At 41.6% G+C, this 57,671-nt stretch carries 57 protein-coding genes, 1 pseudogene and 1 other annotated feature (2 of these 59 cut by a window edge); of the genes and pseudogenes, 43 read left to right on the top strand and 15 right to left on the bottom strand.

All coding sequences use genetic code 11. From position 1 onward, the window contains the following. The 12 genes from ACSVDE_RS11795 to ACSVDE_RS11740 form a co-directional block, all read left to right on the top strand. On the top strand, positions 1-763 hold the 3' portion of the coding sequence (locus tag ACSVDE_RS11795; RefSeq protein ID WP_439301086.1) for a bifunctional 3-deoxy-7-phosphoheptulonate synthase/chorismate mutase. Its footprint begins 314 nt before the window's first position; the window shows 763 of its 1,077 coding nt (coding positions 315-1,077); its start codon lies off the left edge, out of view; the stop codon is at positions 761-763. Between the two features lie 70 nt (positions 764-833). Then, on the top strand, positions 834-1,838 hold the full coding sequence (gene ccpA, locus ACSVDE_RS11790) for a catabolite control protein A (protein ID WP_439301085.1): 1,005 nt from the start codon (positions 834-836) through the stop codon (positions 1,836-1,838). A 190-nt stretch (positions 1,839-2,028) separates the two neighbouring features. Next, entirely contained in the window at positions 2,029-3,156 is a 1,128-nt protein-coding gene (locus tag ACSVDE_RS11785) for a hypothetical protein (protein ID WP_439301084.1), read from the top strand. Between the two features lie 221 nt (positions 3,157-3,377). Further along, entirely contained in the window at positions 3,378-4,340 is a 963-nt protein-coding gene (locus ACSVDE_RS11780) for a helix-turn-helix transcriptional regulator (RefSeq protein WP_439301083.1), read from the top strand. 74 nt (positions 4,341-4,414) lie between these two features. After that, on the top strand, positions 4,415-5,041 hold the full coding sequence (locus ACSVDE_RS11775) for a type 1 glutamine amidotransferase family protein (RefSeq protein ID WP_439301082.1): 627 nt from the start codon (positions 4,415-4,417) through the stop codon (positions 5,039-5,041). A gap of 422 nt (positions 5,042-5,463) precedes the next feature. Next, positions 5,464-6,030 carry a GNAT family N-acetyltransferase gene (locus ACSVDE_RS11770; RefSeq protein WP_439301081.1) on the top strand — a complete coding sequence of 189 codons (567 nt, stop codon included), beginning with the start codon at positions 5,464-5,466 and terminating at the stop codon, positions 6,028-6,030. Between the two features lie 53 nt (positions 6,031-6,083). After that, entirely contained in the window at positions 6,084-6,548 is a 465-nt protein-coding gene (locus ACSVDE_RS11765) for a GNAT family N-acetyltransferase (RefSeq protein WP_439301080.1), read from the top strand. A 277-nt stretch (positions 6,549-6,825) separates the two neighbouring features. Continuing rightward, positions 6,826-7,395: a DUF4256 domain-containing protein gene (locus tag ACSVDE_RS11760; protein ID WP_439301079.1), complete on the top strand. Its 570-nt coding sequence runs from the start codon at positions 6,826-6,828 to the stop codon at positions 7,393-7,395. A gap of 90 nt (positions 7,396-7,485) precedes the next feature. Further along, entirely contained in the window at positions 7,486-8,073 is a 588-nt protein-coding gene (locus ACSVDE_RS11755) for a YdeI/OmpD-associated family protein (protein ID WP_439301078.1), read from the top strand. 225 nt (positions 8,074-8,298) lie between these two features. Continuing rightward, positions 8,299-8,949, top strand: a complete 651-nt coding sequence (locus ACSVDE_RS11750) for a hypothetical protein (RefSeq protein ID WP_439301077.1) — start codon at positions 8,299-8,301, stop codon at positions 8,947-8,949. 45 nt (positions 8,950-8,994) lie between these two features. Next, complete coding sequence (locus ACSVDE_RS11745) at positions 8,995-9,966, top strand: quinone oxidoreductase family protein (RefSeq protein WP_439301076.1); 972 nt, start codon at positions 8,995-8,997, stop codon at positions 9,964-9,966. A 30-nt stretch (positions 9,967-9,996) separates the two neighbouring features. Beyond that, a complete protein-coding gene (locus tag ACSVDE_RS11740; RefSeq protein WP_439301075.1) occupies positions 9,997-10,395 on the top strand; it encodes a hypothetical protein in 399 nt (132 codons plus the stop codon). A gap of 58 nt (positions 10,396-10,453) precedes the next feature. On the opposite strand, the pseudogene ACSVDE_RS11735 reads toward ACSVDE_RS11740, so the two are convergent. Then, a pseudogene (locus tag ACSVDE_RS11735) lies at positions 10,454-11,346 on the bottom strand (AraC family transcriptional regulator). 187 nt (positions 11,347-11,533) lie between these two features. Between ACSVDE_RS11735 and ACSVDE_RS11730 the strand changes: the two are divergent. The 16 genes from ACSVDE_RS11730 to ACSVDE_RS11655 all read left to right on the top strand — a co-directional run bounded on the left by ACSVDE_RS11730 (position 11,534) and on the right by ACSVDE_RS11655 (position 23,786). Beyond that, positions 11,534-13,339, top strand: a complete 1,806-nt coding sequence (locus ACSVDE_RS11730; RefSeq protein ID WP_439301074.1) for a S9 family peptidase — start codon at positions 11,534-11,536, stop codon at positions 13,337-13,339. A 94-nt stretch (positions 13,340-13,433) separates the two neighbouring features. Continuing rightward, positions 13,434-14,225 (top strand): phosphotransferase, encoded by a 792-nt coding sequence (locus ACSVDE_RS11725; protein WP_439301073.1) that lies wholly within the window; start codon positions 13,434-13,436, stop codon positions 14,223-14,225. A gap of 1 nt (position 14,226) precedes the next feature. Then, a complete protein-coding gene (locus tag ACSVDE_RS11720; RefSeq protein WP_439301072.1) occupies positions 14,227-14,688 on the top strand; it encodes a hypothetical protein in 462 nt (153 codons plus the stop codon). 60 nt (positions 14,689-14,748) lie between these two features. After that, positions 14,749-15,399, top strand: coding sequence for a uridine kinase family protein (locus ACSVDE_RS11715; protein ID WP_439301071.1), 651 nt, complete (start codon positions 14,749-14,751; stop codon positions 15,397-15,399). Positions 15,400-15,420: 21 nt separating this feature from the next. Continuing rightward, entirely contained in the window at positions 15,421-15,834 is a 414-nt protein-coding gene (locus tag ACSVDE_RS11710) for a hypothetical protein (protein WP_439301070.1), read from the top strand. 13 nt (positions 15,835-15,847) lie between these two features. Further along, positions 15,848-16,384 carry a GNAT family N-acetyltransferase gene (locus tag ACSVDE_RS11705; protein WP_439301069.1) on the top strand — a complete coding sequence of 179 codons (537 nt, stop codon included), beginning with the start codon at positions 15,848-15,850 and terminating at the stop codon, positions 16,382-16,384. A 94-nt stretch (positions 16,385-16,478) separates the two neighbouring features. Beyond that, entirely contained in the window at positions 16,479-17,369 is an 891-nt protein-coding gene (locus tag ACSVDE_RS11700) for an alpha/beta hydrolase family protein (protein WP_439301068.1), read from the top strand. A 288-nt stretch (positions 17,370-17,657) separates the two neighbouring features. Beyond that, on the top strand, positions 17,658-18,488 hold the full coding sequence (locus ACSVDE_RS11695) for a class I SAM-dependent methyltransferase (RefSeq protein ID WP_439301067.1): 831 nt from the start codon (positions 17,658-17,660) through the stop codon (positions 18,486-18,488). Continuing rightward, complete coding sequence (locus ACSVDE_RS11690) at positions 18,472-19,002, top strand: GNAT family N-acetyltransferase (protein WP_439301066.1); 531 nt, start codon at positions 18,472-18,474, stop codon at positions 19,000-19,002. Before ACSVDE_RS11695 ends, ACSVDE_RS11690 begins: the two co-directional genes overlap by 17 nt. Before the next feature lie 16 nt (positions 19,003-19,018). Next, positions 19,019-19,585 (top strand): GNAT family N-acetyltransferase, encoded by a 567-nt coding sequence (locus tag ACSVDE_RS11685; protein ID WP_439301065.1) that lies wholly within the window; start codon positions 19,019-19,021, stop codon positions 19,583-19,585. 29 nt (positions 19,586-19,614) lie between these two features. After that, positions 19,615-20,280, top strand: coding sequence for a cyclase family protein (locus ACSVDE_RS11680; protein WP_439301064.1), 666 nt, complete (start codon positions 19,615-19,617; stop codon positions 20,278-20,280). Positions 20,281-20,299: 19 nt separating this feature from the next. Then, positions 20,300-20,449 carry a hypothetical protein gene (locus ACSVDE_RS11675; protein ID WP_439301063.1) on the top strand — a complete coding sequence of 50 codons (150 nt, stop codon included), beginning with the start codon at positions 20,300-20,302 and terminating at the stop codon, positions 20,447-20,449. A 166-nt stretch (positions 20,450-20,615) separates the two neighbouring features. Beyond that, positions 20,616-21,176 carry a GNAT family N-acetyltransferase gene (locus ACSVDE_RS11670; RefSeq protein WP_439301062.1) on the top strand — a complete coding sequence of 187 codons (561 nt, stop codon included), beginning with the start codon at positions 20,616-20,618 and terminating at the stop codon, positions 21,174-21,176. A 15-nt stretch (positions 21,177-21,191) separates the two neighbouring features. Next, positions 21,192-21,878 (top strand): Type 1 glutamine amidotransferase-like domain-containing protein, encoded by a 687-nt coding sequence (locus ACSVDE_RS11665; protein WP_439301061.1) that lies wholly within the window; start codon positions 21,192-21,194, stop codon positions 21,876-21,878. A gap of 89 nt (positions 21,879-21,967) precedes the next feature. Next, a complete protein-coding gene (locus ACSVDE_RS11660; protein ID WP_439301060.1) occupies positions 21,968-23,365 on the top strand; it encodes a M48 family metallopeptidase in 1,398 nt (465 codons plus the stop codon). Positions 23,366-23,381: 16 nt separating this feature from the next. Further along, entirely contained in the window at positions 23,382-23,786 is a 405-nt protein-coding gene (locus ACSVDE_RS11655) for an RDD family protein (protein WP_439301059.1), read from the top strand. Between the two features lie 20 nt (positions 23,787-23,806). Here the strand turns inward: ACSVDE_RS11655 and ACSVDE_RS11650 are convergent, their stop codons facing one another. From ACSVDE_RS11650 to ACSVDE_RS11640, 3 genes are all read right to left on the bottom strand, one after another. Beyond that, the gene (locus tag ACSVDE_RS11650; protein ID WP_439301058.1) at positions 23,807-24,385 is read right to left on the bottom strand and encodes a hypothetical protein; all 579 of its coding nucleotides are present in this window, start codon (positions 24,383-24,385) and stop codon (positions 23,807-23,809) included. A gap of 51 nt (positions 24,386-24,436) precedes the next feature. After that, entirely contained in the window at positions 24,437-25,396 is a 960-nt protein-coding gene (locus ACSVDE_RS11645; RefSeq protein WP_439301057.1) for a LacI family DNA-binding transcriptional regulator, read from the bottom strand. A 272-nt stretch (positions 25,397-25,668) separates the two neighbouring features. Beyond that, positions 25,669-27,021 carry a cyanophycinase gene (locus ACSVDE_RS11640; RefSeq protein ID WP_439301056.1) on the bottom strand — a complete coding sequence of 451 codons (1,353 nt, stop codon included), beginning with the start codon at positions 27,019-27,021 and terminating at the stop codon, positions 25,669-25,671. A gap of 429 nt (positions 27,022-27,450) precedes the next feature. On the opposite strand from ACSVDE_RS11640, the gene ACSVDE_RS11635 reads away from it, so the two are divergent. The 3 genes from ACSVDE_RS11635 to ACSVDE_RS11625 are packed head-to-tail and all read left to right on the top strand — an operon-like array spanning position 27,451 to position 30,190. Further along, positions 27,451-28,671: an ATP-grasp domain-containing protein gene (locus ACSVDE_RS11635; protein ID WP_439301055.1), complete on the top strand. Its 1,221-nt coding sequence runs from the start codon at positions 27,451-27,453 to the stop codon at positions 28,669-28,671. Between the two features lie 24 nt (positions 28,672-28,695). Further along, on the top strand, positions 28,696-29,739 hold the full coding sequence (locus ACSVDE_RS11630; RefSeq protein WP_439301054.1) for a YheC/YheD family protein: 1,044 nt from the start codon (positions 28,696-28,698) through the stop codon (positions 29,737-29,739). Next, positions 29,726-30,190 carry a CotY/CotZ family spore coat protein gene (locus ACSVDE_RS11625; RefSeq protein WP_439301053.1) on the top strand — a complete coding sequence of 155 codons (465 nt, stop codon included), beginning with the start codon at positions 29,726-29,728 and terminating at the stop codon, positions 30,188-30,190. Before ACSVDE_RS11630 ends, ACSVDE_RS11625 begins: the two co-directional genes overlap by 14 nt. A gap of 53 nt (positions 30,191-30,243) precedes the next feature. On the opposite strand, the gene ACSVDE_RS11620 is transcribed toward ACSVDE_RS11625, so the two are convergent. Further along, the gene (locus ACSVDE_RS11620; protein WP_439301052.1) at positions 30,244-30,432 is read right to left on the bottom strand and encodes a YjzC family protein; all 189 of its coding nucleotides are present in this window, start codon (positions 30,430-30,432) and stop codon (positions 30,244-30,246) included. 285 nt (positions 30,433-30,717) lie between these two features. Here ACSVDE_RS11620 and ACSVDE_RS11615 point away from each other — a divergent pair, with 285 nt between their 5' ends. The 4 genes from ACSVDE_RS11615 (at position 30,718) to ACSVDE_RS11600 (ending at position 33,671) form a co-directional block, all read left to right on the top strand. Then, the gene (locus ACSVDE_RS11615; protein ID WP_439301051.1) at positions 30,718-30,837 is read left to right on the top strand and encodes a symporter small accessory protein; all 120 of its coding nucleotides are present in this window, start codon (positions 30,718-30,720) and stop codon (positions 30,835-30,837) included. Beyond that, on the top strand, positions 30,834-32,423 hold the full coding sequence (locus ACSVDE_RS11610) for a sodium:solute symporter family protein (protein WP_439301050.1): 1,590 nt from the start codon (positions 30,834-30,836) through the stop codon (positions 32,421-32,423). Before ACSVDE_RS11615 ends, ACSVDE_RS11610 begins: the two co-directional genes overlap by 4 nt. A 122-nt stretch (positions 32,424-32,545) precedes the next feature. Further along, positions 32,546-33,304 carry a serine hydrolase gene (locus ACSVDE_RS11605; RefSeq protein ID WP_439301049.1) on the top strand — a complete coding sequence of 253 codons (759 nt, stop codon included), beginning with the start codon at positions 32,546-32,548 and terminating at the stop codon, positions 33,302-33,304. Between the two features lies 1 nt (position 33,305). Then, on the top strand, positions 33,306-33,671 hold the full coding sequence (locus tag ACSVDE_RS11600) for a cupin domain-containing protein (protein WP_439301048.1): 366 nt from the start codon (positions 33,306-33,308) through the stop codon (positions 33,669-33,671). A 32-nt stretch (positions 33,672-33,703) separates the two neighbouring features. Here the strand turns inward: ACSVDE_RS11600 and ACSVDE_RS11595 are convergent, their stop codons facing one another. From ACSVDE_RS11595 to ACSVDE_RS11580, 4 genes are all read right to left on the bottom strand, one after another. Beyond that, the gene (locus tag ACSVDE_RS11595) at positions 33,704-34,912 is read right to left on the bottom strand and encodes an MFS transporter (RefSeq protein ID WP_439301047.1); all 1,209 of its coding nucleotides are present in this window, start codon (positions 34,910-34,912) and stop codon (positions 33,704-33,706) included. A 392-nt stretch (positions 34,913-35,304) separates the two neighbouring features. Beyond that, on the bottom strand, positions 35,305-36,465 hold the full coding sequence (locus ACSVDE_RS11590) for an acetoin utilization protein AcuC (protein WP_439301046.1): 1,161 nt from the start codon (positions 36,463-36,465) through the stop codon (positions 35,305-35,307). Further along, complete coding sequence (locus ACSVDE_RS11585) at positions 36,462-37,091, bottom strand: acetoin utilization AcuB family protein (RefSeq protein ID WP_439301045.1); 630 nt, start codon at positions 37,089-37,091, stop codon at positions 36,462-36,464. Before ACSVDE_RS11585 ends, ACSVDE_RS11590 begins: the two co-directional genes overlap by 4 nt. A gap of 12 nt (positions 37,092-37,103) precedes the next feature. Then, positions 37,104-37,736, bottom strand: coding sequence for a GNAT family N-acetyltransferase (locus ACSVDE_RS11580; protein WP_439301044.1), 633 nt, complete (start codon positions 37,734-37,736; stop codon positions 37,104-37,106). A 316-nt stretch (positions 37,737-38,052) separates the two neighbouring features. On the opposite strand from ACSVDE_RS11580, the gene acsA reads away from it, so the two are divergent. The 3 genes from acsA to ACSVDE_RS11565 all read left to right on the top strand — a co-directional run bounded on the left by acsA (position 38,053) and on the right by ACSVDE_RS11565 (position 43,963). Next, positions 38,053-39,768, top strand: coding sequence for an acetate--CoA ligase (gene acsA, locus ACSVDE_RS11575; protein ID WP_439301043.1), 1,716 nt, complete (start codon positions 38,053-38,055; stop codon positions 39,766-39,768). 203 nt (positions 39,769-39,971) lie between these two features. Next, the gene (locus ACSVDE_RS11570) at positions 39,972-43,073 is read left to right on the top strand and encodes a GNAT family N-acetyltransferase (RefSeq protein WP_439301042.1); all 3,102 of its coding nucleotides are present in this window, start codon (positions 39,972-39,974) and stop codon (positions 43,071-43,073) included. Positions 43,074-43,108: 35 nt separating this feature from the next. Next, positions 43,109-43,963, top strand: coding sequence for an amidohydrolase family protein (locus ACSVDE_RS11565; RefSeq protein ID WP_439301041.1), 855 nt, complete (start codon positions 43,109-43,111; stop codon positions 43,961-43,963). 23 nt (positions 43,964-43,986) lie between these two features. Here the strand turns inward: ACSVDE_RS11565 and ACSVDE_RS11560 are convergent, their stop codons facing one another. Further along, a complete protein-coding gene (locus ACSVDE_RS11560) occupies positions 43,987-44,598 on the bottom strand; it encodes a CGNR zinc finger domain-containing protein (protein WP_439301040.1) in 612 nt (203 codons plus the stop codon). 117 nt (positions 44,599-44,715) lie between these two features. Here ACSVDE_RS11560 and ACSVDE_RS11555 point away from each other — a divergent pair, with 117 nt between their 5' ends. Further along, a complete protein-coding gene (locus ACSVDE_RS11555) occupies positions 44,716-45,189 on the top strand; it encodes a hypothetical protein (RefSeq protein WP_439301039.1) in 474 nt (157 codons plus the stop codon). Positions 45,190-45,240: 51 nt separating this feature from the next. Here the strand turns inward: ACSVDE_RS11555 and ACSVDE_RS11550 are convergent, their stop codons facing one another. Further along, entirely contained in the window at positions 45,241-48,114 is a 2,874-nt protein-coding gene (locus tag ACSVDE_RS11550; protein WP_439301038.1) for a transglycosylase domain-containing protein, read from the bottom strand. 139 nt (positions 48,115-48,253) lie between these two features. Further along, positions 48,254-48,483: a binding site (T-box leader), on the top strand. 65 nt (positions 48,484-48,548) lie between these two features. Between ACSVDE_RS11550 and tyrS the strand changes: the two genes are divergently transcribed. Then, the gene (gene tyrS / locus ACSVDE_RS11545; protein ID WP_439301037.1) at positions 48,549-49,793 is read left to right on the top strand and encodes a tyrosine--tRNA ligase; all 1,245 of its coding nucleotides are present in this window, start codon (positions 48,549-48,551) and stop codon (positions 49,791-49,793) included. Positions 49,794-50,368: 575 nt separating this feature from the next. On the opposite strand, the gene rpsD is transcribed toward tyrS, so the two are convergent. Continuing rightward, positions 50,369-50,971, bottom strand: a complete 603-nt coding sequence (gene rpsD / locus ACSVDE_RS11540; RefSeq protein ID WP_439301036.1) for a 30S ribosomal protein S4 — start codon at positions 50,969-50,971, stop codon at positions 50,369-50,371. Positions 50,972-51,282: 311 nt separating this feature from the next. On the opposite strand from rpsD, the gene megL reads away from it, so the two are divergent. Beyond that, a complete protein-coding gene (gene megL, locus ACSVDE_RS11535) occupies positions 51,283-52,533 on the top strand; it encodes a methionine gamma-lyase (protein ID WP_439301035.1) in 1,251 nt (416 codons plus the stop codon). 49 nt (positions 52,534-52,582) lie between these two features. Here the strand turns inward: megL and ACSVDE_RS11530 are convergent, their stop codons facing one another. Then, on the bottom strand, positions 52,583-53,062 hold the full coding sequence (locus ACSVDE_RS11530) for a GAF domain-containing protein (protein ID WP_439301034.1): 480 nt from the start codon (positions 53,060-53,062) through the stop codon (positions 52,583-52,585). Positions 53,063-53,210: 148 nt separating this feature from the next. Between ACSVDE_RS11530 and refZ the strand changes: the two genes are divergently transcribed. After that, the gene (refZ, locus tag ACSVDE_RS11525; protein ID WP_439301033.1) at positions 53,211-53,882 is read left to right on the top strand and encodes a forespore capture DNA-binding protein RefZ; all 672 of its coding nucleotides are present in this window, start codon (positions 53,211-53,213) and stop codon (positions 53,880-53,882) included. Here the strand turns inward: refZ and hisJ are convergent. Next, positions 53,879-54,697, bottom strand: a complete 819-nt coding sequence (hisJ, locus tag ACSVDE_RS11520) for a histidinol-phosphatase HisJ (RefSeq protein ID WP_439301032.1) — start codon at positions 54,695-54,697, stop codon at positions 53,879-53,881. The two genes, refZ and hisJ, sit on opposite strands and share 4 nt — an antisense overlap. A 247-nt stretch (positions 54,698-54,944) precedes the next feature. Here hisJ and ezrA point away from each other — a divergent pair, with 247 nt between their 5' ends. Further along, the gene (gene ezrA / locus ACSVDE_RS11515; protein ID WP_439301031.1) at positions 54,945-56,648 is read left to right on the top strand and encodes a septation ring formation regulator EzrA; all 1,704 of its coding nucleotides are present in this window, start codon (positions 54,945-54,947) and stop codon (positions 56,646-56,648) included. 115 nt (positions 56,649-56,763) lie between these two features. On the opposite strand, the gene brnQ is transcribed toward ezrA, so the two are convergent. Further along, positions 56,764-57,671: the 3' portion of a branched-chain amino acid transport system II carrier protein gene (brnQ, locus tag ACSVDE_RS11510; protein WP_439301030.1), read on the bottom strand. Its footprint extends 448 nt past the window's final position; 908 of the gene's 1,356 nt are visible here — the last part of the coding sequence; the start codon falls outside the window, past its right edge; the stop codon is at positions 56,764-56,766.

Raw genomic sequence — 57,671 nt, 5'->3', positions numbered from 1 at the left:
GATTGTCGATGTACTCGGTGAAACGATCGGCGATGGCAGACAACGAATCATCGCAGGTCCTTGTGCCGTCGAATATTATGAGCAAGTCGACGCAGTCGCTGAAGCAGTCAAAGCACAAGGCGTGAAACTGTTGCGTGGAGGTGCATTCAAACCTCGCTCCTCTCCATATGACTTCCAAGGACTAGGGATGGAAGGCTTGAAAATTTTAAGAGATGTAGCCCGAAAACACGGTCTGGCTGTGATCAGTGAAATCGTGAATCCAGCAGACATCCAGGAAGCGACCGAGTATGTCGACGTCATCCAAATCGGTGCACGGAACATGCATAACTTCGAACTGTTGAAAGAAGCTGGACGAGCATCGAAGCCTGTCTTGCTGAAACGCGGCCTTTCCGCAACCATTTCGGAATTCATGAACGCAGCTGAGTACATCATGTCTCAAGGAAATGGTGACATCATCCTTTGTGAACGTGGAATCCGGACCTATGAGAAAGCGACGCGAAACACACTCGATATTTCAGCTGTACCGATTTTGAAACAAGAAACACACTTACCGGTGTTTGTCGATGTGACGCACTCGACCGGGCGACGTGACATCCTGCTCCCAGTAGCGAAAGCTGCACTTGCCATTGGAGCGGACGGCGTCATGGCTGAAGTCCATCCAGATCCAGCTGTCGCGCTATCTGATGCCACTCAGCAAATGGACATCGATCAATTCAATGAATTTGCTAACGCTTTGAAACAATCGTATCCAGATTTAATTTAATTTTTAGATTAGGATAAGATAAAAGTAGACCATCGTTTGGAAACAACAACGTGCAGAATAGGAGGCCGTTATGAATAACAATTCAACCATTTATGATGTTGCAAGAGAAGCCGGAGTATCGATGGCAACCGTTTCACGTGTTGTGAACGGGAATCCAAACGTTAAACCAGCAACTCGGAAGAAAGTATTGGACGCAATTGAACGACTCGGTTACCGACCGAACGCAGTCGCTCGTGGACTCGCAAGTAAAAAGACGACCACAGTCGGTGTCATCATTCCAGATATCTCAAGCATTTTCTTTGCTGAACTCGCTCGTGGAATCGAAGATATCGCAACGATGTACAACTACAACATCATCCTATCCAACTCTGATCAAAACAAAGATAAAGAAATCCATTTGCTGAACACGATGCTTGGGAAGCAAGTAGATGGAATTGTCTTCATGGGTGGGACGATTACGGAAGAACATGTAGAGGAATTCAAACGCTCACCGGTACCGATTGTCCTTGCAGCGACGATCTCACCGGACCAAGAAATTCCGACGGTGAACATCAATTACACAGAAGCTGTTTATGATGCAATCCATTTCTTAACGGAACAAGGCCATGAAAGAATCGGAATGGTATCAGGACCACTCGAAGACCCGATTAACGGTCATCATAAGTTCTCCGGTTACCGTAGAGCCTTAGATGAAGCGAACCTTGAGATGAAGGAAGACTTCATTTACATCGGTGACTACACGTATGACGCAGGAATTGAGGCTGTAGAGAAGTTCTTATCCCTCGATGACAAACCATCTGCAGTATTTGTAGGAACGGATGAAATGGCATTAGGTGTCATTCATGGCGCACAAGATAGAGGCTTGAAGATTCCTGAGGATCTGGAAGTCATCGGATTCGACAACACGCGTCTCGCGTCCATGGTTCGCCCGACACTGACAACGGTCGTTCAACCGATGTACGATATCGGAGCGGTAGCGATGCGTCTTCTCACCAAATTCATGAACAATGAAACCGTCGAAGATCGTACCGTCATTCTCCCACACCGTATCCAACTACGCGACTCAACGAAATAATGACTATTTAAAACACGTAGCACAAAAAGAGCTACGTGTTTTTTTCTTTAAATAAAGGACATAAGATCCTCTGAATTGAAATAAATGGTATTCCGTTAAAGGGCAGGATTGTTGAATAACTGATTGGGGAATGAATAACAAATTAGTATTAATTTTTATTATATTTTTATGAAAGACATGAGGTGTAGAAATGTCAATTAAAAACAAGGTGATGATGGAGAGTCCAGGATTATGGGAGAACTTTAATAAATGTATAGCCGATATAACAGAAGCATCATTGGAAGAGAATTTCGATGGAAACTTGTGTTCATATATGGTTAAGGATCTTATTGTTGATTATGTAGAACCTTATATGATTTTTATTATTTTTTGCAGGTTAAAGGAATTTAATTACAGCTATAAAGATAGGGATAAAACTTTATACGACATCTCTTTTCGATTTAAAAATTATTATTGTGTTTTTTCATATGAAAAAATGGGGCTTATATTATCCATTAATACACAAGATGAGAAAATAATCGGTGATTTGTTTAAAAAAGTTAATAGTGCAATTAGAATAACCAATTTATTACTTAATTCAGTAGTTGAGGAAGCAATTAACCATGGTAATTTTACTTTAGAAAATCGTTCTGGTTTATTAAGGCAAAGATATTTATATTTTAGAGAAAAAGCAAAGGATCTAAATCCTATTAATCATGATCGTGTAAAAAGGCTACGTGACATAGAAAAACAAAAGGAAGTCATCTTTAATACCCAATCAATGCTAGACGCTTATTTTAGCTTTCATGAACATATTTTAATACTATTACTACCTTTTAAAGAATTTAATAAAAGCATAGAAAAAGTTACTGATTTACTTTCAGCTAATTGGACATATAAATATAATCGTATTTTTAATCCACAAGATAATCCAGTATATATGAGTTGGTTTAATAAATTAAAATATTTGAAGGAATTACGAAATAAATATGCTCATGGAGGATTTGAAAAGAAAAACGGTTCGTTCTTTCCACATATTGAGGGGGTGGGAATAATACCTGTTCAGCCTCCAGAAAGTAGTAGTGGGATTTACTCTCTACTACAGATCAATGATATTCACTTTCATGAGATATGTAAAATAATAAACGAGTATGAAAGCTTTTTATTTGAGTCAAATTGGAAACTACCATTAACTATTTTAGAAAGCGGACTAGACATTAGATATGACGATGAATATATTAAACGTCTTAAAGATGCTATAAAATCAGAGGAAAACCTTGAGTCTTTCTTAGAATTTGAATTTGAAATAATTGATCGTGCAGCAAATATGGATTGGTGAATGGTTTCTTTATCCTATCAAAAACCACGAAAACTTAAAAAAGAGTGTGACGATGTAGTTAGACATAATAAAATAAAGAAACAAGAGACGGGTTTGTGGAAGACTCAGTTCAGAGATGGCCCTTATTATTTAGAAAGCTATTGGAAAGGAACAGTTGATGGGTTATACCAAAAATAGGAAAAGTATGATAGAAAATGAAATTCATTTAGAGGTAGAGTTATATGCCTAAAATTGACAATATGTTAGCGATTCTATGGATGCTTCGTTCAGGTGAAAAAATTACTGCACAACAGATTTCAGAAAAGTTAGAGATGAATATAAGGACTGTGTATCGTTATATTGATACGATTTCAACGAGTGGAGTACCTATCATTTCAGAACCAGGACATAATGGTGGATACACTTTATTGAACAATTTTATTGAAGCTCCTCTTTTTTTTGATTTTGAGGAGCAAACTTCACTATTTCACGCTGCTGTATTTGCAGAAGAAGCCGGATATTATGGTGGTGAGGCACTAAATAGAGCCCTTTCAAAACTAAATAACTTCTCAAATAAAGAGCAGAAAACAAAGATAAACCAACATTTAACGAGTCTTGAAGTGATCAGTCGATCATGTTCACTTTCTATGGAACAACTTTTGAAGGAGTTGGAGCAGACCGTAGCTGACGGGTACTCAATAAAATTTGTTTACCATAAAAGTGGCGAAAAACAGTTAGATGATAGATTAGTCGATCCGTATAGAATGATTTATTGGAATAATAAGTGGTATGTGATTGGATTTTGTCATTTTAGAAATGATATCCGTAGTTTTAGAGTAGATCGCATTGAAAGTCTAATGCTAACCGAAAATAAGTTTAACCGGCCCAAAAATTTCTCAGCACGTGACTTTTTTACAAGAAATCTTCTTCCAGCTATAGAAGATAAGGAAGGGGGGATTTCTTTCGTTATTAGTGGGGATAAAAGTGTATTGAATGATATTTGTCAACATTGGTTTTTAGGACATTATTTACAAGAAAGGACTTCAAATCGAGCCGTTTTTCTTCTTGAAAAAGATATAATCCATACATATGTACCTTATTTACTTTTACCGTACAATCAATCTATTAAAGTGATTGAGCCAATCAGTCTAAAGAAACGCCTTGTTGAAGTTCTGTCGGAATTAATAAAATTTCATGAAGTATAATCACTTCCCTGACGCTAAATGTCAGGGAAGTTTTATTATACTGGCTATATCAAATGTGATTGGAGTGTTATTGGATGCAAACAAAAAAGGTTTTTTTATATGTATTTAATACTATGTCAGACTGGGAATATGGATATTTAATTGCTGAATTAAACTCAGGAAGGTATTTCAAAAAAGATTTAGCACCTTTAAAAGTAATGACAGTAGGAGCTAATAAAGAAATGATTACGACGATGGGAGGGCTGAGCATAAAACCAGATATGTCCTTTGATGAAATTACACTTGAGCGTAAAGATCTTTTAATTTTACCAGGAGGGACTACTTGGAGTGAAGACATTCATCAGCCTATCTTGGAAAAAATCGGCCAGGCTTTAAAGAATGGCACGATTGTTGCTGCAATTTGTGGCGCCATTGAGGCCCTCGCGAATAGGGGATACTTAGATACTAGAAGGCACACAAGTAATGACTTAGAATATACCAAAATGGTAAGTCCTAACTATAAAGGAGAAAAATTTTATGATTTCGAGTCTGCCATATCTGATGAGAATTTAGTTACCGCATCAGGAATAGCTCCGCTGGAATTTGCCATGGAGGTACTTAAAAAAATAGATGTATTTACACCAAATACATTACATTCATGGTATAACCTAAATAAAACGAATGAACCTGAATATTTCTTCCAGTTGATGAATTCTAATTAATAAATGAAGTGACACATTGTGACGTATATCTTGAATCACTCGTGTCTCTAATGATTGAAGATATACGTTCCCTTATTTCATTTAAAAGATTGTATTACAGTCATCTATTTGAAATAATTGGTATTAGATTGGAAGCGAGGGGACGGTTCGAACGCTTCCAACATGAAGCATAAGAACCGTCCCCTCGCTTGATAGTAATTAGAAATCAATCGTATGCAGTTAAGGAAGAATGATTGTTAATAAACAGCGATTGAAATATCTTGATATCAAATCTTCCGTTAAAGGGGGCTAATCATTAATAAAGGTTAGCTCTCTTCTTTTTACTAATAAGGATTGCCTTATCATGATTGTTTTGAAATAATTGGGTCTAAATCGCATCAAACAACCCATTGGGAAATGTCGTTGAGAAGAGGTACTTTAATATGTCTTTGAAGTTAGAAACAGAACGATTAACAATGCAGCCATTTAGTATAGTAGATTCAAGCAGAATTAAGGAGTTAGCAAATAACATAGAATTAGCTACTATTCTGGATCTTCCTTTTCCTTATGAGCTAGAACATGCTGAGGAGTGGATTGCTATTCAACCAGAACAGATTCAAAAGGGACTCGAGTACCCTCTAAAAATAGTAAACAAGAAAGAAAATGAAATAATTGGAACGATCACTTTAAGAGTTGATAAGAATAATAATAAGGGTGAACTTGGTTATTGGATTGGTAGAGATTATTGGGGGAACGGGTTTGCAACAGAAGCTGTAAATAGGATTATTGAATTTGGATTTAATCAATTGGATTTAAACAAAGTATGGGCCTCAGCTATTTCTAGGAACAAAGCTTCAAGCGTTGTTTTAGTAAAAGCTGGCTTTCAAAAAGAAGGAAGATTAAAACAAAATAGACTTTTACAAAATAAATATGAAGACGTTGATGTGTATGGGCTCTTAAAAATTGATTATAAGAGTTGGTTTTTTAAACAATCAGGAGAGCTTGCTTAAATGAAAGATAAGGAGAGATTAATGACACTGGAAGTAGAAAGGTGATAATAGTGATGATTTTTGAAAAGAACGAAATAAACAAGTGGAAAATTGAGTTAGAAATTATGAATTCAAATTCTTCCTATAACCTTCTGTCCAAGAATAAAAAAACTATTAGTTTTAAAGATATAAATTCTGAGTTTGAAGAATCAAAAAAGCTAAATACCACTAGATTATTAATCAAGAAGTCTGAAAAGTACATTGGTTTAGTCGATTACTGCATAGAAAATCCCACTGATAATACACCTTGGATAAGTTTGTTTGTAATTCATAAGCAGTTTCAAGGTTCTGGAAACTCTCTTGAAGCATTTCGACATTTAGAAAATATAATTAGACTAGAAGAAAAGAAAAGTTTACGTTTGGCAGTACATAAGGAGAATGAGAAAGGTTTAATGTTTTGGACTAAACTAGGTTTCAAAAAGTTTAAAGAAGTAATTCTTGAAGGAAAACCACACTATTGTTTAGAAAAGGACTTATAAGTCTTTATTCAAGAAAAGGGGGCTTTAATGGAGTAACTTTTAGAAAGAAAAGAGCTTGGAGGAGATCCTCCAAGCTTTTTTGTTGTGAATTTTATTGTGAATCCGTACATGAATTTTATGTACCTTGTTATTTAGTATGTGATCTTGCATTCTGTTACCTCATAAAAGAACCTGTTACGTAAAGCGTTATATGTTTTTTAATCCCATAAAGGAATTTCACACCTTTAACTTGAAATATAGGATAACTGATAAGCGGAGCATTAAAGGAGGAACGGTTATGACTGTGAAAAATAAAACAGAGTTGTCCCTAGAACAAAGTGAAGAATTACTTGGCGTGTTAAAAGAACGATTTGAAAACAATATGAATCGACATGAAGGTCTGGAATGGTCCAAAGTAGAAGGAAAATTGAGTTCAAATAAAGAAAAACTATGGTCGCTTAATGAAATGGAAAGAACCGGTGGAGAACCCGATGTAGTTGATTATGATCAAGAGAACGACACCTACATTTTTTATGATTGTTCAGCGGAAAGTCCTAAAGGGCGGAGAAGTGTTTGTTACGACCGTGAAGCACTTGAATCAAGAAAAAAACATAAACCTGAAAACAACGCCATCGATATGGCCGCACAATTGGGAATAGAACTCCTTACTGAAGAACAGTACAGAGGATTGCAGGAGCTTGGCAATTTCGATTTGAAATCCTCGAGTTGGGTGCAAACCCCTCATGATATTAGAGAATTAGGTGGTGCGCTTTTTTGTGATAGTCGATTCGGTCATGTCTTCGTTTATCACAATGGTGCAGAATCCTACTATGCTGCCAGAGGATTTCGTGGATCCCTAAAGGTCTAATCTTGTATCAATATTCTTCCAAGAAGAAATACACATCCAATTGAGTATGAAGGAAAATAAGACATACAAAAAAGAAGGAGTGTTCATTGGATGACAGAAAGTCAGATGAATCGTAAGGTTGACGGATTCTTAAGGAAGGACACTAAGTGGAAAGAAGAATTCGAGTTGTTAAGAAAGATTGTTCTTGATTTCGGACTGACCGAGGATTTTAAGTGGATGCATCCATGTTATACGTTAGAAGGAAAGAACATTGTATTAATCCATGGATTCAAAGAATATTGCGCACTTCTGTTTCATAAAGGGGCTTTGTTAAAGGATCCACATGGAGTACTAATTCAACAGACAGAGAATGTACAGTCAGCGCGTCAGATACGGTTTACGAATGTCCAAGAAATAGTTGAAATGGAAGACATTCTAAAAGACTATATTCTGGAAGCTATTGAAGTTGAAAAAGCTGGTTTGGAAGTAGAAAAGAAAACAGAGATTGAAATTCCTGAAGAACTCCAAAATAAATTCCGTGAAGTACCCGACTTACAAAATGCCTTTGAAGCATTAACGCCTGGACGGCAAAGAGCGTATACACTCTATTTTTCTAAAGCAAAACAATCGAAAACCCGGGAGTCAAGGATTGAAAAATATGTACAGCATATCCTTGATGGAAAAGGTATGCATGACTGATAGTGACTGTATTAAGTAAGACAATTAGTAGAATTAATCCAGTACAGAAGACGGGCAGTCAAAAGGGTTCCCGTCTTTTATTGTGGAATACATTGAGTCGTAGATACTCCTTCTACATCAAAAGTTGTAGCTATTTTCCATCCTATATCGGAAGCCATCCTATGTTTTTACTTGTATTCTAAAGATAGAGTTATAGACTTAACTAGGATCAAGGAGGCTGGTTGAATGCAGTTATTTCATTACCATTGGTGGACAGAACGACCGGAAGAGATGGAAAAATTCTATGAACGGTTGGGTTTTGAAACTACTTTAAGAGTCGGCAGATATAATGGAGAGTTTCAACAATTCAATCCACCGTTAACGTGGGAAGACTTCAGAGACAAAGGCATTCAGTTTAGAATTATTGAAATGGTAAAAGGTCAAACCAATATCACATTTGGTCAAGGGAAAAGGGATATGTTCGATCACATCGGTGTTCTAGTAAGTGATACGGAGTACAAACAGATTATAGACAACGCAACACAATTAAAGTGGACAGTTAATGAGGGAGAACGGAGAACATTTGTTACGACTCCTTGGAAATTTAAAATTGAACTTCAGAAACGAAAAGAAGTCGTAAGTGAAGAAAAACATACTTTCATAGAAAACATGACCATTCGCTTACCTTTTCAAAATGACCCTGAATTAATTGGTAGACTTTTGGACCTGAACAAACTTCAGAAAACAACAGACTGTGTAAAGGTAGGCAATTATTCATGGAACATCACTTTCAATAAAGGTAACCAAACCAGGTTAGATTCAGTTGTATACTTATCAAATGATTCACTGGATGAAGAAGATCCTGTGGGAACTAAATTAAGAAGTAGACAGTATTAAGTAATGACTAAACTTTCCAATATTAAAAAAGCAGGTGTATCAGATATGAAAGCTGTAATTCAACAAGAGTATGGGGATGCGAACGTACTGCAGTTCTCTGAAGTTGAAAGACCAAAAATTAAAGAAGGTGAAGTATTAATTCGAACTTCCTATACAAGTGTGAACTACGCGGATATCAAAAAGCGAAAAGGAAACAAAGGGAATGGTAGTTTCCCTTTCATATTGGGTCTGGATGTTGCTGGGACAATAGAAGAAGTGTCTTCAAATTCGAGGTTTACAAAAGGATCTCGCGTCATCGCTTTTCCTAAAAACGGTTCTTACGCAGAATATGTTGCTGCGAACGAACAACTCGTTTTTGAAATTCCTGATCATCTTTCCATGGAACGAGCGGCTACAATGCCAACCGTATCTATATTATCTTATACTCTTTTACATGAGATTGGACAAGTACAAAAGACAGATACGATTGTCATACATAGCGCAGGTGGAGGGGTTGGATCCATGCTTATTCAACTAGCCAAACTAGCGGGTGTCAGAAATATTATAGGAACAGTTGGAAACCTTGATAAAGAGCCATATGTGAAGAGATTAGGGGCTGATTCAGTCTATACTTACGATACATTCGTGGATGGTGTCTTAAATGAAACGAATAATCAAGGTGCGAATGTTGTCTTTGATTCGGTTGCAGGTGATGTGTCGAGATCAAGTCTGGATTGCTTAGCCCTTTATGGGACACTTGTTCAGTTCGGGAACAGCAGTGGCAAATCGGGATCTTTAAGTACGAACGATGTACATAGCAGCTGTAGAAACATTAAGGGATTCAGTTTGGGTACGACTAGAAAACATCATCCAGAACGACTTGCTCCTGCTGCAGAAAAAGTCATACAGTTGTTTGCTTCTAATAAGGTGGACCTCCAAATATCACAGATATTCAGTTTAGAAGAAGCTTCCCAAGCTCATCAATTAATTGAGAGCAGAGATTATGAAGGTAAAGTTCTGTTGAAAATAGATAAATAATTCCAAGTATATGAAAGAAGGACCCTACAAGTGAAAAGATTGATACTATTTTGCCTGATGTGTTTAACGATTATTTTAACCAGCTGCTCACAATCCCCTGATTACTCGGTACTTGAAGAAGAAGAGATCAAGGATCTACCAACTGTCTCAGGTTACATAAAAGAATTACAAACAAATAAAAAAGAGTATCAGGGCTACAAAATATTCGATTCCGCGGATGATAAAAAAGTCGTTGTGATATCCTCAGGAAATGGAAAGAGCGTGGTTAAGGTTAATCAAGTGGAACAATCCAGCAAAGACACTGCAATTACTATTTTACAAACAGACCAAGCTTCCGAACATGAAAATTCCTATGTAGTTGTACAGATAGAAGAAATCGTTGGAGCTTTCTATGTATTTGAAAGAGTAGAATATGAAGAGGCTCAATGATTACAAAAAGGGAAAAGCCCCATTTCAATGAAGAAATAGGGCTTTTTTCCTGCGGTAGTCATGTTTTCACGGTCTGTTTTTTCACAGGAATGTAGATGTCCATCTGTATGTTTTCTGATCCGTGACATCTTTCATCATACGCTCCATATCAAATGTCCCTCCATGTTCATATCCGGATTGTGGGAACCATTCGGTAAATACATAATTCCAGGTGGATTGAATGGAAGAGGGGAACGATTCCTCATTTGCTTTCGGTGTTGTGAACACGGCGTATTCCATCTCCGGGAAACTTCTGTACACCATACCATTAGGGGCTTGAGTTCCTTCTGCTACTTCCATTCCTATGATATAGACGAACTCACCTGTTTCAGGGGAAAAGTCGGTACAAATGCCAAGCTCGACATTTTTGTGAAGCGGGTCCGGGATGTTTGAGCCTAATTGATTTTGAATATACTGTTGCCAGAATGCTGGGATGTCTTTGTTGTTCTGCCCATCTTGATTCTTTGTTTTCAGTTCGTAGCCAATGATGTGAAAAGCCGGTTTTGTAACAAATTTCGGTTCCATTGTGTTACCTCCTGATATGAGTTTAGGATTTAAGCAGGCTTTGGCACGTAATGGACCAGAAAGGCTAGTGGCGTTACGGTATTGCCTCGGTGTCACGGCAAAGTACTTTTTAAACGCACGGTTGAACGATTCGTGATATTGAAAGCCCACATCAAGGGCAATATCAATCACTTTATCATCTGAAAAATAAAGTCGTTCTGCTGCAAACGTCAGCTTTCTCCTTCTCACGTAAACCATCACAGGCTCCCCAACCATGGCTTGGAAAACCCGATGATAATGGAACGGAGAAAAACAAGCGATTGAAGCCAACTCCTCAAGTGTAATCGGTTCTTGAAGGTTTTCTTCGATGTAATCGAGCGTACGCTGTATACATACCACATAATCCATATCCATTCACCTGCCTATATCCACAATACCAATCCCTGAAATTTTGTTCTTAACCTTTATTGCTATCTTCATTTTACGTTGAAAAATAGAGACAGCCAACAAGGTTAAGATAGGAAAAATAAAAAAGAGGTAAATATTACCTTTTGTCGAAAAGTACCAAGAATATGAGTTTTCAAGGAGGCTGTACATGTTGAATTTTCCGAAACCAGATGTAGAACAATTCTTTCAGACATTAACCATCAACGATTTTGTCATAAGCCCGGATGAAGAGCAGCTAGTCATCAGTACGAACATTAATGGGCATTTCAATCTATGGGGGATGGACCTTCCTAATAAGTACCCATATCCACTAACATTCTCCAATCAAAAGTGTCATGCGCTTCATTATGATCAGAAGGGTGACTTCATAGTTGCTGGCTTTGACTTTGATGGAGATGAAGACATCCAGCTATATGCGCTTCAACCACAAGGAGGAGCATTGCTTCCATTACGTGAAGAGAAAGGTGTAAAACACTATTTCGGCAGTCTTTCAGAAGATGGTAAGCGGTTATACTACACATCTTCGAAAGGCAATCCAACGTACCTTAACTTGTACCGCTACAACTTAGAAACAGAAGAGGTTACCACCCTGATTGAGGGAACGGATGCAGCCATTGATATCATGGCAGTAAGTGAAGATGAAAAAAAAATCGTTTACTCAAAGCATTATACAAACTCTCATACGCTCGCTTTTGTAAGAATGAATGGAGAGGATGTATCTTTAACACCGCCAAGTGAAGAAGAATTCATGATTATGGAAGCCGTCTTTTTCACCGATGACATTCTTTACTTTACGACAAACTTTGGATCTGATTTTTCTTATTTGGCGAAGTTTAATTTACATACGAAGGAATTCTCCAAAGTGTTAGAACTCGAGCAGGAGGACTTAACGACTGTAAAGGCGGATAAAGAGAATAACCGATTATACATCGTCAGCTCGAGTGGGGTTGAAGACCGGCTCTATGTGTATGACTTGAGTAAAGAAACCTACGAACAAAAGGACATCCCTGTTCATCTCATCAACAAACTCGCGATTTCCTCAAAAGGGAATCTTTACTTGCTTGGCGATGGTTCAAAAAGACCGACAAATGTATATTGCCAGAAGCTTAATGAAAGTCAATGGGAAAAGTTGACGAACAATCAAGTCCCAGGTGTTTCAGAAGAATTGTTGATTGAACCTGAAGTAATCCGATATAAATCCTATGACGGACTTGAAATTGAAGGATTGTTCTATCGTGCGCATGAAGACAATTCAAACGGTCATGTTATCCATTTCCCACATGGAGGACCACAGTCCGCAGACCGGAAGAGGTTCTGGTCCTTGTATCAATTCTTGCTGCATCGCGGGTATTCCATTTTTGCTCCTAATTTCAGAGGATCGACCGGTTATGGATTGAAATTCATGAAAATGGTAGAGCGGGATTGGGGGTATGGGCCGCGGCTTGATAACGTAAAGGGTATCGAGTGGTTAATCGAAAATGATTACGTAGATCCAGATAAAGTCTTTTTGATGGGTGGAAGCTATGGCGGTTATATGGCATTGCTCCTTCACGGTCGTCATGCAGAGTTATACCAGGCGGTCGTAGATATCTTCGGCCCTTGTAACCTGTTTTCTTTCATTGACAGTGTGCCGGACCATTGGAAACCTGCGATTGCCAAGTTCGTCGGTGACCCGGTTGAGGATAAAGAGAAATTGACGGAAGACTCCCCAATTACCTATCTGCAAGAAATGAATAAACCGATGCTCGTTATCCAAGGTGCAAATGATCCGCGGGTCGTGAAGGCAGAATCTGACCAGATTGTTGACGCGCTGAAAGAAAATGGCACAGAAGTCGAGTACATGCTTCTAGAAGACGAAGGACATGGATTCTCCAAGAAAGAAAATGAAATGAAGGTATATAGAAGGATTCTAGAATTCTTCGACCAAAAGATTAATGCAACAGTAAAATCCTAATACAACTGTAGGGGCGTAAATCCGATAAAAGGATTACGCCTCTTTTTGTTTAATATCTAATAATAGCGACCATTGATGTTTTAGGTGAGGGAGGATGAAAGTGAACGTAGTCGATGAGTTAGAGCAACAGTTAATAGAAAAAATTGAAGAGAGCATAGGTGAAATCACGAAAATACATATACCAGCCGAACAAGGATGGACCTCAACTGTAAGGCAACTTTTTACAAATGAAAGTAAATACATACTTAAAACCTCTACCGAAGAAAGATATCGAATCTGGTTGAAGACAGAAGCTCAAGTACTAAAAAAGCTCCTTCATGAAAATATCCCCGTTCCAAAATTTCATGGCTTTATTGATGAAGAAGATCGAAGTCACTTAATCATGTCCTATGAGAAGGGGATTACCTTAAGAAAAGCTTTAGCAACATCAGCCACTTTAGAAGAACAATGCTCTTTAATTACGAGCTTTGGTGAATTTCTTCATCATTTTCACGAGAGCTCCCCGATTCAATCCCTTCAGCACGATAAGAATTGGCTGAATGAGCAACTTCGTATTGCTGAATTTTATGTGGGGCAAGGAAATACAGATGGGACGAAACAGCTGTTAGAACACTTGGTATTGAACAAACCTACACCTGTACAACAAACAATGATACATGGGGACTGTACGATAGACAATGTACTTGTCACGGATGGCAAAGTACACAAGTTCATTGATGTAGCTGGAATGACAGTGGGAGATCCTAGATTCGATGAGGCGCTCGCCATTCGGAAATTCACGGATCATACTGAGTACATCCAATCTTTTTACGAAGGATATAAGCGATATAAGATTACAAATGAAGAACTAGCGTACTTTGATGAAGGATTGTATGAGTTCTTCTAACATGAAAAATAAGATTAGAATTTTTTCCGTTATTCTCTTCCTAATCACCACTTATGTAATTTTGATATTCGTTAACAGTAGCGAGGAAGCGAGAAGTTATGTAGAAGATCATGATTATTATGTGGTTTGGTCAAACGGAGATAACCATCGTTACACATTAGATAGAGTGACACTGTTTAACGAACCCTATAATTACATCTGGAGTTTGCAGAAAGATGAAATACGTGAATATATCGACAAGGAAATTACGGTTGAAGCTTTTATAGGATATAGCTTTGAACATGGCCTGAAATCCTTGTATGTGATGAAAAGCCAACATAAATTAATTGGCGGATATTCTACTGAACTGACCGTAATGCCTCAAAATGGTATAGCTAATACGATGGATGGGCGATCATTTGCAGAAGTACATTCAGGTACTATAGAGGATTGGGAGGAAGCAACACGTACAAGGTTAGATTAGCAATATACAAAATAACTGGGGCATGAGCATTTGCCCTTTTTTATTTATGGAGGGACTCAAGTGGAAGAACTTATACATCAGATTGCAAGACAGGTTAACACCAGCAAAAAGAGACTTATCATTGGCATATCCGGTCATGGTGCCTCTGGAAAGACAACGTTTGCCAATCAACTTGTAAAGGTTCTAGGCCAAGATGAAGTCAATCACCTGAACACCGACCCTTATATCATTGGCTCTAATCTTAGAAAGTACGCCAAAATTGATTATGAGTATGAAAACAAGAAACATCATTTTAAAATGACAGCTTGTCATCCCGCTGCCCATAATGTAGTGGCGCTAGAAAGAGATATCATAATGATTAAGGGTGGTCTGGATCTCTATTCAATTGGGACTTCTTATTCAGAAAGCACTTTGATGTCATCTAAGAATCGTGTGACGGTCATTGAAGGGATTAGTGTCGCTTTTGTTAATCCTGATCTAATAGATATCAAAATATTCTTTTATACAGATGGCGAAACGGAATTTCTAAGAAGAACGGATCGTGATATTAAGGAAAGAGGCTTAAATCTCGACTACTTAAAACAATCTCACGAAGAGCGAAGGATTCAATATGAGTTGTTCATGCAGCCGTATCAAAAGAACTTCGATGTGATCGTTAGAAACTCAAACAATGAATATCAAATCGAAAAATCTGCTGTACAGTTTTCTTGAATACATGGGAGGTTGATGAAGATGGATCATACAAGTCTTGACCCACATGAGTTCAGCGTCATATGCCCTGATAGTTGTGGTAACTCTCCAAAAGGAAAGCTAATCAAAGAGATTACCATCGCTTTTGCGAAGAGAGATCTTGATTCTTTAAGCGACTATATCTCTGATGGCTTCACGTGGGAGATTGTTGGAGAGAATAAGATAAATGGGAGAGAGAATTGCTATAATCAGCTATGTAAAATGAACAAAGATCGTCAGGTGCTTCAGATAGAGATAAAAAGCATTATTACGCATGGTAGAGAAGGTGCAGTGAACGGCTCTCTCATTCTAGACAACTCAAAGGAAATCTCATTTTGTGATATCTATCAATTCACCAGTGCAGGGAAGAATTCGAAGATTAAAGTATTAACGTCATATAATATAGAACTGAAATAACTGAGGTGTACGCATGAAGTGGAAAGAGAAATTTAGTGATTTTCCTTCGTTGAATACAGACCGTCTCATACTAAGAGAAATAACTCTCGAGGATACGGAAGATCTCCATCATTATGCGTCAAATGACGACGTAACGAGACTAGTGGCATGGGAGAGGCATACCAATTTGTCAGAATCCAAGCAATTTATCAAGACATTCCTTCCTAAATATGTTGTTCCTTGGGGAATAGAACATAAGGAAAGTGGAGCATTCATCGGGACCGTCCATTTTGTTTGGTGGGATGAAGCTAATCATAGTGCAGAAATCGGTTATGTCCTCTCACAAGACTATTGGGGACAAGGCTTGATTACAGAAGCGGCTAACGCTGTCATCTCATTCGGATTTGAAAAGTTGGATCTCGTTCGCATTCAGGCAAGATGCTTTTTAGAAAACGACGGTTCAGAACGGGTTATGAAGAAGTTGGGAATGACCTATGAGGGAACGGTAAGAAAAGCCATGCTGGTGAAAGGAACCCACCGGGACTTAAAGCTGTATTCGATTGTGAAATAGGATTAGCTGAAGATGTAACTCTTCAGCTCTTTTTGTGGAAACTTTTAGAATCCATATCCGTATTAATTAGTACAAACAGCTTCTGGAGGGGAATATGCGTTTTACAAGCTACGTGTTATACATATGTCTAAGCTTATTGATACTGAGTAGTTGCTCAAATCCGGAAAAAACAAAACACCCAGTGATTGTGAATCAGGAAGATTATATACTTTTTGATACTCCTTATTCTAAAAATGTTGAAGCAAAAAGAATTACGTATTTAAGTGATGATTTTGAAGTTGCAGGTTTTATAGTAAAACCTAAGAAAATAGATGGCAAGTTACCTTTATTGATTTTCAATCGAGGTGGAAACAAAGAATACGACAAGCTTGAAGAGAAAATTCTATCTAACTATTTAGCTTTTTGGGCAGAAAAAGGTTATGTAGTACTTGCTTCCCAATACAGAGGAAATGATGGAGGAGAAGGAGAAGAAGAGTTTGGAGGATCCGATATAAATGATGTTCTTAATCTCCAGAAAGTAGCAGAAGAACTTCCGTATGTTGATTCCAACAAAAAAGTAATGCTTGGTATTTCTCGTGGCGGAATGATGACCTATCTTGCTATAAAAAATGATATGGACATCGATGCAGCAGCGGTAATAAGCGGTACAAGTAATTTGTTCGATTTATACAATAAAAGAGGAGAAAAAATGAAGAGTGTGCTAGAAGAGTTAGTAGGCACACCTAAAGAAGAAAAAGCTGAATATGAAAAGCGTTCTTCGGTCTATTGGGCGGATGAAATTAATGTACCGATACTCATTGTACACGGTGCGAAAGATGAACAAGTACCAGTTGAACAAGCTCGTACACTTACAAAAGAACTTAAGAAGAATAACAAGGATTACAGATTTGTAGAATACCCTGATGCCGATCATTCCATTTCAAGTCATTTCAAGGAATCATCAATTGAGATTGAGAAATGGTTTAATCACCACTTAAAGAATTAAGAAACAATTCCTGACAGAGGTGGACTATGCAAAACATATTACTTCTCATTATTCTCGTATTGACAATTACAGTTTCAATTGACTCTTACCGAAATACAAAGAAAATTTTTAAAGAATTATCCCATATTAAAGGTAAGTTGAACCGTTTAGAAAAAGCTATAAATGATACAAGTGAGAAATAAGCTTTGTCACCCTTGGATCCGTTTCTTTTATATACATGAAGAGGGATTGTTATACCACTAGAGAATACAAGTTGAAGAGATTTTTAATAAGGTGTGAGAGGGATTAATGGATCAAAACACATTAAGTAGCATTAATAAAGCTGGTTGGAGCCAGGCTGCTTACCAGGCATGGGTGAATCGGCACGGTACTCCGGGTGTGTACGCAGAAGAATTAATGAAAAAACCGAAAAAGGTTGTTTCTCATTATCTCAATTACATGGTGAATGTTGAAGGATCGAGAATTATAAACCTCCTGGGATCAAAGGGAAATAAAGCGGTAGCTTTTGCACTATTAGGAGCGGATGTAACGGTTGTCGATATTTCAGAGGACAATGCAAAGTATGCTACTGAATTAGCTCAGGCTGCCAATGTTGATATCCAATACATTGTTTCAGATGTTCTAGACATACCACAAGAACACAAGCTGGGCTACTTTGATTATGTAATTTTAGAACTAGGGGTTTTGCATTACTTTGTAGACTTAAAACCGTTATTCAGGTTGATACAAAGCTTACTTACACCTGGTGGAACCTTCATTTTGCGAGACTATCATCCTTTTGTCTCTAAGATGTTAAACTTTGAGGGTGGTACTTGTGTAGCGACTGGAAACTACTTCTCTGAAGAGCTTGTAGAGGTCGACGTCGCTTTTAGTAAACTGCTATCAGAAAACCAGAGGACCACCTTGAAGCAAAATAAAATCCGGAGGTGGACCTTAGGTGAAATTGTGACTGCTCTTGTTGATACTGGCTTGGTGATCAAATCACTAGATGAAGAACAAGGGATCAAGTGGGCATTTCCACCTGGTTCACCCGAAAAGATTGAGGATCGATTACCTGGTGTTTTTACATTGGTAGCAACCAAAAGAGAGGAAGGAGCATCCTATGAATCTTCAATTTAGCAAACTGACAGCACCTACTCCAGAGATAGTGGAAGCATACAACCGATGGGAAAATGATCTTGCTTTAATTCCGTTTACACGACCTAACCCTAGTCAGGCTGAACTAGAGCTTCAGCGGGAACTTACAATTGAGGATTTACAACAACGATTAGAGCACTTACATATCTATTTGATTTATCTTGACCATCAGTTAATTGGAGAAATGAATTACATGGTAGACCCAGAACACTTGTTTATCAAGGAACCCGGAACTGCCTGGGTTGGTATTACAATAGGTGAGCAGGAAGCTAGGGGAAAAGGTGTAGGGCATCACGCTATGCAGTACTTGGAGGAACAAATTAAACATCAAGGACTCCACCGGATTGAACTGGGGGTTTTTGAATTCAATCATCAAGCGCAAAAATTGTATCGGAAATTAGGATACAAAGAGATTGGGCGGATTCCCGATTTTACCTATTACCAAAATAAAATGTGGACAGATATACGGATGGAGAAGTACATCACAAATCAATGAAATGGGAGATTATTATATGAATCAACATCATGTTTTTCCAGATTTAGAAACGGACCGTTTAAGGTTGAGAGGGATAAATGAGGAGGATACGGATTTTATTTATCGGCATTTCAGTAATGAGATGGTTTGTAAATACTTATATGATGAAGAACCGATAGCAAATAAAGAAGAGGCTCAGGAACTCGTGAATTCCTACCATGACTCCTCAGCTAAAGGGTATAATCGATGGATTCTAGTAAAGAAAGAAGACGGAAACTCCATTGGAACTTGTGGTTTTCATTTGTGGGATCGAACCAATCATATAGCTGAAATCGGATACGATTTAGGGCATGAGTATTGGAGGCAAGGATACATGAAGGAAGCTTTGAAGCAGGCGATTGAAAGTGGGTTCCGTAATATGAACCTGAACCGCATCAATGCCTTTACCGCTATAGAGAATGAAGCTTCTATCCAGCTTTTGAAATCACTTGGCTTTAAAAATGAAGGAATATACAGAGAGAAACATCTATTCCGGGGCCAGTATTACGACCATTATTCTTTTTCATTGTTAAGAAGAGAATGGGAACCCCACAACATGGGTTAAGGGATTGGATAAAAGGGAGGGATAGAAGAGTGGGGAAAAAAACATTCATAGACCTGAGCCATACGATTGAGGATGGAATGATAACGTACAAAGGGCTCCCTGCGCCTATCATATGTGACTATCTAAGTAGAGAAGAATCAAAAGACATGTATGAAGATGGAACTGAATTTCAGATCGGTAAGATTGAAATGGTTTCGAACACAGGAACCTATGTAGATGTACCTTTTCACCGATATGACGATGGTAAAGATTTGAGTGAAGTTGTCGTAGATAAATTCGCTGGCTTAGAAGGTATCATCATACATATTGAGGAGACGGTTAGAGAAATTGATGAAACCTATTTTAAAGGGCTTGATCTTGCGGGTAAAGCTGTACTCATTCAGACAGGCTGGGACCAACATTGGAACACCGACCAATACTTTGAAAACCATCCCTACATAACTGAACAAGCCGCACATGTCCTGAAGGAAAGCGGGGTAACACTGGTTGGGATTGACTCCGTTAATATTGATGACACATCCGGTAATACTCGTCCTGCACATACCATTTTACTTGGTGCAGAGATCTTGATTGTGGAACATCTGTGTAATCTGAATGAACTGAAACGGAAAGATTTTCTCTTTTATGCTGTCCCACCGAAAATTAAAGACTTCGGTACGTTTCCAGTTCGAGCTTTTGCAGAAATAACAGATTAATTGAGTTGGAGGGGTGACATTGGAAATCTGGACTATACTCACCATTATTGTTCTAGTATTTGCTGTCCGGTGGATCAAGTTTGTCAAAATGAACACCGATAAACAAATTGAACAAAATGAAGAAATCATCGCCTTACTAAAAGAATTGAATGGCAAGAAGCAAAATTGATGAAAGTGGTGGGGGTTATTTGAAAAACATAGTCGATTCGGTAAGAAGGTATAAATCTATTAAGTAACATTGACATACTGGAAAATAATGATAACATATCTATTAATTTATTTGACTGACTCTCGTTTAGTAGGCGAGAGTCTTTTCAGTAAAAAGGGGGAGCACCATGAATCCGATTTTAAGAGAAATTGAAACGACTTTAGAGACTGAAAGATTAATTCTGCGTATGCCTAAGTGTGGAGATGGTACAGCAGTGAATGCTGCCATCCTAGCATCTTTAAAGGAACTGAAGCCATGGCTGCCGTTTGTACAGACAGTACCGACTGTTGAGGATACAGAGCTTAACATTAGAGAAGCACATGCGAACTTTGTAAAGCGTACCAGCTTGCGATACCTTATTTTTCATAAGGGAACGAAAGAGTTCATTGGAAGTACAGGTTTCCATGAGATTGATTGGGAAGTCCCGAAGCTTGAAATCGGTTACTGGATTGATACTCGGTTCAGTGGTCAGGGGTATATGGTTGAAGCGGTCGGCAGGCTGACAGACTTTGCTCTTGAAGACTTGGGTATGAGAAGAGTGGAAATTCAATGTGAATCGGAAAATAAGAAGAGCCGGTCCATTCCAGAGAGATTGGGCTACACTCTGGAAGGAATCATGCGAAATGATGATGTGTCCGTAGATGGAGAGCGCTTAACTGACACATGTATCTATTCCAGAATCAACTGACAGAGGGAGGTTATCATGGGCAAATTGTTACTTTCAGGTGGAGGGAATGCAGTACAGTCAGCGCCGATTAACAAACATTTTGTTGAACAATTGAACGCGAGCCCTTCTATCCTTTACATACCCATTGCTGGAGATCCCTCATTCAGACCATATGAAGAGTGCCTTGATTATGTAAAAAGCATGTTCAATCCACTTGGCGTTAAAGAGATTGAGATGTGGACAGATTTTGAAGGAAAGACACTTGATGATTTAAAACAGTATTCAGGTGTTTATATGAGTGGTGGAGATCCGTTAAGACTCTTAGAGGCATTCAAGGCGACCGGTTTTTCAAAAGTCGTAACGCAATATTTTGAAGGTGGAGGAATCATATACGGGCAAAGTGCTGGTGCATTGATTCTCTGTGAAACGATTGCACATCTCTATGTGGGTGATGATCCTCAGCCTAATCCTAATGCATACACGGGATTAGAACTATTCAAAGGTAAGCTGATCTGGTGCCATTACACGGAGGAAGCCGATCATGAGATAAAAGACTCTCTCCGGCAGATTGATAGACCTATTGTAGCTATACCGAATGGAACAGCGTTATATATTAATAATTTACGAATGAAGCTTATAGGAAACGAACCTGCTTATTTTTTTGAAAGTGAATCCAAAAGACGACTGTATAAAGACATCACCTCATCATCTACCATAATTTGAGTAAAAAATTTTTCTCCCCCTTTTGTTATTTTAGTTGTATAATTTATCTTGGCTTACAACAATTGACAAAAGGAAGGGGGGAGAACAGAATGAATCAAAACATAGCTGCCAACGAGTTGGTACATAAGAATGAGAAAAAATATTTCTGGTTGGTCTTAACCATCAGCATGATTACATACATTCTATTATCCATTTCAATCATTGGGATTTTCATTGCGCTCTTTATCGCGTGTATGTCTTTATTCGTTACAGCGTTGATGATTGGAAACATTCGTATGAATGCTGTGAAGCTCAGTGAACATCAATTTCCTCAAGTGTATGAACGCACGAAAGAATTGTGTGCAAAAATGGATATCCCCTATGTACCGGATGTCTATGTCATGGAATCTTCAGGGATGCTCAATGCATTTGCGACCCGTTTTTTTGGTAAAAACATGGTCGTCCTCTATTCAGAAATTTTCGAGCTGATCGAAAGGGAAGCAGATGACGAGCTGGATTTCGTCATTGCTCATGAGTTAGCCCATATTAAGCGAAAGCATTTATCCAAATTATTAGTTCTATTACCGGCAATGTGGATTCCGGGCCTAGCTGAACTGTATTTACGCGCTTGTGAATATACTTGTGATCGGTATGCTGCCTATTACACTGAAAAACCAGAAGCGGGAGCCAATGGTCTAACGATTTTTGCAATCGGTAAATCGCTGTTCAAACATGTGGATCGCCAAGCTTATCTACAACAAGTTGATCAAGAGAAAGGGTTCTTCGTGTGGCTCAGTGAAATTTTATCCACACATCCACCACTTCCAAAACGAATTCGTGAAATCGAACTGTTTTTTGCTGAGGATAGAGGTTTTGCCGTAGAAAAGAAATCAGTAGGCAAGGCTTGGGTACTCGGAGCTGGAGCAGTCCTTGTATTTGGTGCGGTGGTCTTTGGAGCCTATTCACTCATCGAACGCTTTTCATTTCAAGATATGTTAGCGGATGCAGAAGAGAGTTTCGCTTTTATGGATGAACCGCCACCAATGATTAATGCGGTTGTAAAAGGGGATCGTGATGAAGTAGTCGCTTTGATTGAAATTGGTGAGGACCTTCATGTTGAAGATTCTCAAGGATTCACACCTTTGCACTGGGCTGTGCAAGATGGAAACGATGAAATGGTCCAGTTGTTATTGGAAGCTGGAGCAGATTCGAATTATGAAGATTATTCAGGTATGACCCCACTCATGATTGCTGCAGAATACGCAAGTACAGAAACCGTGGAGCGATTAGTCGAGGCTGGAGCGGATTTGAATTACCAGGATTTTGGTGGGATGACACCGATTTTTTATGCGGTCTTCAGTGACAACATCGAGACGGTTCAATTGTTGATTGATAATGGGGCAGACCTTGAAATGGTCGATATGGACAATCAGACAGCACTTATGCATGCCATCCAATTCGGAAATCGAGAAATAGCAGAATTGTTGAAACAAGCAAGTCAAAACTAAAAAGGGGAGAGAACACATGATTTCAGAACCAGCAGGATTTTGGAGAAGATTATTAGCACTTATTTTAGATGCATTTATTGTTGGAATACCACTCGGCTTAATCAGCTACATGATTTTCGGAACGATGGAAGAAAACGCGTTTACTTCCATTACAAGCTTCCTATATGGCTTGATTCTCCCAGTCGTATGGACGGGGTACACGATTGGAAAAAGGATCTTAGGAATACGTATTGCGAAAGTGAATGGAGATAAGGTAGGGATTGGTACGATGTTGATGCGTACAGTTGTTGCCACTCTTGTATACACTATTACGCTTGGAATAGGCTTCATCGTCAGTGCTTTCATGATCGGTTTAAGAGAAGACAAAAGATCCATCCATGACTTTATCGCAGGCACATATGTAACCCATCAAAAACCTTAAGAAACAATGGAAAACGGACGCTAAGATTGCGTCCGTTTTTTTCTTATTAGTAGATATGCTGAAATAATGAGTACAACGATAAGACTTATGTAAAACCAATTAGCATTGTGGGATTGGTTTACTGTAGAAGTAGTTGTTGATTTTACAACAGGTTTAGAATTGATGTATTCCTGAAAAAATACGTTTCTTTCTTGATTAAATTCCTCAACTTGACCGTTTTTAACTTGAATCATCCCGTTTGGTCCAGCAACAGGTACAAGGAAATCAGCTGTTTCCACTTTTTCTAAAAGCAGAAGGAATTCACCACCGTCATTCTGAAAATCTTCTGCCCAACCGACATCAGCTGCATCAATGCCCACTATTTCAGGGTTTGTGGTCTCTCCTTTATAAATTTCATTGATGTTAAACTCGTATCCACCAAAAATGAAGGTGCTTGTCTTAGGCTTTGAAGAAAAATCATATGTCCCTTTGACGACCACATCTGCTCGTTCAACAACTACTTCTGGTTTCAACTCCACCCAACTTGTAGCCTGACCGATTGCATATGGAGAAACCAATGTAATGAAACATATGAATAGTAAACTCCAAAAAGTTTTCATATTCATCCCCCTTTATCTCATAGACGTACGCTAAAATTTGAGGGTTTCACATTATACCGTTTCGCGTTCAATTAGCGTTGTCGGAACTTCGATGTGGGCGACTTGCTCCGTCATGGCTTGGTCAAACAATTGTTGACCAACTTTTACAAGAGGAAGGTCAATCGTAGTAATATTCATCAGCTTGGCGATCGGTTGATTATCGAATCCGATAATCGCTAAGTCCTCTGGAATGGAGATTCCCTGTTCTTTACAGCAGGTAACGACTCCTGCAGCTACTTGATCGCTCGTAATCAAGAGAGCGGTTGGAGGATTCTCCATTTTTACAAGTGAAGAAACGACTCGTTCACCATCCTCAACTTTATAACATTCATCGAACACAAAATCATTTCGGTAAGATTCTTTTATTCGTTTGAGAAAATCCCTGTAAGCTGATTCTCTTTGGAGACTGTTTGTGCCGGATCTTCTTCCGATGCAATAACCAATCTCACGGTGTCCTTGTTTATGTAAATAGTCCAACGCTTTTGTGAAACTGGCATAATGATCAACATAGGTCGCAGATACTTCTTTCTGTCGGGCATCCTCACAAACCACGATTTTCCCGTAGCTTGTGTAACGCTCAATGACGTCCCAACCCGATATTCTTGAACAGATGATCAACGCATCGATCTGTTTGTGTTTCAACATGTCGAGGGCTTCCATTTCCCGCTCCACGTCATAATCCGATTGGAAAAGGACAAGCTTATAATTGTTTTTCAGCGCTTCTGCCGCAATTCCTTCCACAAGAGATCCAAAATAGGGATGGTTGGAGAAGGGGATGACAACACCGACTAAGAACGTTTTCCCTTTACTAAGGTGAACAGCGTTAATGTTTTTTTGATAATTATGTTGTTGAATGGCACTCATAACGGCTTGCTTTTTCTGTTCACTTACGTATGGTTGATTGTTGAGGACTCTCGACACTGTGGTTACGGAAACACCAGCAAGCTTGGCGATATCACGAATATTTGGCATTTGATCACCCTTTTTCAGTTTCTCCTTGCTCTGAAACGCGTTTCATACATTAAGCTTACCTTGAAAACGCGATAATGAGGAGGAGATTACTTTGGCTATCCTATATTTGTTGATCCTGTGTACCATTATTCTAGCATGTTCGTCGTTGGCGGTCTTTGAGTATGACAAACCAGATCATACGTTTCACACAGACGATGAATATCGTTACTTGTTTGATGTTTATAGTAAAAAAGATAGGGGCTCATCATTATGAGCCCCTATCTGTATGGAAATTAACGATCCGATCCAAAAGGAACAAGATCCTTCGAGCGAGCTTCTTTTACCTTTAGTTTAATCTTCATAGGGTTTATATCCAGCATAACATTGAGTGCAGCATAAGACTCTTCGCCATTGATCTTGCCCCAATAACCGGATGTTTCAGATGCTTCACGGAATGTTAGCTTGAATCCTTCACCTCGATTTTCATTTATCATCTCAAAACCGAGAGCATCCGCTTCGGTTGCTTCGTTGTCAACAAGATCGTAGGTCATCACTTGTTTTAAGGCATCTGCTTCAAAAATCCCTGTGTTGGTTGAGTTTGGCGGATAGTACGGGTTTTCAATGAGGGATTTTCCCTTAATGATGTCAAAAGTTTTTGTATCCCAATGGTATTGATCACCTTTTTCAATGTAACTGAGTTTCACATCTTGCATTTGTGCTGGATATTTTGAACCTTTCTTTGCGTCAGCCAAGTCTATGATAATAAGTCCGCTTTCGCCAACAACCTGAATGGTTTTCTTTCGATTATCGACGATCATCGCACTGTTTTCTTCGATTCCGAAGCCATAAGCTTTACCCGCTTCCCAGGCTCCCACGATTATACGTCCAAATCGTCCTCGCTCCAGGAAATGTTGATCGACCATCCCAAGCTCGAAAAATCCTAGACCTTTCGTCAAGAAGACCCTGTTGTCATCAGAATCATCATAATTATCTCTCTTGGTAGCACCTTCGTTCAGAGCACCTAGGCTTGTCCCAGCTCCAATCATTGGATCACTCATTATGGCAGCACCAGCACTTGTGCCTCCAAGCACAGCCCCATCTTGATACAGGTTTCGGATAGCGGTTAACACAGGAGTGTCTTCCTTCTTCTCAGTTAAAAGTGTGTCGGTATAACGGAGCTGGTCCCCGCCCACAAACCATATGGCATCGTATTGTTGCATCTGGCGAGCAAGTTCAGGGTCATTTGCATTGTCTTTCCATGTGGATTCATCTTCTTCCGTTGAAGAATCGTCTCGAACGGCAATAGGGATGATATCAATGTTTTGTTCAGCGACACCATAGTGAATGAAGTCCTTTTTATAAGACGTCGCACTTTGAATCGGACTGGAGCTTGCAGTGGGAAGAATACCGATTTTAATTTTGGACATGTCTTCGTTTTGATGTTCTTGTGCTTTTTGAATGAACGCTGAATATACCTCAGTGTTATCCGGTGACAATGCGCCACCAACAATGACAAGGGATCCTTTCTCATTAGTTGTTCCTGCACTTACTTGTACACCATCTTGAAACATGAGTGGCAAAATGATTGCGGCACACAAAAGCAAAGCGACTACTAAACTACTAACCAGTTTCTTGTGACTATTCAAGACCATCTCTCCTTCTTTTTTGAATTCTTCTTGTTAATAACATGCAAGTTTTGTTCCAATTTTCTGATAGTTAGTAGAGTAAGAATCTATTGACGGCTTGTCATTTAAGTGCGGAATTAATGAGAACCTATTAGAACCTAATAAGCGGAAAAGAACCCATACTGAGAATAAGACAGAGGGATGGATACCTATATATAGGCTAAAATTGAGCTGTTGTAGTTTTTAATTGAGGACGTCTACTTCCTATTATTTACATGTAAATAAAAACCATATAAACCATATAATTTACACTATTTTACATAATATGTAATAGTTTAGTAGATTTCTACCTATTTTCAATGAATAAAGGAACTTAACTGATAGGTTCCTCATCCTATGTAATGACTTAAGGCCGTATGCAAGAAATTCTTAGGGGAGGAACCGCAATATATGCAGACCATCGTTTTTATTGGGACTAATAAATCAGGTTCTAGTCGAGAGGCTATAAGAGCTGCAGAGAAGATGGGATACTTCACAATACTTCTAACTAATCAAAAAAAGTTCATCAAGCAACGAACAGAATTCGAGGATATTCATGAAATCATTTACAGCCGTTTTACAAAAAAGGAATTACGATTCCACCTCAAAGAACAAACCCAAAAAGGGAGAGAAATCAAAAGTATTGTAAGCTTTATCGATCCATATGTCCATCTTGCCGCAGAACTTGCAGATGAGTATGGCGTCTGCAATGTTTCAGTTGAAGCACTAGGTAAAATGGAGAACAAGTATGAAACCCATCGTGTCTTAGCAGGGATGGGGCTCACTCCTTATGCCAAATTCTATTATCCTGGAGATTCTATATTTGAATTCATCAACACGCTGGATCTGACAAGGAATTGGATTGTAAAGTCCCCTACTTCCACTGGTTCGAAGGATGTCATACTGACAAAAGGAATGGAAGAAATACAACACGCTATTCAACGACTCTCTGAGCGTTATCCAGAAGAGGTAATTCTTGTAGAAGAGTATTTGGAAGGTCCTCAATATCTAGTAGAAATTCTGATAGATGGAGGAATCATTCATACCATTGCAGTCATCAAACAAAAAATACAAATCGGAAAACGGTTCATCATTACAGGTTATGCAGTGTTGCCCGCCCTTGTTGAAGAAGAGTTGAAGAACAGTCTGGATGAAACGATCTCCAAGATTATCGCTGCATTCAAGTTGCGAAGCGGGGCTTGTCATCTGGAATTAAGGTTGGTGCAAGGTGAGTGGAGGCTGATTGAAATCAATCCTAGAATTTCAGGTGGAGCCATGAATGACATGATTGAAGCAGCGACTGGAATCAATCTAGTAGCTGAAACGCTCAAACTAAATCTTGGTGACAATCCAAACATAAATAAGAGAAGGTCAAGACCCGTTTATACGCATTATCTGACGATTGATAAAAAAGGGACACTCTTGAAAGTTACTGGTAAGAAGAGGGCGTCTAGATGTCCTGAAGTGGAGAAAGTCTATATTAAACCAAGAAAAGGAATGTTCCTACGACCTCCTCTTTCAATGGGAAACCGGTACGGATACATCATCGCAACAGGAAAGACAATTGAAGAAGCCAAACAAAATGCCTTGAACGCATCAAAGGAAATCCGTTTTCACCTAGAACCATTGTAGGTAGTAGAGGAAGGGGAGACAATTTTGACTACAGTCGGTATGCTTTCTCATCGTAAAGACCCTAAGACTGTTTACAAAGCTTATTCGTATGCTGCTGCAGCAAAAATGGAAGATGTAGAATTCGTCTTTTTTTCACCAGGTAGAGTGAACTTGAGTGAAAGGACCATATTAGGATGGGTATATGAAAGTGGAGAATGGATTGAAAAGACGGTTTCATTTCCAGATGTCATTTATAACATTAGTTCAGCTCATACGAGTAAACAGCAAGATATCATTGATCAATTAAGGGCGGAAATTCCTTTTACAAGCTACGCGATCGGGGATAAGATCAGCGTCTATGAGCGGATCAAGGTCGCGCAGAAATATGCCCAATACTTGATACCATCCTTTGAAATCATGCGCCCAAAAGAAGTCACAAGTTACCTGAGCATGCATCCTGAAATCATTGTAAAACCAGTTACTGGTCATAAAGGAAATGATGTCATTCATATTAAGAGAACTGGAATGGACTACTCTGTAAATGAACTTCATGATTCACACACTATGACAAAACAAGCGTTAGAAGAATTTTTAAAAGATCTCATGAAAGACACTACTTTTCTTTTTCAACCATTTATTCAAAGCAAAACACGTGGAGGTTTGGCCTATACGCTTAGACTTCATACTCAAAAGAATGGGAAAGGCCAATGGACTGTAGCAACGATCTATCCGCAAATCGCTGTTGAAGGTGTTGTAGCAAACTTGAGCAAGGGTGGATATACGTCAGAGCTCACAAAGTTTCTAAAATATGAATTCGGGGAGCATTATTTTAATATCAAAAGAACGCTAGAGCAATTCGCACTCCAGTTTTCAAAGCACTTCGATAGTCTATATGAAGACTCGTTGGACGAATTGGGAATGGATGTTGGGTTGGATGAACATGAGAAGATTTGGCTTTATGAAGTGAATTGGCGACCTGGAGTTCCGCCGATCTTTAATCTTAATTCAGACATCACAAGAACAATGATTCGTTATGCCTGTTATTTACATGAGACCTCGAAAGGGGGTAAAAACGATGAGCTTGTTTGATCGCGATGCATGCCCGAAATCATCTTGTGTATGCCAAACGGCGAAGAAAATTGAAGCCTTACAGAATAAGTTTAAAAAGAATGGTTGCGTGAATGAGTCCTTATTCTACAAAACATCTGACAAAGATACTGTTCCCATCATCTTGTTCAACTGTGAAGACAAAACGTTCAAAGCTTTTGGTGACATCGGAGATTTATCTTACGAAGGATATGGTTGCTTCTTGACCCACTTTTTTCGAGTTGAAGAGGTCGATTCCCATTTATGTTGCGCCACCTTATCTTTGCTGAGATCTGTAGATGAATATGGTTGTGTAACAGATTCCATATGCGACACGTTTCGTCTTGAAAAAACGGATGTTTGTGTTGAAGTAGATCTGAAACGCTTTTGCGCCATCCAGTGTGCTAGTCCTAAGTTAATAGACCGTCCTTTACCGATACAGCCGAAATGTTAAGTGAAAAGTAAACCCTAGAGTACTTGGACTCCAGGGTTTACTATATTGGTATATTAGTTCGTTTTCTTCCAGTAAGCTGTTTCTTGACTGGAGCGAAGGGGAGGGAATGTTTCTCCGCTTTCCAATTTGATATGTTTTTCATCGTCGGTTGGATTGCTGTTCTTTCTGCCATCTGCTAAACCATCGAATTCATACGTTCCGTTTGCTGGAGCTTTTTCTCCTGTCTTGTAACGATCAGCCATGAAAATCCTCTCCTTAATTGGTTATTTTTGTCGACAGTTAATATGTAACCCATATAAGGAAAGGGTAAACTTATTTTACTTATAAAGTTTATGTGGAGGAAATAAAATGTATATTTCATCCATACTCCTATAGAATATTTGTAATATTGAGAAAAATATTGTCTGAATGGAAGGAATATTGTAGACAGAAAAGGAATTAGAGAAGTGGTCATCTTTTTTAGTTGAGCATTCCTTTTACGTTAAAAATGAATGCGCTTACAAACTCTGTGATTGGGGGACGTTATTGTGTTGGGTATGGAAGATGGAATCGTTGGGATTGCGTGGATTGGAACACTCCTTGCAGCAGTTGGTTGTGTCGTCTTCGGGGCTGTGATGTGGAACCGCGGAGGGGATGATTCACAATGAACTTGGCTGTCCTTATACCGATTTGTATTGTTTACATAGGAATCATGTCAGGACTTGCTTATTACGGCTACAAAAAAACGACGACTGAAGCAGATTATCTCGTCGGGGGACGAAATATCCATCCTGCCGTTATGGCACTTTCTTATGGCGCGACGTTCATCAGTACTTCAGCCATCATCGGATTCGGTGGTGCAGCAGGTGTATTTGGAATGGGCTTGTTATGGCTCGCATTTCTGAACATCGTGTTAGGAATCTTTGTAGCTTTTGCGATTTTTGGTACGAAGATTCGAAGATTATCAATTGAATTGGATGCCTCGACATTCCCGACTTTACTTGGAAAAAGGTATAAATCGAATTTTATTACTGTTTTTGCTGGTGCGATGATTTTCGTACTGATGCCAGCTTATACGAGTATCGTCTTGATTGGTGGGGCACGTTTTTTGGAAGAGTCTCTCGCGATGAATTTTAATATTGCGTTGCTGATTTTAGCATTGATCATTGCCCTCTATGTCATAAGTGGTGGAATTAAAGCGGTCATGTATACCGATGCGTTCGGAGCTGTCATCATGCTCGTTGGGATGGCGATATTCTTGTTCGTCACTTACCAGGCTGTTGGTGGATTTATTGAAGGTCATCGAGGATTAAGTGCGATGAAAGATTTGGTCCCGCAGCCACTTATTGATGGAGGGCATCTCGGATGGACAAGCATGCCTGCGTTAGGTTCACCACTTTGGTGGACGATGGTCAGCACGATCATCATGGGTGTTGGAATCGGTGTTTTGGCTCAACCACAGCTTGCTATGCGTTGTATGACGGTGAAGGACGACCGTGCACTATACCGTTCCGTATTGGTTGGTGGCGTGTTCATCTTGTTCATGACAGGAGCGGCGTTTGCGATTGGTCCATTGAGCAACCTGTATTTCTTCAACACATCAGGAGAGATTGCGTTAACAGCTGCGGGTGGTAATACGGACTTGATCATTCCGAAATTCATCAACGCCATTATGCCGGATTGGTTCATCTATCTTTTCACACTGACGTTATTATCCGCGACCATATCAACGGTTTCGTCATTGATCCATGTTCAGGCGACTGCGTTTGGTCAGGATATTTTGAAAACGATGGGAATTAACAAGTTGTTCGGTCTGAAAATGAACGTATCTCGAGTAGGAGTCATACTTGGAATGGTTGCAGCAGTCATCCTGGCTTACATTTTACCTGGCGGGGTCATTGCCACAGCAACGGCATTCTGGTTCGGTATTTGTGGAGCCGCATTCTTACCAGCATTGATTGGAGCTTTCTATTGGAAGGGTGCGACAAAAGCAGGGGCAACCTACAGTGTCATAACTGGCTTTACAGTCAGTATCTTAGGATTCCTCTTCCTCCATGTAAAAGAATCAGCGGCTTTAGGGTTATCCAAAGCGATTTTTGGAAAAGATGCCTTGTTAGCATTCCCGTGGACACACATTGACCCACTCTTCTATGCACTGCCATTATCCACAATCGTCTTCATTGTGGTCAGCTTGCTTACGAAAGGCACAAGTGTGAAAGAACGATATGAAGAACAACATAAAACCGCACTGTAAATTGTTTTTTGGAAGACTGTAAAGGCCGATTGCCTTTACGGTCTTTCTTTTTGCTAGAAGAAGGTTATCATCTGCTCATATAGAAGTAGTTGTGAGGAAAAATGGAAGTGGGAGAGATTACTGTGAATGAAGTCATCAAAAAATTATCGGAAATCCAGACTGGGGAAGTAGGGATTATCATCTATTCTCCAGCTGAGAAAAATGTTATCGCCTCATTTAATGGTGATTTGAATGTTCCGCTCGCCTCAGCAGGGAAAGTAGCGATTGGTTTTGTCGTTACGAAGTGGGTGCAATTGAACTATTTCTCTTGGAGCGAGACGGTGAGCGGAATCGAATTCGATGAAAAAGAAGATAGTAGGGAGCTTTATCCTCATCTGCAAGGAATGCAGGAGCTCACTTTGGAAAATGCAATCGAAGTTATGGTGGCGTGTCATGATAACGTGATTGCCAAAAGGGTTGTTGAACACTGTGGTGGTTGGCATGCGTTCAATGAAGAACTGCAGAAATTCTTCCGTAGTATCAACCTGAAGTCGGATTCAACGGATATAGAGAATAGCGGAAACTTGAACGAGTTATTTATCTTATTGAATGAAGTCTATGAGGGGTATATTTCTGACTCTGGGTTATGGAAACCGGTCGTGAATGGACTGGTGAGACAACAAGGTCCAATTGAAGGAATCCCGGCGCATCACCTAAACCATATGACTGGCGGATTGCCAACTGCCCTTGTTCATCTTGGTATGTTAGGGGAGTTCCATCACAACCCTCTTCTCTATGTGGTCGGTGTAAAAAATTTACCGGATCGATCGGGAAATGGAGAAGCAGACGTGAAAGTAACCGAAGCGTTACGAATGATGTACAACCACAGGGAGGATATGTAGGATGGAGTTTTATCGATTCGATCAAGCAGTAGGGAAAGACATTAAACAGTTTGATTCTAAGTTCATCATGTCCCGAGTTGTCATGACGGATAAGCCAGCACATATCGGGTGTATGCATCTGGATGTGGACGGATTGATCGGTTATCATCAGGCGGTTGTTCCTCAACTTTTGTTAATCATGAGTGGCGAAGGAAAAGTCAGGGGAGAGGATGATCAATTCTTTCCTGTGAAAGCAGGTGACGCGGTCTTTTGGAAGAAAGATGAATGGCATGAAACGAAGACGGAAACGGGACTAACCGCAATCGTAATTGAAAGCGAAGAGTTGGACCCTTCATCCTTCATGCCTGCCAGAATGGTGAACGCATAAGTAAAGGGCTGACGAGAAGTCAGCCCTTTTTTTCATTCAAAACGGGTGTGTAGCGAGTTGCTTAACCGGTTCAGTTTAGGGTGGATCCAGAAATAGAACGTGAATGTGAAATAACCGATTCCTGATAAAAGTAGGATAAGTGGTCCTGAACTCAATTCCCCAAAAATTCCTCCTAGAAAATAACCAAGTGGACTTAGTGAACCAAGTATGGATAAAATGAATGCAAATCCAATTCCCAAGTATTCCTGAGGCAGATTCACCTGAATCAAGGTCTGTACATAAATGCCGATGATCCCGATTCCAACCCATGAAAAGCCAAAAAAGATAAACGGTACGATGTACCATTCACTCAAGGCGAAAGCCGTAATCCAACAGATCCCTGAAAAAAGGGAGGCGATTGGCATGATGCGGTTCAATGGGAGATGCTCCACCTTGCTTGAAAGCACTGTCCCGAGCAATGTTCCGACTGACATCGCAGTGAGCCAGAAACCGAATTCAGCTGAACTTTCTGATATGACCGGCAGCATTGCGAGCCCCATCGTTGCGAGGACATTGATCCCAATGATGCCGAACATCAAACTCAATAAGATGGTCCGTCCTTTTACCACGGTATAACCCTCAATGAGATCACGCTTATACTGTTCAAGGAACTTCAGGGTGGAGGGCTGTGCTTCTTTCTTTGTTTTCGGTACTTTTAAATAGATGAGAAAGAGCAGCGCTGTTCCAATCAGAAGCACACTATTGGATACGTAAATGATGCCGAGTCCAACAAAGATGATCAGAATTCCGGAAATTGCATCCGAAATGATGTCTAGCGTTTGATAGGAAAAAGCAAAAACAGAATTGACCTTCGTTAGATCTTTCCGGTCGGCTAACCCTTCAATCAATGCACTTTCGGTCGGATAGGTCGCCTCTGATAAGGCCAGTGCCAGGAACATCAATACGAATAAGAGTGGCAGCCAGAGCACATTTGAAAAATAAAGTAGCGCGATGATACCGACTAATATCCCTTGACCAAGCTCTGCGAAAAATAAGATCTTTCGTTTTGAAAATCGGTCGATCAGCGGACCGTATAAAAATTGCAAAGTGACCGGCAACATAGCAATAGCGCTCGTCAGCCCGATTAAAAAGGCAGAGTCGGTTGTTGTTTTGACATACCAGATCGTTGCAATCATGTACAGGCTGTCTGCGATGTTTGTTATGATTCTACCAATCAATAAAATGAGCAGTTGTTTGTTCATAGATTTCTCCTCCGATGATGTGTGGATTTTTACACATTGCTGAGTCATTCATCCACATCGGAGGGGCTCGGATTCGATTGGTGCTGCAGCGGCGCTAATGTTCGAATGGATTAAGATGTAGCGTATGTACCATAATTAGAAATCCTTTCCTTTTTAAAAAGTTGTAAGTCATTATGACACTGATGCTGGGGAAGTTCAAGAACCGAATAGGAATAACTTACTAATTTCTAAAATAAGGGTCCGTTTTTCTAAGAAAAACGCTCATTATTCTAAAACGGACAGTGAAATTTCTAAAACCAGTGCTGATTTTTCTAAGACGCCGGACCAATTTTCTAAAACGCCCCCTTACCAATAGGAAAAGACGGATCCGCTCACGGATCCGCCCCTTATTTTTACATGGATTTCTGCTCATTTCGGATATGTTGCAATGCTCGTTCCAGCATGAGCTGATTTTTATCGCAAATCTCCTGTTTTCGTGGGATTTCAGGGTAAATATCGTCTGGATCGTCCCAGTTTTCCGGCAGATCGACGGGCGCTTTCGCTTGCCACTTCGTCCGCCACACATCCGGAAGCGCGCCACTCAAGTCATGTCCGTTCATTTCCGCCCAGATCATCGACCACGCTCTCGGTACGACGCGCCAAATATCGTAACCACCACCGCCGACTGCGATCCAGCGACCATCTGCATACCGATCAGCCGCTTGTTTCACAATTTGCGGAATCCTACGATACGACTTCATCGTCACCGATAAATGCGTGAGTGGATCCCAATAGTGCGCATCTACACCATTTTGGCTGATGATGACGTCAGGCTTGAAGAACCGCGCGATCTCATCAATGGACTCTTCCAATACCGGAATCCACGAATCATCCTCTGTGAATGCATCGACAGGAATATTGAACGAATAACCGTAGCCTTTGCCTGCTCCTTTTTCCGAGACATTACCGGTACCGGGGAACAAGTAACGACCGGTCTCATGGATTGAGAACGTGCAAACGTCCGGATCGTCGTAAAAAGCCCATTGCACACCGTCTCCGTGATGGGCATCTGTATCAATATACAGCACACGGGCGTTGTATTTCTGTTTCATATATTCGATCGCGATGGAGCTGTCATTGTAAATACAAAACCCTGACGCACGACCACGGAATCCGTGATGAAGACCGCCGCCAAGGCTGAGCGCTTTCTTCGTCTTTCCTTCAAAAACTTGCTCAACTGCACTCAGAGTTGCCCCGACAAGCCAGGCACTCGATTCATGCATATCATTGAAAATCGGTGTGTCATCCGTATTCAGTCCAAAGCTCGACTCTTGCGAAGGAGGGAGCTGACCGGTACTCGCCTGCTTGACAGCGTTTACATAATCCTTGTTATGAATAAGCTCGATCTCCTCATCGGTGGCCTTCCGAGGGGCAACGATCTGATCGTCCTGTAAAATACCCGCATCACGCAGCAGCTCGTACGTCAATTTAAACCGTAACGGATTGAAGGGATGATGGTTACTGAATTTATAGCTTAAGAGCTGATCTGAAAAAATGAAAACCGGTTTCGTCATACTTGTTCTCCTGGTGATACGGGCCACATTACGTTATAGCCTTCAGATTTCAAATGATCGATGATCGGTTGTGGATTCATCGTTTGAAGGCGTAACACAAGGACTTTCGTTGTGTCGGTTTCGCCAGGGTAGACGAGGACGCTCGTGATGTTGACGTTGTGATGACGGATGACGGCTGTGACGTCGGCTAATTTTCCAGATACATTCTCTACATGGACTTCAAATTGGGAGCTTGGCTGGTGTGCTCCAGTCAGTTGGATCAATGTATAAAGCATGTCCCGTTCGGTGATCATTCCGACCACTTCTCGTTGATTCACGACTGGAATACATCCGATTCGCTCTTCGTAAAAAACAGTCAACAGCTCTTCGATAAAATCGAGGGGATGGGCTGTGATGACTTGTTTCGTCATGACCGCATGGACCTGTGCACTTTCCGCATCTTCATTCTTCGGAAGTCGATCCATTACGAGATCCCGGTCAGAAACGATTCCGATCAGATGGTTATGGTGATTGACGACAGGGATATGGCGGATTTTATTTCTCGTCATGATGTCTTTCGCTTCTTGGATGGTTGTATCTTGCTGGATGGTGACGACATCCCTTTTCATAACTTTCTCTACCTTCAAAAAAGACACCTCCTAATACATGAAACGGTTCTGGAACCTCAGTTGGTCGAATTGCTGGATGGACTCCCGGTCGACTCGGCTGCCGATCCTTGCCATCAAACAGTTGGCTGGATGGGAGCTGATTTCTGGATCGTCCGTTGCAAACCACTCGAGACCGCCAGCACTCATCATTTTTTCCATCACTTTTCGGTAATCCCAAACCGATAGCCCGGTTCCTTTTAAATCCCAATGCCAGTAATATTCAGTCGTGATGACGATGAAATCTTCCATCGCATCGTCCATCATGGATACTTTCAATAGATTCTTTCCGATTTTATAGTTCCGGAACTCTGGAATGATTTCAATCGCTCCGAGTTCAATCAAATTCTCCATATTACCTTGAGACCATCGTTCCATCGGATCCGGATAGACGTACGTGACATATCCGACGATCGTGTTCTGATGGCGGGCAATGATGATTCTACCTTCTGGAAGTCCTGCAATTTCGATCAAAGCTTTATGTTGTTCAGCAGGGGGTCGAAACGCAGTCAAGTCTTCATGGAATTCATAGCTTGCGAGTGTGGTAGGTTTGATCGGACCTTCAAGTATTAGTTTTCCTTTAGGTGTGTTCACCGTTTTGGCATTATAAATCTTCGTATGCTTCAAGCTTTGTTTCACCACCTGTGATAGACTCTTCTCTTATTATACATGAAACCATATACAGTAAGCGTTTTCAAACATAATAATAGAGGATGTTCAAAAAGTCCGGTGGAATATAGCCGTCGAATTTCTGCGTCAGCTTGCTTTTCCGCTCCTCACGTATTGAGTACATACGATCCGGTGCTCAAAGCAGCGCTTTCTTGAACTTCTTGCCTCTATTATCCTCCTTTTTGAACGTACTATATGAACTGTTTTAAAATTGAGAATACTCAAATATATGATATACTAATTTTAAATCTTTGAATAAAGGGGAGATCCAATAATGAAAGTGGAAGCGCTTCCGGTTATCAACGGAGATTATAACCTGCAAGATTACGAAACTACCTATAAAAACTTTGACTGGTCACAGGTAGAACAGAACTTCACCTGGTCTACGACGGGGCGAGTAAACATGGCTTACGAGGCGATCGACCGTCATGCTGAATCCGCAAAGAAAAATCAGGTAGCCCTTTATTTTTCAGACCCGAAACGAGACGAGAAATATACGTTTAAAGAAATGAAAGATTACTCCAATAAAGCTGGTAATGTAATGAGAGATTTGGACGTGGAGAAAGGCGACCGCGTGTTCATCTTCATGCCGCGTTCCCCTGAACTTTACTTCCTGTTCCTCGGTGCTTTGAAAGTAGGAGCGATCGTTGGACCGCTTTTCGAAGCGTTCATGGAAGGTGCCGTTACGGACCGGCTGGAAGACAGTGAAGCGAAAGTGCTCGTAACCACTCCAGCCCTATTGGATCGTGTACCGGTAGATAAGCTGCCGGCATTGAAACACGTCATCCTGGTCGGTGACGATGTGAAAGAAGACGACACATACGTCGACTATTACGGCCGCATGGAAAAAGCGAGCAAAAACCTCGACATCGAGTGGGTGGATCGTGAAGACGGGATGATCCTGCATTATACTTCAGGGTCGACTGGAAAGCCGAAAGGTGTCCTTCACGTGCATAACGCCATGATCCAGCACTACCAAACAGGTAAGTGGGTCCTCGACTTGAAAGAGGATGACGTCTACTGGTGTACAGCGGACCCGGGTTGGGTGACTGGTACTTCCTACGGTGTGTTCGCCCCTTGGTTGAACGGGGTATCGAACGTCATCCGAGGAGGACGTTTCAGTCCAGAAGACTGGTATTCGACAATTGAAAAATATGGTGTCACTGTCTGGTATAGTGCACCGACTGCATTCCGTATGCTGATGGGAGCAGGTGATGAAGTCGTAAAGCAATTCGACCTCTCATCCTTGCGCCATATCTTGAGTGTCGGTGAGCCGTTGAACCCGGAAGTTGTCCGTTGGGGGAACAAAGTGTTCGACTTACGCATCCACGACAACTGGTGGATGACGGAAACAGGCGCACAGCTCATCAGTAACTTCCCGGCGATGGAAATCAAGCCAGGTTCCATGGGGAAACCGCTCCCGGGAATTAAGGCTGCAATCATCGACGATCAAGGAAATGAGCTACCACCTTATCGCATGGGGAACCTGGCGATCAAAAAAGGATGGCCGTCGATGATGCGAGCGATCTGGAATCGTCCGGAAAAATATGAGTCTTACTTTACTAAAGGAGACTGGTATATTTCAGGAGACTCCGCCTACATGGATGAAGACGGATACTTCTGGTTCCAGGGACGAATCGACGACGTAATCATGACGTCAGGTGAACGTGTCGGACCGTTTGAAGTCGAGAGTAAGCTCGTGGAGCATCCAGCGATTGCTGAAGCGGGTGTCATCGGGAAACCGGATCCAGTCCGCGGTGAAATCATCAAGGCATTCATCGCACTCCGTACTGGTTATGAAGCGAACGAGGATCTGAAAGAAGAGATTCGCTCCTTTGTGAAAAAAGGATTGGCAGCACACGCAGCGCCACGTGAGATTGAGTTCAAGGAGAAACTTCCGAAGACGCGAAGTGGTAAGATCATGCGTCGTGTGTTGAAGGCGTGGGAATTGGATCTACCGACAGGTGACCTTTCCACAATGGAAGACTAATAGATTGAGTTTAGAAGCATGCGGGAAATCCCGCATGCTTTTTTACTGAAGTGGGGGCAATCATCCCTCGGCAGGCCAGTAGAAAAAAGTCGTTTTCAGGCGTAATTTTATGCCTCAAATCGCTGTTAAATTATGTTAAGGTAATGAAGTAGTAAGTCTAATCATAAAAGTCTGAAAGTTAGTGAAGGACTTGGGGGGATACGATGAGTCAGGCAGTTGAACAAATCAAAATTGTAGAATACGATCCAAGCTATGCAGCGGCTGTCGCAGAAATGTGGAATAAAAGTCGCGACGGTTGGGGCGGCTCCAATACGGTCCAGACCGAAGAACAAGTGTTGAAGCAAGAAGCCAACTCGACCAACCTGAACCTATACCTGGCTTTAGATAGTGACCAAGTCGTGGGCTATTGCGGGTTGAGTGAGTACCGTGAGGACGAAGGTGCTTTATACATTCCGTTATTGAACGTACGTGACGACTATCATGGCAAAAAGATCGGGAAGAAGCTCGTGTTGAAAGCACTTGAGCGTGTAATCGAGCTGAAATGGCCGAGGCTCGACCTGTACACTTGGCCTGGAAATACGAAGGCAGTACCACTGTATAAAAAATGCGGATTCTTCTGGGAGGACCGGGATGACACAACGCACTTGATGAACTTCATGCCGACTGTTTTACATACCGAAGCCGTTGAAGAATTCTTCAAAGACCTGAATTGGTACGAAGCGAGTACAAGAGCAATCGAAGTGAAACCGGACGGGCGTAAGGAGAATGACTTCCATTTTTACGAGTATTCCTGGTCGAACCGTGGTCAGATGCTGAAAATGGAATTCGAACGATTCGGTCGCGGACTTCGTTCTATAGAAACAGATGATTACAGGATTGATGCGAGTTTAGAAGATTTCAAGCTCGTATTCGGTTCAGAGTATAAGATTCGCTACCATATTAAGAATAAGTCAGGAAAGCCACTGACGATTTCATTGCAAGGTTCAAATCACAAAAATATCCGATTTAATTTGTCGAAGGATTATATTGAGGTGAAAGAGGAAGAGATCGTAGAAGCTCCTTTTTACGTAGATGCCATTGAAGAAGAGCAAAGTATTTGGCGGACACATCCGACTGTGAATACGAAGCTTCTCATCAATGGAAAAGAAGCGCAGTTCAAAATCGGCCTGATGCCGAAATTCCCTGCGAACGTGTCCAGTCATGCGAAAGAAAATCTCACTTATAAAGGGTCCACTTCATGCTTTTATATAAATATCGAAAACAACTATAAAGAGCCTGTTACGTTTTCGTTTCCTTTACCTGAAACAGAGCTCTTCGATACGGAGCGGAAGAAAATCGAGGTAACCTTGCAGCCGAAGTCGAGATGCTCAATCCCTATTGAATATACGCTGAAAAAGCATGGATTCTACTCACCTGAAGTAGTGGTCACAGCAACAAAACCAGATGGGTCGACCACGACTTTTAAGAAGAAGCTGGGCGTTGCGTTCAAAGGCATCGGCACGAAGTTTGCTGGAGAAAGTGAAGACGCTTATCACTTATACAATGGACAATATCAGCTCTGGTTGAAGAAGTTCAACAACTGGGTGGAACCCGGAAAACACTCAGCTGAGGAACAAGAGTCTGCTCTTATGTATCCGAAGCTCGGAAAGCCTTTCTCGGAAGAGTTTGCGAGGTTACGTGCGAATCAGGTGGTCTTTTTCGAAGAGGAAAATGCCGTCGGTTATCGTGCGACATACACCTCCAGAGCCTTTGAAGGAATCCGATTGCATGCTGTCGCGAAGTTGTTTGCTGAAGGATTGGTGGAACAGCATTACGAGTTGGAAAATACGAGTTCTGATGATTTAACAGAGGATCTTTGGCTGAATATTCCCGTGTACCATTCCATGGAGCGGGCTGTCCTTCCGTATGAGGATAAAATCGTCGAACTGAAAGATTCAATCGGTTGTTTCACAGAGTACTGGAATGGAAAATCGGTCACAGAAAACTGGTTGTTTGCGCGGGTTCCTAATGATCCGAGAGGGTTGTGCTGGCCGGATGACCTGAAGTTCAACTTCGGTTCATGGTACGTCTTTTTTGAAAAAGAAATCGGTAAGTTGAAAGCGAATGAAGTCGTGAGGACAAAACCGATTCACTTATCAATCGGAGCATTCCAGGATTGGAAGGAATTTCGAGGTTTTGCCAAACAACAAAGCGTTGAGCCCGCTCAGGTGACCGATCACCTAGACCTCTCCATCAATGACCACAATCCGTTCGTCGCTGGTAATCAGATGGAAGTCGGTTTGAAAGATTTTAAAGCCGCCTACTTTAACGGGACGATTGAGCTTCTATCGGATGGAAAAGTAGTGAACCGAGAATCGTTCAAGTCAGAAGATAAGGTGAAACAGCATCCATTTCACGTGAACATGGAAAGCTTGAGTTCAATTGGCGTTATTGAATCAAGCGTTCAGCTGGACTCGGTGGAAACGAAGAGAAAAGCCCTCTATGTGAAAAAAGGGCAAGACTCACTTCGCTTCGAGACGAAAGTGAAAGAAGGAATGGATGTATATACGTGCAGTAACGGGTACTTGGAGATCTCTGTTGCACCGGACTTCTACCCAGGCTTGTATTCGTTGAAATCCAACAATGGCGAATGGCTCGACTCTTCATTCCCGAAAGTCCAACCGAAATCCTGGTGGAACCCGTGGGCTGGTGGAGTGAACAATGCGCTCCGCGTCGTCAGTGCAAACTCGTTGTTGAAGGAGAAACGGGAGGCAGAATTCGTTTCAGTTGAAGATAACAAGGGAAATAAGTGGGAAGGCATCAAGGTGGTCGTGAAGCTCGAAAAGCATGAAGAGTACAAAGGATTCGAATACCATCAGTACTTTTTGATGTTACCAGGTTCATCGGTCCTTGCCACCACGACGGAAATCATCCAGAATGCTGATCGGTATATTAATATGAAACATTGGGATACCAATTGCTATTTCAAGCCGAGTGAAGAGTTGAAAGCGAGCTGGGGCAATCTCCTGAACGCTTCCGGACAGTGGCAAAAGCTATACGGCGGAAAAGGAGAGCAGCAAATGCGATTCCCTAGTAGTGTCGTGTTTGGCTCAGAGGATCGCGATGACCGATTGCAGATCGTGACCGATACGGTGGGTGTCCAACTGACTACTTATATCAACAAGGAAATCATGTTCTTTGAAGTGAATTCCCAACTTAATTTGGAAAACGGAGGACGTATATTTACAAAGCCGGTCTTTTTCATGGTGAATGAGAACGTCATTCCGGATTCTGCTCTGGAAGATTTGAAATCACTTCGATTCTAGAAACATGTTGACTCTCTTATAAAGGAAGGTTATTCATGAAAATCATCGATGCACATATGCACTTTTCCGATATCGAAAGTTTCAAAGAGACGGCGAGAGATCTTTCCAAGCTTGATTATTCATATGAAGGCATCATTAAAGAATATGAAGATGCGAATGTGGTGTTAGGCATCGGAATGGGGTTGCAGGAAAAGGAGAAGGAAGGATTTCCGGATGCTGCATCTTCAACTCCGATGGGAATGGATCTGCATGAACGGTTGCCCTCTTCAGTCGTTTATTGTGCGGGTGTGAACCCTCACCACCTGGACGAAACAGCAATCGAGGCATTGGAGAAATCCGTGCAAGATCCGAAAGTCGTCGGGATAAAAATTTACTTAGGGTATTATCGTTATTACGCACATGACAAGGTGTACGATCCTGTTTATAAAATTGCGAGTAAATATGGATTACCGGTCGTTTTCCATACGGGGGATACGTATTCTGAGAGAGGCTTGTTGAAGTACTCGCATCCATTGACGCTGGATGAAGTGGCTGTGGAACACCGAGACATCAACTTCGTCATGGCGCACTTCGGAGATCCATGGACATTGGACGGAGCAGAAGTCGTTTATAAAAACCGGAACATGTACGCGGATCTGTCCGGTTTGGTCGTCGGAACTGCGGAAGACTTGAAGCGATACAAAGACTCTCCTCGCTTTTTCAACCATTTGAAGCACGCATTGACGTTCACGGACAATTACAAGAAGTTTCTGTTCGGGACCGATTGGCCGCTTATTCCGGTACAGCCGTACATCGAATTTGTGAAGAGCATCATCCCGAAAGAATATCACGAAGACGTTTTCTACAATACAGCTCTTAAAGTTTTTCCGAAAATCGAGAAGCATTTATAGTGGGGAAGTGACCAGATGCCTGGTCACTTTTCTTTTTGGTAAAACCGTCGGGCTTTTGCACGGTTTCCGCAATCAGCCATCGAGCACCAGCGACGGCTCCGATTCCGGCTCGTATCGTAAAACAACCAGCCACACGGATCACCCTCACACTGTTTGACTCGTTTCCATTCGTTTCTTGAAACGAGTAGATCTACTGCTGATTGCAAGATGGGAGGGAGCATCATGTCGAGGTCCTCAGTCGTATAGTGGAAACCTAATCTGAATTGATCTTTCTGTTGGGTTAATTGCAAGTTTTGATAATATTGGCTGATGAACGTATTGAACTGTTCGATGTCGCCTTGCGAAGGGAATTGTTGTTTGGAAATGCGTTTAAAGATCCGATACAGCCCTTCACGGAACTGAAATGTTTGCTCTAAAACTTGTGCAGCCGCAGCAGGATTTTTTTCCGCTTTTTGATGAAGGACTTTCGCTTCCTCTTCAGTCAACAATTGCGCGTAGATCGACCAATCGATCAATTTGGCATAACTCGTAAACCAATCTCTGCTTTTATCAACACTTTCACGCCAGCTGACGGTATTGATGAAATCCATACATAAGCGTTCTCCAACCATCATATAAGGGTTCGATTCTGACATTTTGAAAACTCCTTTTCTATAACCATCATAATACATATTGACAGTTATAAACAACTCAACTACACTATAACCATCTAAATCTATTTAGAAGGTTAAAATTGAATTGGAGGTAACCCAATGAAGAATCCAATGTTGTTAGCTGTTCAAACATTGTTGAAGGAAACATTTGATGGTCCTGAAAAGAATGCAAGTTGGTTCACTGAAGCTAAGCCTAGAAGTGGACTGTACGGAACACTTGAGAACGTTACAGCAGAGCAGGCGTCTATACCCGTTCATGGCACGACGATCGCTGCTCAAACCGATCATACCCGTTACTATTTGTGGGTTGCGAATTCCTATTTAAGAGGAGAAGAACCTGCAAAAGATTGGGAAGCATCATGGAAGATTTCAGAGGTTGAATCCATTACATGGAGCGAATTCAAGCACAAACTTCAACACGAATACAACACACTCCTGAAGTCGATTGATTCATTGGACACCTTAGATGAACAAACCTCCCACGGACTGCTGGGCGCGATCGCTCACTCTGCCTATCACCTTGGTTCCGTCCGCCAAATGATCAAAGCCTTAAAAGTACCTAGCCAGACTTAGCCATGAAAAAAAGCTCCAAGGAATGAATGCCTTGGAGCTTTTACCGTATTGTTAGTTGTTACCACTATTGGAGTCGCCGCTGTCTCCGTCGTTATCTCCAGGTGGAGGATCCGTTGGTGGTGGCTTAGGTTTATCTCCACCGCCACCTCCGTCTCCATCACCTGGTGGCTTTGGATCCTTCGGCTTTTCAGGATCTTCCGGTTCTTCAGGTGGTGGCTCCGGTTTCGGATCTTCCCCAACTTTTACCGCGTTACTGTTCGCTGATTCTTTACCAGCAATATCAACAGCACGTACGACATAAGTGAAGTTTCCTCCGGAAATCTTGAAGCTCGTTGCGTTTCCGCCTTTCACTTCGCCTACCTTGCTATATTTGTTCGAACCATTCGGTGTACGATATATGCGATATCCGATGACATCATTTTCACCAGATGCACCCCATGTAAGGCTGCTACCGCTCTTCTTGATGCCAACAGCACCAGGAGCTTTACCGTTATCGTTCAATTCTTCTTCACCGATGATGTTATCCCAATCGTCTTTAATGACGTCTTCGAGGTCGACATGTTCAAAGTATTCTTCCTTGATCATGACGCCATCGTCTGTAAATTCACCAGGCGTGTTTCCGAGTGCTTTGAACTTCTTGCCCTGAGAGTTTACGACGTATTTCACTTGTTGGAGACTGTCGTCTTCAGACTTCGGCAAGTACTTCACGTTGAACCAATCCGTTTCAACAAGCCCTGCTTCTTTACAAAGTGGAGAAGGGAGCTTGCCTGAAATTCCACAGAAGGAAGCTTTGACGATTCCGCCAGGTCTTTTATGATTTCCACCTGGATCCATCAGCTTCGGATCAATGTCGTAAGCCGCATTTGCTAATGCTGACCAAACCCGGATTCCACGTACTGTATGGGATCCATGTTGTGAGTCGGACATGGTTTTCGGTGTATCATAACCCATCCATAGACCGAGTGTGACATTCGGGTTGGTTGCAATGAACCACGTATCTTTCGTTTGTTGTGATGTTCCTGTCTTACCAGCCCAGTCAGAGCGGAATTTCAAGAAACGGTTTGCACTTGCACCCGTACCACTATTGAAGACTGTACGCATCATATCGAGCGTCAACCAAGCTGTTTGTGGTGAAAAGACATCTACAGACTTGGATTCATGTTTGTAGAAGGTGTCTCCTTCTTTCGTGTCAATCTTTTCAATCATATACGCATCGACGAACTTACCGCCGTTCGCAAATGTTGCATATGCATTTGTCGTTTCTTCAACCGTTACCCCGTAAGTAGGACTTCCAAGTGCCAGGGAACGATTGTATCTTTCGTTTTGACCAATTGTCGTAAAGCCCATCTCGTACAGGTTTTCAGTCGCTTTGAGCGGATCCATCTTCACGTACGTTCTTGCTGCGGGTACGTTGTAAGACCACTGTAACGCTTTTCTTGCAGTGACCAAACCATGGTAGCTTCCACCGTAGTTCTGAACTTTCCAAGGACTACTTCCCGTATTAGCGAATGTGAAAGGTGTATCAGGAATAATCGAACCTGGCTGGATAATGCCTTGTTCCATTGCTGGTGCGTATGCGAGTAACGGCTTCATCGTTGAACCGTTATGTCGCTTCGCTTGTGTCGCGTGGTTCAAGTTTTCCCGGTTATAGTCACGTCCACCAACGAAACTGAGAATCGCACCAGTATCGTTTTTGATCAATATGGAACCAACGTCTTCCATTTCTTTTTCGTCTGTTGTCGGCTCATATTTATCATTCGCATAAGGTACTTCTGTTTTCGCTACTTGCATTTTGTCATATATTTTCTTGTTGATGGTCGTATGGATCTTATAGCCTTTCTTCCTCAATTCGAGGTCGGCTGCTTTCGCATAACTTTCTTTTTCAGTCGGTGTCAACTCCGAATAATCCTTACCGTCTTTTTCAGCTAATTGGACCTTCAATACATTGACCGCTCGACGTTCGATTTCCATCGTCAACCAAGGATACTGTTCAAATGGACTTGGTGTATCCTTAGCGAATTCTTTTGTAATATCAGTTGCGAGTGCTTTCTCGTACTCTTCTTTCGTTATGTACCCTCCGGTATGCATTCTGGAAAGTACCGTTTTCATACGAGTCATACCTGCCGTCAGGTTTTCTTTCACTTTTCCATCGTTCGTAAAAGGCGTGTAACCGAACGGACTTTGTGGTAAACCAGCTATGAACGCTGCTTGCGGGAGGCTTAGATCCTTCGCTTCGACACCAAAAATACCTTGGGCAGCCGCTTGGATACCAGCGATGTTTCTGCCGGAAGCGTTACGCCCGAATGGCACGATATTAAGGTACGCTTCAAGAATTTCTTCTTTTTCAAAATAACGTTCCAGACGCAATGCGAGGAGCATTTCCTTCGCTTTACGGTCGAAAGAGACTTCCCGTGTGAGGATCTGGTTTTTGACAAGCTGCTGTGTCAGTGTACTACCACCTGTCTGAACGGCAGCTCCTGTCACCTCTTGGAAGATGGCACGTGCAATCGCTTTCGGAACGATCCCTTCGTGTTCATGGAAATACTGATCTTCCGTCGCGATGACGGCATCAATGACATGAGGCGAAATTTCCTTGATTCCGACCTCTTGTCGGATGACGTCTGATCGTAGGTTTCCTAACAACGTCCCATCTGCAAAATAAATCTTACTGGTCTCTGAATAGTTGTATATGTCATTCTTCATGTTATTGTAAGTACGGATAGGTTCGTTTTTAACGAGAGAGGCGAAGTAGCCTGCCCCGACGCCAGTAGCGAAGAATCCACCGGCAACAGTAATTACTAATAAGATCAAGAATAAGTTCCAAACCACTTTTCCAGTGATACGACTGAACTTAAATATGTTCTTATCATCTAAAACCTTCATGAAATGCTTGATTTTTTCAATGAAGGAAGTTAGGTGATCCATTCTCATTCCCCCCTAAATTTCAACCTTAATTATAGCACATCCGAAATAAGTGGAATACCTTTCTTCGACATTTGTAGACTGCTATTTGACATTTAAGTGCCAGTTGTGATACAAAATGATTATACTTTTTTCATACGTTTACATAGCAATGACAGGAATAAGTAGCAGTTATCCTCCCTGTTTGTAGAGAGCTGGTGGTCGGTGTGAACCAGCACAAAGGATAATGTGAATTACATCCTCGAGCACCTTTTGTGAAGAATTTTATGAGTAGCAAAGGGCGGTGAAGAGCCGTTATCTTCATTGAGGTGGAAGCACTGTTTTTTGGTTGTGCTTCAAAAAGGATGGTACCGCGTCGATCACGTTCCTTTCATATTGAAAGGGACGTTTTTTAATGCAAAAAATAAATCGGTCATATATTGAAGGGAGAATGGATCATGGATCAAAAATTTGAGTTAAGCCCTGAACAGCAGTTGGAAGTTGAACGCCAGCTGGACATTCTACAGCGTGGGGTTGTCGAAATCGTACCGGAAGAGGATTTGAAAAAGAAGATTGAAAAGTCTGTAGCGACAGGCGTACCTTTGAAGGTGAAGTTGGGATTGGATCCTTCCGCGCCGGATGTACACGTCGGTCACACGGTGCCGTTGCATAAGCTTCGCCAGTTCCAGGAGCTTGGGCACGAGATCCAATTGTTGATTGGTGACTTTACAGGTCGTATCGGGGACCCGACAGGGAAGTCTGAAACGCGTAAGCAACTGACGGATTTTGAGATCAAAGAGAACGCGAAGACGTACGTCCATCAATTCGGTAAAATCATCGACATGGACAAGACGACTGTGCATTTCAATGCGAAGTGGCTTTCGAAGCTGGACTTCGCTGACGTAATTGAGCTGGCAGCAAAAGTGACAGTCGCGCGTATGTTGGAGCGTGACGATTTCGAGAAGCGTTACAAGTCCGGTCAAGCGATCTCCATCCATGAATTCTTCTACCCGTTGATGCAAGGTTACGATTCGGTGGCACTTGAAAGTGATATCGAAATCGGCGGAACAGACCAGAAGTTCAACCTGTTGATGGGCCGTCAGCTGCAGGAAGAGTACGGGAAAGAGAAGCAGGTAACAATGACGCTTCCGTTGATTGAAGGTCTTGATGGTGTCCGCAAGATGTCGAAGTCGTTGAACAACTACATCGGAATCGACGAGCATCCGAACGAAATCTTTGGAAAATCAATGTCCATCCCCGATGACTTGATGATCAAGTACTTCGAGCTGGCGACGCCACTTCCGATTGAAGAGGTGCGTGCGATCGAAGAGGGTGTGCAGAGCGGAGAGTTGCACCCGCGTGATATGAAAATCAAGCTCGCGAAGACGTTCGTCGAGATGTACCACGGGCATGACGAAGCGGCTGCTGCTGAAAAGCATTTCCGCACCGTGTTCTCGAAAGGTGCATTGCCGGATGACATTCCGGAACACGAGTGGGCTGGTGAAGACGAGAAGTGGATCGTCGAGCTGATCGTTGACCTCGGATTGCTGAACTCAAAAGGGGAAGCCCGTCGAATGATCCAGAACGGCGGCGTGAAGATCAACCAGGAGAAAGTCGACGACGTACAGGCACAAGTCGCAGTCGAAGACGGCATGATCGTCCAAGTCGGCAAACGTAAATTCGTGAAGGTCATTAAAGGATAAATGAGGAGAGAGCCGTCCGGTGGGGCGGCTCTTTTCAATATTTTGAATAGGATGAGGTGAGAACCGGCTGCGGCCGGTTCTTTTCTATTTGGAGTGTGATTTCTAATAAGGAGAGAACCGTCAGATGACGGTTCTTTTTCCGAAGACTTAAATCGATTGAAGAGACTAATCAAAAACATCATACACCGAGTGAAAGAGATTTTGTCGAAAACTTCGGTTTAGAACCGGAGGATATCATAACAGGTGTACAATGTCCGCATTGTGAACAGTTTCCTATGGAACGATCTTATGGAAAATGGTTATGTCATTCCTGCAACAAATCCTCGAAAGATGCCCATAAAAAAGCTCTCCAAGAATATCTTCTTTTATTTAATCCTTCTATCACAACTAACGAAATGAAAAAATTCCTCCATATTGAATCCAGAGAAGTTGTAAAGTATATCATTCAGTCACTACAGCTAAAAGGAGAAGGCACCACTAGCAATCGTAAATAGGATTTGACCTCATTAATGAAGCTAAAATAGGACACAAAAAACCCCCGAACACGAGGTTCGAGGGCATTTCCAAAGCACTTATTAACGAGAGTAGAACTCAACGATAAGAGCTTCAGTGATTTCAGCTGGAAGTTCAGAACGCTCAGGGTAGCGAGTGTAAGAACCTTCTAGCTTGTTTTCGTCGAATGTAAGATATTCTGGTACGAAGTTGTTTACATCAAGAGCTTCCTTAACGATGTCAAGGTTGCGAGACTTTTCACGTAGTCCGATTACTTGTCCTGGAGCTACACGGTAAGATGGAATGTCAACGCGCTTTCCATCAACAGTTACGTGACCGTGTCCAACCAATTGACGAGCTTGACGACGAGTACGTGCAAGTCCTAAACGGTAAACAAGGTTATCTAGACGAGACTCAAGAAGAATCATGAAGTTCTCACCGTGGATTCCGTTCATTTTACCTGCTTGATCAAACAATTTACGGAATTGACGCTCATTCATGCCATACATGTGACGAAGCTTCTGCTTCTCTTGAAGTTGCAATCCGTATTCAGACATCTTCTTACGCTGGTTTGGACCATGTTGTCCAGGAGCGTAAGGACGCTTTTCTAATTCTTTCCCAGTCCCACTAAGAGAGATTCCTAGACGACGGGAGATTTTCCATTTTGGTCCTGTATATCGAGCCATAATTGACTCCTCCTTCACTGATTTTTTGTTGTGAAACAAAAACAGTGCCGGTGTGATCGCTCACGTGTTCATTATGTTTTCATACATCCTCACCTCGACAGCATGAGGTTACGCGATGCACCTTGCAAACAGCCGCAGCTGCAAGGAACATAATGAGAGGGCTCACGTGAATTCACATGGCTGTCTTAATTTACACAAAGAACATTGTATTACTTTTACCGACATTAGTCAAGGGCCTTTCCAAAGCGCACAGACAATACTCGATATTCCTCCATATAATGTAACACAAAATGTCAAAAGAATATGGTACGATGAAAAAAGAAAGCGTTTACATACACAGAAAAGGGGAGTGTTCTGAAGTGAAAAAGAGGATCGAAACAGAAGTCATACATTCAGGTTACTCGTCGGATCAGCACCATGGTGCGTTGGCCCCGCCGATCTATCCGACATCGACATTCGTTTTTCCTAATGCTGAAACCGGTGAACAACGTTTTGCAGGAGAAGAGGAAGGGTTCATTTATTCGAGGCTTGGCAATCCGACTGTGAAGATGTTGGAAGAGCGCATCGCAGTCTTAGAAGGTGGCGAAAAGGGACTGGCGTTCGGTTCGGGGATGGCAGCCGTTTCCGCCGTATTACTCGGACTAACGAAAACAGAAGACCACATTCTTTGTTCACAAGGCGTTTATGGCTGTACGTTCGGGCTGCTTCAGATGATGGAAGAAAAGTACCGGATTTATCATGATCTTATCCCGATGACAGATCCGGAATTCATTGAAGAGCACATTCAGCCGAACACGAAAGTCATTTTTATCGAAACACCGATCAATCCGACGATGACACTCGTCGACCTTGAAATGGTCAGTAAAATTGCGGCAAAACACAACATTACCGTTGTTATCGATAACACGTTCTGTACACCTTACTTACAACGTCCGCTTGAACATGGATGCCACATCGTCATCCACAGTGCGACGAAATATATCGGAGGGCATGGAGATGTTGTTGCTGGGCTAGTCGTCAGTGATGCTGAAACGATCAACTTCCTTGCTTCCACGACTCAAAAAGACATCGGAGGCATCATGTCACCTTTCGATGCATGGTTACTTCTTAGAGGTCTCAAAACCTTGCCGATCAGAATGGACCGACATTGTGAAAATGCTGCTTACATCAATGAAAAATTGAAGGGACATCCGATGGTGGAAGCGGTCGACTACCCAGGGGATCCACAGTTCCGGGATTATATGGTGGCGAAAAAGCAGATGGATCGTCCAGGTGGACTCATCAGTTTTAAAATCAAAGGTGGCAAAAAGGACGCGCAAAGGTTCATCAATTCTATGGAGCTCATCAAGATTGCTGTGAGCCTTGGTGATGCCGAATCTCTCATCCAACATCCTGCAACGATGACCCACGCGGTTGTAGGTGAAGAGTCCCGTGCGAAGATGGGTATCACCGACAACTTGATCCGTCTTTCAGTAGGACTAGAAGCGAAGGAAGACATCTGGGCAGACCTCGAGCAAGCGCTGGAGCTCTACAAAAACAGCGGGATGACCGAAACCGTTTAATCTCCAATATAGAAAAAAGGGGGCGTAATTCGCCCCCTTTCTTAATGCCTTATATATGCAACGTCAACTCTTCAACGAATTGTTCCAAGTATTTCTGATCGACTTCATCAAAGCGTGAAGTCACTGGACTATCGATATCCAGTACACCAATGACTGTACCGTCCTTCACGATCGGTACGACAATCTCGCTTCGGGATGCCGCATCACATGCTATGTGGCCAGGGAATTGGTGGACGTCTTCGACCAGCATCGTTTTCTTTTCTTGGACTGCTGTACCGCATACCCCTTTACCGACCGGGATTCTTACACATGCCGGTAGCCCTTGGAAAGGTCCGAGCACTAACTCTCCATCATCCATCAGATAGAATCCAACCCAGTTCACTTCTTTCAAGAATTGGTTCAACAAAGCAGAGGCGTTTGAAAGATTTGCGATTAGGTTCTTTTCACCTTCCAAAAGTGCTTTCAACTGTTTGATGACCATTTGATAGTTTTCTTCACGATTTCCTGTGTATATTTCGACGTCAAACATGGCATTTCTCCCTCGCAATCCTAGAAATTAGTCTTATCATATCAGATAATGTAGAAACTTTCATTTCATATGTCGAGCGTTTAACGAAGGATTTTCAAGGGTAAAGAAGAATGTTGGTAGTATAGATCGTATGTTGAGGTGATTTGCCATGAATAAGGCTCTGTCCATCACCAAAGAAAAAGTAGCAGAAGCTGCAGCATACTTGTTTAATAACAACGGCTACTCGGGGACATCCGTCCGTGACATCGCAGATAAGGCTGGCGTAAACGTATCCTTGATTTCTTATTATTTTGGTGGGAAGAAAGGACTACTGGAATTTCTCATGTCTTCCTTTCTTGAAGGCTATCTCTATGTGCTTGAAGACGCCTATGAAAAATTGGAAAAGGATTCTGCCCGTAGTTGTTTGAATAAGCTCATCGAAGAAGTGATCATCTACCAGCAAGGTCGCTCCCAGGCGGCGAGGCTCGTACACAGGGAAATAAGTATTGATACGACCCTTGTAAGGGAGATCATGACGACTTATTTGATGAAGGAAAAATACTACTATAATGCGATATTCGATAAAGGGATCAAGCAGAAGGAATTCAAATCTGTTTCGAAAAACATGGTGATCATGCAGTTGAGGAGCATGCTGTTCATGCCGTTTCTCTATCCGCAGTACATACGGGAAATCTATCAGTTTTCCGTTAACGACCGGTACTTCACGACGAAGTACATGAACACGATCCAAAACTGGGTGAACGAAACACTCTGTATCCATTATGATGCCAATGCACTGGCAGGAAAAGAAAATAAGGAAGCACCGCTTGCAGCCCCTTAAAAAGGCTGAGTGAGCGGTGCTTCTTTCATCAACTGTCCATAGCCTTGACCGAGGTCTTTCGCACTATGGGCATCGGAACCATAAACGAGCGGAATGTGTCTCTTCAGGGCTTCTTTCACAATCCATTCAGATGGGTAAGGCTCCCGACATAAAGGCTTCATCATACCCGAACCATTATAATCTAGTTGGAGATTTTGTTCGGCAACAAGATCAAGCGTATCCAGAATCTCTTTTTTGTTGATGTCCGGATTCGGGAATTTCTTTTGAAATTTCATGACAAGGCTCATATGACCGATTCGCTTCGGTTTATTTTTTCCTAGATCGGCTGTAATCGAACGTTGCACTGTCCGATAATAGTGTGTGTAAACGTTCTGAACCGATCCCAGCTCATCGACAAGCACTCCGAACACATCCGGGCTATAATCCATGCAGTGATAATTTGCACCGGACTTTAAAAAATGGACAGACAGGATCGCATCGTCCAGATGAGGACCATATTCATCGAGAAAAGCGCGGGATTCGTGTTCGTAACCTTCAATAAAATCCACTTCAAGACCCGTTTTGATGATGAGATCTTTCTCGTATTCATGACGAAGGTCATTGATACGCGCTACATACGACTCCATTTCTTGCAGCTTCATACCGCTATCTTGTTGGGGGGTAGGATCGGTGAAACCAGCGGGTAAAGGAGCATGTTCGGTAAATGTGAGTCCCTTGAGACCGAGCTCAATTGCTCGTTCGATGTATTTGTGAAAATCGTCTTTGGAACCATGAGGACAATACGGTGTGTGAACGTGTCCATCAAAAATTTTCATATGGATCCTCCTTATCTGGGATTTCTGTCAGAAAAAAGCAATTTTTTATCAAATTTTCGAAAAAATGTAGTTATGAAAGTCGCATACATGGTATTATAGTAGTTATGAAGAACGCCGAAATCCCATGAATTTTGGCGAAAAATAGTACATATTGTAGAAATATTATTTCCTAGAAAATTTTCATGCCATAATTTTTACTTAATAGCTTAATATACATAACTGAAAAAGGGAAGGATGGAAGGTCCCTATGATGATTTATATCTTCATGGTGCTGATCGTGCTGCTTTCAGCATTTATAGGTTACGGTACATACACACGAAAGAAAATTTATGACCAGATCGATCATCTCGAAACACAAAAAGTGAATATCATGAATCGCCCTCTTTCGGATGAAATCGCTAAAGTGAAAGCATTAGAAATGATCGGAGAGACGGAAAAGAAGTTCGAGGTTTGGCGAGAAGAGTGGGATGTCATCGTTACACAACAGCTTCCAAATTTAGAAGAGAACCTATTTGATGCAGAAGATGCTGCAGACAAATACCGTTTCAAAAAAGCGCGCAACATCCTGTCTGAAACTCGAAAGGCCATTTTCCATATCGAAGAAAAGATCGATGAAATTTCTTCAGAAATCAATGAATTCGTTGAAAGTGAAGAGTTGAACCGGAAAGAAATCGGAGAATTGAAGGAAGAATTCAAAGGGTTGCGAAAGCACCTTCTCACGCACTATCGTGCTCTGGGTCCTCTGGTTGAAACGTTTGAGAAGAGAATTGAACAGGTTTCGGAAAAATTCGCCAATTACAACGAAGAGACGGAAAACGGCAACCATATCGCTGCCCGTACATATATCATCCAGATCGACGAAGATATCCGAACGTTGCAATATGAGCTCGAAGTAATGCCAGAATTGCTATACCAGTTCCAATCAGAAATTCCTGAGACGATCAAAGAACTCAAAGAAGGTCTCAAACAGATGGAAGAACAAGGCTTCAGAGTCGATCAATTAGGTGTCGAAAAAGAGCTTGAAGTAATCGACTATGCTTACGGTATCATCAAAGAAAAAGTCCATCACATCGAAGTCGAAGAGGCGCGGGAAGAAATCAGCCAGATGAACGCTAAGATCGAAGAGCTCTACGATACACTAGAGGCGGAAGTTGTAGCGAAACAGACGGTTGCTGAACGAAGCGAAGAAATCAAAATAGACGTCGAAGGTCTTAAGACGGAGATTCAACAGCTGAATGAAGAGACGAACGTCGTACGACTCAGCTATCAGATCGAGCAAGAGAACCTAGACTTACAAGAACGATTAGAAAACTCATTTGAAAAGCTGGAGAAACGAGTAGGAACGATCCTTCACTCAATGGATGAGCAACATCAATCCTATACATCAGTCCAAGAGATGCTTGAAGGTGTAACGAAGCAACTGGAAGAGCTTCGCGAAATGACGGAAGTATATCAGGAGAAACTTCAAAACCTCCGTAAAGATGAGCTGGAGGCTGTTGAAAAAATCCACGAATTCCGTAAAAAGCTGATCGATGCAAAAAAGGAAGTCCATCGCAATAATCTTCCGGGTCTTCCAGAAACGTTCTTTGCATCCATGCACGATGCCGAAGTGAAGCTTCAAACCGTCACCAACAAATTGAATGATAAACCTTTGCAAATGGCTGAAGTGCTCCATCGCTTGATTGAAGCAGAAGAAGCCATCGATGAAGTGTATGAGAAAACGTATCATATCATCGATCGTGCCGTTTGGGCAGAACGCCTGATCCAATACGGTAACCGTTATCGTAGCCAGTATATTACGGTCGCTGTCAAGCTTTCTGAAGCCGAGCAATCCTTCCGTACGTACAATTATGAAGATGCGTTGGAACATGCGGCTGAAGCCATCGATACTGTTGAGCCAGGCATTCTACAACGTTTAGAAGAAAGCTATAAACCGAAACAAAAAGTATAGCGAAAGAAAAACCCGAAGGTGCACTTCTCCAGTTGGAGAGTCCTAGCCTTCGGGTTTTATTATGCACATAGAAAAAGGACGACCAGCGATGGATCATCCTTAAACTCAATTTGTTTTATGCTTCGTTCGGATCGGGGTTTTCAGCCGATTGGTTTCGAGTCCGTGCAACAAGGTAACCGATGATTGCCCCTATGATGGATGGTACAATCCAACCGATCCCCTCGTCATATAGAGGAAGAATGACGCTGAACACTTCAGCTACAGCTGAGATATCCACCTTCATCTGCTTCAATGCATCAAAGATACTTATGATTCCTGCACCTAACAATCCCCCGATATACACTTCACGGTGTCCACCGAACTGACGATGAAGATAAGAGTAACCAACAAGCGCGATTGCAAGTGGATAAACACCGATCAATACTGGCAATGTGAGGTTGATCAATTGTGTAAGGCCGACATTGGCAACCGCCGCACTGAACACACACAAAATAGCGATGATCAATTTGTACGAGACATTCGGTAACAAGCTCTTGAAGTATTCACCACAAGCCGTTACAAGCCCGATAGAAGTTGTTAAACAAGCGAACGTAATCGCAACCGCCAATAAGCTGATGCCGAATTGACCGAACAATAGATCAGCAGACCCTGTCAAAATGGCACCGCCGTTAGCTAGCTCTCCAAGTGCCCCACGGCTTGTAGCACCGATATACGCAAGAGAAAGATACACTAAGGCAAGACCGCTGACAGCGATGATACCCGCTTTCGTCGTCGCTTTGGCGATTTCTTTTTTATCCGTAACACCTTTCGACTTCACCGCGTTGATGATGATGATTCCGAATACAAGAGCTGCGATGGCATCCATCGTCAGGTAACCGTTGATGAAACCAGTGAAAAATGGAGTAGATGCATAGTCCCCTTTAGGTGCTGAGAAATCACCCATCGGACTGAAGATTCCTTTGAACACAATCAAACCGATGACCGTAATCAGAATCGGAGTTAGGATCTTACCGATTCGATCCA

Source organism: Pseudalkalibacillus sp. Hm43, from assembly GCF_051842935.1.
Classification (GTDB): domain Bacteria; phylum Bacillota; class Bacilli; order Bacillales; family Fictibacillaceae; genus Pseudalkalibacillus.
This window is presented reverse-complemented; position numbering and strand designations above follow the sequence as displayed.

Excerpts from the sequence above, each read along its gene's own strand:
- ACSVDE_RS11760 (WP_439301079.1), top strand. The coding sequence starts at position 6,826 with ATGACTGTGAAAAATAAAACAGAGTTGTCCCTAGAACAAAGTGAAGAA.
- ACSVDE_RS11665 (WP_439301061.1), top strand. The coding sequence starts at position 21,192 with ATGGGCAAATTGTTACTTTCAGGTGGAGGGAATGCAGTACAGTCAGCG.
- ACSVDE_RS11645 (WP_439301057.1), bottom strand. The coding sequence starts at position 25,396 with ATGCCAAATATTCGTGATATCGCCAAGCTTGCTGGTGTTTCCGTAACC.
- ACSVDE_RS11635 (WP_439301055.1), top strand. The coding sequence starts at position 27,451 with ATGCAGACCATCGTTTTTATTGGGACTAATAAATCAGGTTCTAGTCGA.
- ACSVDE_RS11610 (WP_439301050.1), top strand. The coding sequence starts at position 30,834 with ATGAACTTGGCTGTCCTTATACCGATTTGTATTGTTTACATAGGAATC.
- megL (WP_439301035.1), top strand. The coding sequence starts at position 51,283 with ATGAAAAAAGAAAGCGTTTACATACACAGAAAAGGGGAGTGTTCTGAA.
- acsA (WP_439301043.1), top strand. The coding sequence starts at position 38,053 with ATGAAAGTGGAAGCGCTTCCGGTTATCAACGGAGATTATAACCTGCAA.
- ACSVDE_RS11780 (WP_439301083.1), top strand. The coding sequence starts at position 3,378 with ATGCCTAAAATTGACAATATGTTAGCGATTCTATGGATGCTTCGTTCA.
- ACSVDE_RS11695 (WP_439301067.1), top strand. The coding sequence starts at position 17,658 with ATGGATCAAAACACATTAAGTAGCATTAATAAAGCTGGTTGGAGCCAG.
- ACSVDE_RS11555 (WP_439301039.1), top strand. The coding sequence starts at position 44,716 with ATGAAGAATCCAATGTTGTTAGCTGTTCAAACATTGTTGAAGGAAACA.
- ACSVDE_RS11765 (WP_439301080.1), top strand. The coding sequence starts at position 6,084 with ATGATTTTTGAAAAGAACGAAATAAACAAGTGGAAAATTGAGTTAGAA.
- ccpA (WP_439301085.1), top strand. The coding sequence starts at position 834 with ATGAATAACAATTCAACCATTTATGATGTTGCAAGAGAAGCCGGAGTA.
- ACSVDE_RS11705 (WP_439301069.1), top strand. The coding sequence starts at position 15,848 with ATGAAGTGGAAAGAGAAATTTAGTGATTTTCCTTCGTTGAATACAGAC.
- hisJ (WP_439301032.1), bottom strand. The coding sequence starts at position 54,697 with ATGAAAATTTTTGATGGACACGTTCACACACCGTATTGTCCTCATGGT.
- ACSVDE_RS11590 (WP_439301046.1), bottom strand. The coding sequence starts at position 36,465 with ATGACGAAACCGGTTTTCATTTTTTCAGATCAGCTCTTAAGCTATAAA.
- ACSVDE_RS11785 (WP_439301084.1), top strand. The coding sequence starts at position 2,029 with ATGTCAATTAAAAACAAGGTGATGATGGAGAGTCCAGGATTATGGGAG.
- ACSVDE_RS11620 (WP_439301052.1), bottom strand. The coding sequence starts at position 30,432 with ATGGCTGATCGTTACAAGACAGGAGAAAAAGCTCCAGCAAACGGAACG.
- refZ (WP_439301033.1), top strand. The coding sequence starts at position 53,211 with ATGAATAAGGCTCTGTCCATCACCAAAGAAAAAGTAGCAGAAGCTGCA.
- ACSVDE_RS11720 (WP_439301072.1), top strand. The coding sequence starts at position 14,227 with ATGAAAAATAAGATTAGAATTTTTTCCGTTATTCTCTTCCTAATCACC.
- ACSVDE_RS11530 (WP_439301034.1), bottom strand. The coding sequence starts at position 53,062 with ATGTTTGACGTCGAAATATACACAGGAAATCGTGAAGAAAACTATCAA.
- ACSVDE_RS11625 (WP_439301053.1), top strand. The coding sequence starts at position 29,726 with ATGAGCTTGTTTGATCGCGATGCATGCCCGAAATCATCTTGTGTATGC.
- ACSVDE_RS11745 (WP_439301076.1), top strand. The coding sequence starts at position 8,995 with ATGAAAGCTGTAATTCAACAAGAGTATGGGGATGCGAACGTACTGCAG.
- tyrS (WP_439301037.1), top strand. The coding sequence starts at position 48,549 with ATGGATCAAAAATTTGAGTTAAGCCCTGAACAGCAGTTGGAAGTTGAA.
- ACSVDE_RS11560 (WP_439301040.1), bottom strand. The coding sequence starts at position 44,598 with ATGTCAGAATCGAACCCTTATATGATGGTTGGAGAACGCTTATGTATG.
- ACSVDE_RS11670 (WP_439301062.1), top strand. The coding sequence starts at position 20,616 with ATGAATCCGATTTTAAGAGAAATTGAAACGACTTTAGAGACTGAAAGA.
- ACSVDE_RS11570 (WP_439301042.1), top strand. The coding sequence starts at position 39,972 with ATGAGTCAGGCAGTTGAACAAATCAAAATTGTAGAATACGATCCAAGC.
- ACSVDE_RS11750 (WP_439301077.1), top strand. The coding sequence starts at position 8,299 with ATGCAGTTATTTCATTACCATTGGTGGACAGAACGACCGGAAGAGATG.
- ACSVDE_RS11595 (WP_439301047.1), bottom strand. The coding sequence starts at position 34,912 with ATGAACAAACAACTGCTCATTTTATTGATTGGTAGAATCATAACAAAC.
- ACSVDE_RS11550 (WP_439301038.1), bottom strand. The coding sequence starts at position 48,114 with ATGGATCACCTAACTTCCTTCATTGAAAAAATCAAGCATTTCATGAAG.
- ACSVDE_RS11710 (WP_439301070.1), top strand. The coding sequence starts at position 15,421 with ATGGATCATACAAGTCTTGACCCACATGAGTTCAGCGTCATATGCCCT.
- ezrA (WP_439301031.1), top strand. The coding sequence starts at position 54,945 with ATGATGATTTATATCTTCATGGTGCTGATCGTGCTGCTTTCAGCATTT.
- ACSVDE_RS11700 (WP_439301068.1), top strand. The coding sequence starts at position 16,479 with ATGCGTTTTACAAGCTACGTGTTATACATATGTCTAAGCTTATTGATA.
- ACSVDE_RS11685 (WP_439301065.1), top strand. The coding sequence starts at position 19,019 with ATGAATCAACATCATGTTTTTCCAGATTTAGAAACGGACCGTTTAAGG.
- ACSVDE_RS11770 (WP_439301081.1), top strand. The coding sequence starts at position 5,464 with ATGTCTTTGAAGTTAGAAACAGAACGATTAACAATGCAGCCATTTAGT.
- ACSVDE_RS11730 (WP_439301074.1), top strand. The coding sequence starts at position 11,534 with ATGTTGAATTTTCCGAAACCAGATGTAGAACAATTCTTTCAGACATTA.
- ACSVDE_RS11650 (WP_439301058.1), bottom strand. The coding sequence starts at position 24,385 with ATGAAAACTTTTTGGAGTTTACTATTCATATGTTTCATTACATTGGTT.
- rpsD (WP_439301036.1), bottom strand. The coding sequence starts at position 50,971 with ATGGCTCGATATACAGGACCAAAATGGAAAATCTCCCGTCGTCTAGGA.
- ACSVDE_RS11755 (WP_439301078.1), top strand. The coding sequence starts at position 7,486 with ATGACAGAAAGTCAGATGAATCGTAAGGTTGACGGATTCTTAAGGAAG.
- ACSVDE_RS11725 (WP_439301073.1), top strand. The coding sequence starts at position 13,434 with ATGAAAGTGAACGTAGTCGATGAGTTAGAGCAACAGTTAATAGAAAAA.
- ACSVDE_RS11660 (WP_439301060.1), top strand. The coding sequence starts at position 21,968 with ATGAATCAAAACATAGCTGCCAACGAGTTGGTACATAAGAATGAGAAA.
- ACSVDE_RS11600 (WP_439301048.1), top strand. The coding sequence starts at position 33,306 with ATGGAGTTTTATCGATTCGATCAAGCAGTAGGGAAAGACATTAAACAG.
- ACSVDE_RS11775 (WP_439301082.1), top strand. The coding sequence starts at position 4,415 with ATGCAAACAAAAAAGGTTTTTTTATATGTATTTAATACTATGTCAGAC.
- ACSVDE_RS11565 (WP_439301041.1), top strand. The coding sequence starts at position 43,109 with ATGAAAATCATCGATGCACATATGCACTTTTCCGATATCGAAAGTTTC.
- ACSVDE_RS11655 (WP_439301059.1), top strand. The coding sequence starts at position 23,382 with ATGATTTCAGAACCAGCAGGATTTTGGAGAAGATTATTAGCACTTATT.
- ACSVDE_RS11690 (WP_439301066.1), top strand. The coding sequence starts at position 18,472 with ATGAATCTTCAATTTAGCAAACTGACAGCACCTACTCCAGAGATAGTG.